At 67.0% G+C, this 56,778-nt stretch carries 53 protein-coding genes and 1 tRNA gene (1 of these 54 cut by a window edge); 20 read left to right on the top strand and 34 right to left on the bottom strand.

Annotated features, from left to right (window positions below; translation table 11 throughout):
- The 4 genes from infC to D893_RS02220 all read right to left on the bottom strand — a co-directional run.
- Positions 1–454, bottom strand: partial view of a translation initiation factor IF-3 gene (infC, locus tag D893_RS02235; RefSeq protein WP_077243747.1) — the 5' portion only. 68 nt of this gene lie to the left of the window's left edge; only the first 454 of its 522 coding nucleotides appear in the window; the start codon lies at positions 452–454; its stop codon lies beyond the left edge, outside the window.
- Positions 455–469: 15 nt separating this feature from the next.
- On the bottom strand, positions 470–2,392 hold the full coding sequence (gene thrS / locus D893_RS02230) for a threonine--tRNA ligase (protein WP_110619057.1): 1,923 nt from the start codon (positions 2,390–2,392) through the stop codon (positions 470–472).
- Positions 2,393–2,553: 161 nt separating this feature from the next.
- Positions 2,554–3,381: a flagellar motor protein MotB gene (locus D893_RS02225; protein WP_110619056.1), complete on the bottom strand. Its 828-nt coding sequence runs from the start codon at positions 3,379–3,381 to the stop codon at positions 2,554–2,556.
- Positions 3,382–4,191 carry a MotA/TolQ/ExbB proton channel family protein gene (locus tag D893_RS02220; RefSeq protein ID WP_110619055.1) on the bottom strand — a complete coding sequence of 270 codons (810 nt, stop codon included), beginning with the start codon at positions 4,189–4,191 and terminating at the stop codon, positions 3,382–3,384.
- A gap of 103 nt (positions 4,192–4,294) precedes the next feature.
- Between D893_RS02220 and D893_RS02215 the strand changes: the two genes are divergently transcribed.
- The gene (locus tag D893_RS02215) at positions 4,295–5,290 is read left to right on the top strand and encodes a serine/threonine protein kinase (RefSeq protein ID WP_210434074.1); all 996 of its coding nucleotides are present in this window, start codon (positions 4,295–4,297) and stop codon (positions 5,288–5,290) included.
- 36 nt (positions 5,291–5,326) lie between these two features.
- Here D893_RS02215 and ppk2 read toward each other — a convergent pair whose 3' ends face one another.
- Positions 5,327–6,160 (bottom strand): polyphosphate kinase 2, encoded by an 834-nt coding sequence (ppk2, locus tag D893_RS02210; RefSeq protein ID WP_024329747.1) that lies wholly within the window; start codon positions 6,158–6,160, stop codon positions 5,327–5,329.
- A 138-nt stretch (positions 6,161–6,298) separates the two neighbouring features.
- Between ppk2 and D893_RS02205 the strand changes: the two genes are divergently transcribed.
- Together D893_RS02205 and D893_RS02200 are read left to right on the top strand one after the other, a co-directional pair.
- Positions 6,299–6,823 carry an NfeD family protein gene (locus D893_RS02205; protein WP_019021978.1) on the top strand — a complete coding sequence of 175 codons (525 nt, stop codon included), beginning with the start codon at positions 6,299–6,301 and terminating at the stop codon, positions 6,821–6,823.
- A complete protein-coding gene (locus tag D893_RS02200) occupies positions 6,820–7,815 on the top strand; it encodes an SPFH domain-containing protein (protein WP_019021977.1) in 996 nt (331 codons plus the stop codon). Before D893_RS02205 ends, D893_RS02200 begins: the two co-directional genes overlap by 4 nt.
- Positions 7,816–7,881: 66 nt before the next feature.
- On the opposite strand, the gene D893_RS02195 is transcribed toward D893_RS02200, so the two are convergent.
- Positions 7,882–8,961, bottom strand: a complete 1,080-nt coding sequence (locus D893_RS02195) for a lipoate--protein ligase family protein (RefSeq protein ID WP_077243741.1) — start codon at positions 8,959–8,961, stop codon at positions 7,882–7,884.
- Between the two features lie 66 nt (positions 8,962–9,027).
- Complete coding sequence (locus D893_RS02190; protein ID WP_210434073.1) at positions 9,028–11,181, bottom strand: TonB-dependent receptor; 2,154 nt, start codon at positions 11,179–11,181, stop codon at positions 9,028–9,030.
- A 146-nt stretch (positions 11,182–11,327) separates the two neighbouring features.
- Here D893_RS02190 and D893_RS02185 point away from each other — a divergent pair, with 146 nt between their 5' ends.
- From D893_RS02185 to D893_RS02175, 3 genes are read left to right on the top strand one after another with little or no spacing between them, the layout of a single operon-like run.
- On the top strand, positions 11,328–11,828 hold the full coding sequence (locus D893_RS02185; protein ID WP_110619052.1) for an ATP-dependent zinc protease: 501 nt from the start codon (positions 11,328–11,330) through the stop codon (positions 11,826–11,828).
- Positions 11,825–12,730, top strand: coding sequence for a 30S ribosomal protein S6--L-glutamate ligase (gene rimK / locus D893_RS02180; RefSeq protein ID WP_018946102.1), 906 nt, complete (start codon positions 11,825–11,827; stop codon positions 12,728–12,730). The genes D893_RS02185 and rimK overlap by 4 nt, the downstream gene beginning before the upstream one ends.
- The gene (locus tag D893_RS02175) at positions 12,731–13,813 is read left to right on the top strand and encodes a succinylglutamate desuccinylase/aspartoacylase family protein (protein WP_110619051.1); all 1,083 of its coding nucleotides are present in this window, start codon (positions 12,731–12,733) and stop codon (positions 13,811–13,813) included.
- 48 nt (positions 13,814–13,861) lie between these two features.
- Here the strand turns inward: D893_RS02175 and D893_RS02170 are convergent, their stop codons facing one another.
- Positions 13,862–14,455 carry a CBS domain-containing protein gene (locus D893_RS02170; RefSeq protein WP_018946104.1) on the bottom strand — a complete coding sequence of 198 codons (594 nt, stop codon included), beginning with the start codon at positions 14,453–14,455 and terminating at the stop codon, positions 13,862–13,864.
- 447 nt (positions 14,456–14,902) lie between these two features.
- On the opposite strand from D893_RS02170, the gene D893_RS02165 reads away from it, so the two are divergent.
- Genes D893_RS02165 through D893_RS02155 form a run of 3 tightly spaced genes read left to right on the top strand, consistent with a single transcriptional unit; the run spans position 14,903 to position 19,413 of the window.
- Positions 14,903–17,368, top strand: a complete 2,466-nt coding sequence (locus D893_RS02165) for a GGDEF domain-containing phosphodiesterase (protein WP_110619122.1) — start codon at positions 14,903–14,905, stop codon at positions 17,366–17,368.
- Between the two features lie 18 nt (positions 17,369–17,386).
- Positions 17,387–19,102 carry an ATPase domain-containing protein gene (locus D893_RS02160; protein ID WP_110619050.1) on the top strand — a complete coding sequence of 572 codons (1,716 nt, stop codon included), beginning with the start codon at positions 17,387–17,389 and terminating at the stop codon, positions 19,100–19,102.
- Entirely contained in the window at positions 19,099–19,413 is a 315-nt protein-coding gene (locus tag D893_RS02155) for a circadian clock KaiB family protein (protein WP_018946107.1), read from the top strand. Before D893_RS02160 ends, D893_RS02155 begins: the two co-directional genes overlap by 4 nt.
- A gap of 8 nt (positions 19,414–19,421) precedes the next feature.
- On the opposite strand, the gene D893_RS02150 is transcribed toward D893_RS02155, so the two are convergent.
- Positions 19,422–19,498: transfer RNA gene (locus D893_RS02150), tRNA-Arg, on the bottom strand.
- Positions 19,499–19,661: 163 nt separating this feature from the next.
- Here D893_RS02150 and D893_RS02145 point away from each other — a divergent pair.
- Positions 19,662–19,991 (top strand): hypothetical protein, encoded by a 330-nt coding sequence (locus tag D893_RS02145; protein WP_018946108.1) that lies wholly within the window; start codon positions 19,662–19,664, stop codon positions 19,989–19,991.
- A gap of 111 nt (positions 19,992–20,102) precedes the next feature.
- Here D893_RS02145 and D893_RS02140 read toward each other — a convergent pair whose 3' ends face one another.
- Positions 20,103–20,792 carry an arylesterase gene (locus D893_RS02140; protein ID WP_110619049.1) on the bottom strand — a complete coding sequence of 230 codons (690 nt, stop codon included), beginning with the start codon at positions 20,790–20,792 and terminating at the stop codon, positions 20,103–20,105.
- Here D893_RS02140 and D893_RS02135 point away from each other — a divergent pair.
- Entirely contained in the window at positions 20,791–21,501 is a 711-nt protein-coding gene (locus tag D893_RS02135; protein WP_110619048.1) for an ABC transporter ATP-binding protein, read from the top strand. The genes D893_RS02140 and D893_RS02135 overlap by 2 nt on opposite strands.
- The gene (locus tag D893_RS02130; RefSeq protein ID WP_110619047.1) at positions 21,498–24,005 is read left to right on the top strand and encodes an FtsX-like permease family protein; all 2,508 of its coding nucleotides are present in this window, start codon (positions 21,498–21,500) and stop codon (positions 24,003–24,005) included. Before D893_RS02135 ends, D893_RS02130 begins: the two co-directional genes overlap by 4 nt.
- Positions 24,006–24,014: 9 nt before the next feature.
- Here the strand turns inward: D893_RS02130 and D893_RS02125 are convergent, their stop codons facing one another.
- Positions 24,015–24,893 carry an undecaprenyl-diphosphate phosphatase gene (locus D893_RS02125; protein ID WP_110619046.1) on the bottom strand — a complete coding sequence of 293 codons (879 nt, stop codon included), beginning with the start codon at positions 24,891–24,893 and terminating at the stop codon, positions 24,015–24,017.
- Between the two features lie 101 nt (positions 24,894–24,994).
- On the opposite strand from D893_RS02125, the gene D893_RS02120 reads away from it, so the two are divergent.
- Positions 24,995–26,686, top strand: a complete 1,692-nt coding sequence (locus D893_RS02120) for an ExeM/NucH family extracellular endonuclease (RefSeq protein WP_026288879.1) — start codon at positions 24,995–24,997, stop codon at positions 26,684–26,686.
- An 11-nt stretch (positions 26,687–26,697) separates the two neighbouring features.
- Here D893_RS02120 and D893_RS02115 read toward each other — a convergent pair whose 3' ends face one another.
- The 9 genes from D893_RS02115 to D893_RS02075 form a co-directional block, all read right to left on the bottom strand.
- A complete protein-coding gene (locus D893_RS02115; RefSeq protein WP_019570376.1) occupies positions 26,698–27,597 on the bottom strand; it encodes a mechanosensitive ion channel family protein in 900 nt (299 codons plus the stop codon).
- An 8-nt stretch (positions 27,598–27,605) separates the two neighbouring features.
- Positions 27,606–28,418: a hypothetical protein gene (locus tag D893_RS02110; protein ID WP_019570377.1), complete on the bottom strand. Its 813-nt coding sequence runs from the start codon at positions 28,416–28,418 to the stop codon at positions 27,606–27,608.
- Positions 28,419–28,503: 85 nt separating this feature from the next.
- A complete protein-coding gene (locus D893_RS02105) occupies positions 28,504–29,583 on the bottom strand; it encodes a PA0069 family radical SAM protein (RefSeq protein ID WP_110619045.1) in 1,080 nt (359 codons plus the stop codon).
- Complete coding sequence (locus D893_RS02100) at positions 29,573–29,953, bottom strand: DUF1992 domain-containing protein (protein ID WP_018946117.1); 381 nt, start codon at positions 29,951–29,953, stop codon at positions 29,573–29,575. Before D893_RS02100 ends, D893_RS02105 begins: the two co-directional genes overlap by 11 nt.
- A 4-nt stretch (positions 29,954–29,957) precedes the next feature.
- Positions 29,958–30,443, bottom strand: coding sequence for a hypothetical protein (locus tag D893_RS02095; RefSeq protein WP_026288880.1), 486 nt, complete (start codon positions 30,441–30,443; stop codon positions 29,958–29,960).
- Positions 30,444–30,545: 102 nt separating this feature from the next.
- Positions 30,546–31,580, bottom strand: coding sequence for a dihydroorotase (pyrC, locus tag D893_RS02090; protein WP_018946119.1), 1,035 nt, complete (start codon positions 31,578–31,580; stop codon positions 30,546–30,548).
- 12 nt (positions 31,581–31,592) lie between these two features.
- Positions 31,593–31,853 (bottom strand): DUF167 domain-containing protein, encoded by a 261-nt coding sequence (locus D893_RS02085; RefSeq protein WP_018946120.1) that lies wholly within the window; start codon positions 31,851–31,853, stop codon positions 31,593–31,595.
- 12 nt (positions 31,854–31,865) lie between these two features.
- Positions 31,866–32,612: a class I SAM-dependent methyltransferase gene (locus tag D893_RS02080; protein WP_018870769.1), complete on the bottom strand. Its 747-nt coding sequence runs from the start codon at positions 32,610–32,612 to the stop codon at positions 31,866–31,868.
- 74 nt (positions 32,613–32,686) lie between these two features.
- The gene (locus D893_RS02075; protein ID WP_110619044.1) at positions 32,687–36,022 is read right to left on the bottom strand and encodes an EAL domain-containing protein; all 3,336 of its coding nucleotides are present in this window, start codon (positions 36,020–36,022) and stop codon (positions 32,687–32,689) included.
- A 251-nt stretch (positions 36,023–36,273) separates the two neighbouring features.
- Here D893_RS02075 and D893_RS02070 point away from each other — a divergent pair, with 251 nt between their 5' ends.
- Both D893_RS02070 and D893_RS02065 read left to right on the top strand, forming a co-directional pair.
- Entirely contained in the window at positions 36,274–36,498 is a 225-nt protein-coding gene (locus D893_RS02070) for a hypothetical protein (RefSeq protein ID WP_018946122.1), read from the top strand.
- A gap of 28 nt (positions 36,499–36,526) precedes the next feature.
- Positions 36,527–36,730 carry a hypothetical protein gene (locus D893_RS02065; protein ID WP_018946123.1) on the top strand — a complete coding sequence of 68 codons (204 nt, stop codon included), beginning with the start codon at positions 36,527–36,529 and terminating at the stop codon, positions 36,728–36,730.
- A 73-nt stretch (positions 36,731–36,803) separates the two neighbouring features.
- Here D893_RS02065 and D893_RS02060 read toward each other — a convergent pair whose 3' ends face one another.
- From D893_RS02060 to D893_RS02035, 6 genes are all read right to left on the bottom strand, one after another.
- Positions 36,804–37,133 (bottom strand): non-heme iron oxygenase ferredoxin subunit, encoded by a 330-nt coding sequence (locus D893_RS02060; protein WP_077244370.1) that lies wholly within the window; start codon positions 37,131–37,133, stop codon positions 36,804–36,806.
- Between the two features lie 36 nt (positions 37,134–37,169).
- Positions 37,170–37,499 (bottom strand): hypothetical protein, encoded by a 330-nt coding sequence (locus tag D893_RS02055; protein WP_018946125.1) that lies wholly within the window; start codon positions 37,497–37,499, stop codon positions 37,170–37,172.
- 107 nt (positions 37,500–37,606) lie between these two features.
- Positions 37,607–38,317 (bottom strand): HAMP domain-containing sensor histidine kinase, encoded by a 711-nt coding sequence (locus D893_RS02050; RefSeq protein WP_018946126.1) that lies wholly within the window; start codon positions 38,315–38,317, stop codon positions 37,607–37,609.
- Entirely contained in the window at positions 38,314–39,582 is a 1,269-nt protein-coding gene (locus tag D893_RS02045; protein ID WP_110619043.1) for a response regulator, read from the bottom strand. The genes D893_RS02050 and D893_RS02045 overlap by 4 nt, the downstream gene beginning before the upstream one ends.
- 73 nt (positions 39,583–39,655) lie before the next feature.
- Positions 39,656–41,182: a BCCT family transporter gene (locus D893_RS02040; RefSeq protein ID WP_077244372.1), complete on the bottom strand. Its 1,527-nt coding sequence runs from the start codon at positions 41,180–41,182 to the stop codon at positions 39,656–39,658.
- Positions 41,183–41,233: 51 nt separating this feature from the next.
- Positions 41,234–41,902 (bottom strand): VTT domain-containing protein, encoded by a 669-nt coding sequence (locus D893_RS02035; protein WP_077244373.1) that lies wholly within the window; start codon positions 41,900–41,902, stop codon positions 41,234–41,236.
- A 61-nt stretch (positions 41,903–41,963) separates the two neighbouring features.
- Between D893_RS02035 and D893_RS02030 the strand changes: the two genes are divergently transcribed.
- The 4 genes from D893_RS02030 to D893_RS02015 all read left to right on the top strand — a co-directional run bounded on the left by D893_RS02030 (position 41,964) and on the right by D893_RS02015 (position 46,854).
- Complete coding sequence (locus D893_RS02030; protein WP_018946130.1) at positions 41,964–42,443, top strand: DUF302 domain-containing protein; 480 nt, start codon at positions 41,964–41,966, stop codon at positions 42,441–42,443.
- 128 nt (positions 42,444–42,571) lie between these two features.
- A complete protein-coding gene (gene trpB / locus D893_RS02025) occupies positions 42,572–43,777 on the top strand; it encodes a tryptophan synthase subunit beta (protein WP_110619042.1) in 1,206 nt (401 codons plus the stop codon).
- Positions 43,778–43,861: 84 nt separating this feature from the next.
- Positions 43,862–45,496 (top strand): BCCT family transporter, encoded by a 1,635-nt coding sequence (locus tag D893_RS02020; RefSeq protein ID WP_018946132.1) that lies wholly within the window; start codon positions 43,862–43,864, stop codon positions 45,494–45,496.
- Between the two features lie 140 nt (positions 45,497–45,636).
- The gene (locus tag D893_RS02015; RefSeq protein ID WP_110619041.1) at positions 45,637–46,854 is read left to right on the top strand and encodes an alpha/beta fold hydrolase; all 1,218 of its coding nucleotides are present in this window, start codon (positions 45,637–45,639) and stop codon (positions 46,852–46,854) included.
- On the opposite strand, the gene D893_RS02010 is transcribed toward D893_RS02015, so the two are convergent.
- On the bottom strand, positions 46,851–47,681 hold the full coding sequence (locus tag D893_RS02010) for an alpha/beta hydrolase (protein ID WP_077244377.1): 831 nt from the start codon (positions 47,679–47,681) through the stop codon (positions 46,851–46,853). The genes D893_RS02015 and D893_RS02010 overlap by 4 nt on opposite strands.
- 116 nt (positions 47,682–47,797) lie before the next feature.
- Here D893_RS02010 and D893_RS02005 point away from each other — a divergent pair, with 116 nt between their 5' ends.
- The gene (locus D893_RS02005; protein WP_110619040.1) at positions 47,798–50,032 is read left to right on the top strand and encodes a bifunctional (p)ppGpp synthetase/guanosine-3',5'-bis(diphosphate) 3'-pyrophosphohydrolase; all 2,235 of its coding nucleotides are present in this window, start codon (positions 47,798–47,800) and stop codon (positions 50,030–50,032) included.
- On the opposite strand, the gene D893_RS02000 is transcribed toward D893_RS02005, so the two are convergent.
- The 7 genes from D893_RS02000 to D893_RS01970 all read right to left on the bottom strand — a co-directional run.
- On the bottom strand, positions 50,029–50,367 hold the full coding sequence (locus D893_RS02000; protein WP_018946136.1) for a flagellar protein FliT: 339 nt from the start codon (positions 50,365–50,367) through the stop codon (positions 50,029–50,031). The two genes, D893_RS02005 and D893_RS02000, sit on opposite strands and share 4 nt — an antisense overlap.
- Positions 50,368–50,376: 9 nt before the next feature.
- Positions 50,377–50,799 carry a flagellar export chaperone FliS gene (fliS, locus tag D893_RS01995; RefSeq protein WP_110619039.1) on the bottom strand — a complete coding sequence of 141 codons (423 nt, stop codon included), beginning with the start codon at positions 50,797–50,799 and terminating at the stop codon, positions 50,377–50,379.
- Positions 50,800–50,833: 34 nt separating this feature from the next.
- The gene (fliD, locus tag D893_RS01990) at positions 50,834–52,183 is read right to left on the bottom strand and encodes a flagellar filament capping protein FliD (protein ID WP_018946138.1); all 1,350 of its coding nucleotides are present in this window, start codon (positions 52,181–52,183) and stop codon (positions 50,834–50,836) included.
- A 282-nt stretch (positions 52,184–52,465) separates the two neighbouring features.
- Positions 52,466–52,918, bottom strand: coding sequence for a flagellar protein FlaG (locus tag D893_RS13885; RefSeq protein ID WP_244263424.1), 453 nt, complete (start codon positions 52,916–52,918; stop codon positions 52,466–52,468).
- Between the two features lie 65 nt (positions 52,919–52,983).
- Positions 52,984–54,192 (bottom strand): flagellin, encoded by a 1,209-nt coding sequence (locus D893_RS01980; RefSeq protein ID WP_110619038.1) that lies wholly within the window; start codon positions 54,190–54,192, stop codon positions 52,984–52,986.
- A 383-nt stretch (positions 54,193–54,575) separates the two neighbouring features.
- Positions 54,576–55,763, bottom strand: a complete 1,188-nt coding sequence (locus D893_RS01975) for a flagellin (RefSeq protein WP_110619037.1) — start codon at positions 55,761–55,763, stop codon at positions 54,576–54,578.
- A gap of 235 nt (positions 55,764–55,998) precedes the next feature.
- A partial coding sequence (locus D893_RS01970; protein ID WP_281623682.1) for a flagellin occupies positions 55,999–56,778 on the bottom strand: 780 nt, incomplete at its 5' end.

The raw sequence follows: 56,778 nt of genomic DNA, 5'->3' as shown, positions 1-56,778 counted from the left end.
CCACCGCGATGTCGGACACGTCCTGTTCGATCTTGTCCAGCAGCTGATTGCCCAGCTCCTGGTGGCGCATTTCGCGACCACGGAAGCGGATGGTGACCTTGGCCTTGTCACCCGCCTCGAGGAAACGCCGCAGATTCCGCAGCTTGACGTTGTAGTCGCCCTCGTCCGTTCCGGGACGGAACTTCACTTCCTTGATCTGGATCTGCTTCTGCTTTTTCTTGGCTTCCTGAGCCTTTTTCGACTGTTCGAACTTGTACTTGCCGTAGTCCATGATCCGGCAGACCGGCGGCTCGGCATTCGGCGAGATCTCCACCAGGTCCAGGCCGGAATCGCGGGCCATCTCGAGGGCCTCGTCGCTGGTGGTAATCCCCCGGTTCTCGCCTTCGGCGTCGATCAGCCGGATTTTCGGGCTCGTAATCTGATCGTTCAGGCGAACGGTTTTCGCTGCGCTAATGGCCTTTTCTCCAGTTCAGGTTCCGGTGCCCCGGCTGGCAACCTCTTTCCCGAGGCGTTCGCTCAGTTCGTCCAGGGACATGGTGCCGAGGTCTTCCCCGTCGCGGGTACGAACCGCGACCTTGCCCTCTTCCATCTCCCGGTCTCCGAGCACCAGCAGGTACGGCACGCGCTTAAGCGTGTGCTCGCGGATCTTAAAGCCGATCTTTTCGTTTCTCAAGTCGGGCTCGACCCGAAAGCCCTGCTCGCGCAGGCGCCGCGCCACGTCCCGGGCGTAATCATCCTGGCGTTCGGTGATGGTCAGCACCGATGCCTGCACCGGGGCCAGCCAGGTCGGGAAATGCCCGGCGTAGTGCTCGATCAGAACGCCGAAGAAGCGTTCCACGGAGCCCAGCAGGGCGCGATGGATCATGATCGGCCGCCGCCGCTCATTGTCTTCGGCGACGTACTCCATGTCGAAACGCTCGGGCAGATTGAAGTCGAGCTGAATGGTGGAACACTGCCACTGGCGACCGATCGCGTCGTGGATCTTGATGTCGATCTTGGGACCGTAGAACGCACCGCCACCTTCGTCCAGGGTGTATTCCAGCCCCTTCTTCTCGATCGCGCCGCGCAGGGCCCGGGTCGCGTGATCCCAGATCTCGTCCGACCCGACCGCATCATCCGGCCGGGTCGACAGGTTCACGTCGAAATCCTCGAAGCCGAAGGTCCGCAGGGTCTCCAGCGTGAGGTCGATGACGCCCATGACCTCGTCCTCGATCTGATCCTCGCGACAGAAGATATGGGCGTCGTCCTGGGTGAACCCGCGCACGCGCATCAGGCCGTGCAGCGCCCCGGACATCTCGCGCCGGTACACCGTGCCCATCTCGCCCCAGCGGATCGGCAGATCACGATAGGAATGCAGCCGGTCCTTGTACATCAGCACGTGGAACGGGCAGTTCATCGGCTTGAGCTGGAACGCCTGGTGCTCGTCCTGCATCGGCTCGTACATCGAGTCGGCGTAAAACTCGGCGTGCCCGGAGGTATGCCACAGCTCCAGGTTGGCGATATGCGGCGACACGACGAAGTCGTAGCCGGCCTTCTCGTGCATCTCGTACCAGAAGTTCTCGATCTCGCGGCGGATGCGCGCGCCCTTCGGGTGCCAGAACACCAGGCCGCCGCCGGCCTCGTCCTGGATGGAGAACAGGTCCAGCTCCGCGCCGATCTTGCGATGGTCACGGCGTTCGGCTTCCTTCAGGCGATGAAGATGCTCCTCCAGCTGCTGCTTGTTCGGCCACGCGGTGCCATAGATGCGCTGCAGCATCTCGTTGTCGGAATCGCCGCGCCAGTACGCCCCGGCCACGCTGGTCAGCTTGAAGGCCTTCAACTTGCCGGTGGACGGGATGTGCGGGCCCCGGCACAGGTCGATGAAATCGCCCTGACGGTACAGCGAGATGGTTTCGCCCTGCGGGATGGATTCGATGATCTCGGCCTTGTATTCCTCCCCCATGTTGCGGAAGTACTCCACCGCCTCGTCGCGGTCCATGGTCGAGCGCTCCACCGGCAGATCCTGCTTCGCCAGCTCATTCATGCGCTTCTCGATCTTTTCCAGATCTTCCGGCGTGAAGCCGCGGTCATACGCGAAGTCGTAGTAGAACCCGTTCTCGATGGTCGGGCCGATGGTCACCTGGGCATCGGGAAAGAGTTCCTTGACCGCCTGCGCCATCAGATGCGCGGTGGAGTGGCGGATGATCTCCACGCCTTCCGGATCGCGGTCGGTGACGATCGCGACCTCGGCGTCGTCATCGATCTCGTGGCGCACGTCCACCAGTGCGCCATTCACCTTGCCGGCGACGGCAGCCTTCGCCAGGCCGGTGCCGATGTCCTTCGCCACGTCCATGATGGTGACGGGTTGATCGAACTCGCGGCGGCTGCCGTCGGGGAGGGATACTGCAGGCATTGCGAAACTCCTTCGCCGACCCATACGCGGGGTCGAACGTCGCTGATTCAGAAAATGAAAAGGGTTCGGACAACCGAGTTGCAGAGGTTATCACGAACCCCGCACAAACCGACACGAATCCCTGCCCGCAGCGGGGCGGGGCCCCCCGGCCCGTCGGCCCCTCACCCTTCGGGCACGGCCTGGTCCAGCGGTACCGGCTCATCCGGCCCCGAGTCCCCACCGATGATATCGGTCGACCCCCCGCCCGGATCGGCGTCGTCATCGTCCATAAGCAGCACGTCCACCCGCCGGTTGCGGGCGCGGCTTTCGGCATCCACGTTCGGGCGCAGCGGGCGGGTATCCGCATGGCCGGTCGCACGCATGCGGGCCGGCTCCACCCCGGTGCCCTCCATCACGTGCACCACCGAGACCGCCCGCGCGGTGGACAGGTCCCAGTTGGAGCGGAAACGTTCGCTGCGGATCGGCAGATCGTCGGTATGCCCGGCAATCACGATCTGGCCCGGGGTCTCGGCCAGCACCTCGGCCACCCGTTCCAGCACCGGCACGAAGTCCACGTTCAGATCCTTCTCCCCGATCTCGAAGGCGGCCTGCTCCTCGAAGCGCAGCAGGATACCGGCGTCGTCTTCCGCCATGTCGATCAGCCCCTGCTCGAGCTCATCCTGCAGGGCCTCGCGCAGGGCCTCGGTGATCTCGTCCTGCTCGCGGTATTCCGGTTCGGGTTCCGGCTCCTCGACGGTGCGCGGCTCCGGCGAGCGGCCTTCGAGGTCGATAACGGTCGGCTCCGGAATGGCGGGTACTTCCTCCTCCACCTCGGTGGAACCCAGCACCTCGCGCAGCGAATCGGCCATCTGCTCGTACTTCTCCGCATCGATGGTGGAAAAGGCGTAAAGCATCACGAAGAACACCACCAGCACCGCCATCAGATCGGCGAAGGTGGTCATCCAGCGCGGTGCGCCACCCTCGCCTTTCTTGCTCCTGCGCACGGCCATCTACGAAGACGAACCCTGAGGCTGCCCCTCGGCCTGTCCCTGCTTTTCGAGCTCCTCGGCCGCCTTCTCGCGCTGCTTGCTGGGCAGGTACGGGAGCAGCATCTCCTCGATCATGCGCGAATTGAAGCCCTGGTGGATGCAGTTGACGGCATCCACGATCAGGCTCCGAGTGATGTGCTCGGAGCGCGCCCGCATCTCCAGATTGTCCGCGATGGGCAGGGCCACAAGCTGCGCGAAGATCGCGCCGTAAAGGGTTGTCAGAAGGGCCACGGCCATGCCGGGGCCGACCGCTTCGGGGCTCTCCAGGTTGCCCAGCATCTGCACCAGCCCCACCAGCGTTCCGATCATGCCGAAAGCCGGCGCCTGCTCGCCGATGGACCGGAACACCTTCTGTCCGGTCTCGTGACGCTCCAGCGACAGCTCCAGATCCTCGCGCAGCACGTGCTGGATACGCTCGGGCTCGAAGCCGTCCACCGACAGCTGCAGGGCCTTGGCGTAGAACGCGTTGGGGGTCTCCTCGTCCTCCAGTGCCAGCAGCCCCTTCTTGCGCGCGACCTGCGCCAGTTCCTTGGTGCGCTCGATCAGCGCACGCGGGTCATCCTCCTGGTGATAGAGAGTCTTCACCGCCACGCGGAACGAGCTCATCACGTGGCGGAAGGGGAACTTGATGAACGTAGCGGCCATGGTGCCGCCGACCACGATCAGCACCGCCGGCAGGTGCCAGAAATCCGCCGCCTGACCGCTCAGGACAATGGCGCCGAAGATCACGCCCAAGCCCAGCACCACGCCGAAAAGGGTTGCCTTGTCCAAGTGGGACTCCGCAGAAAAAGACCTGGATTGAATGGCGTCATCCTAATATATGCGCTCGAGCCGTGCGCGGCCGCACGGGTCGCAGCTGTGTCACAATCGCGCCATGAGCAGCCACCCCTACGACGCCCTGACCCCCGAATGCATCCTGGATGCGGTGGAATCCACCGGCCTGCGCTGCGACGGGCGGCTGCTGGAGCTCAATTCCTTCGAGAACCGGGTCTACCAGATCGGCACCGAGGGGGACGACGGCCGTTCGATCCCGGTGATCGGCAAGTTCTACCGCCCCGGGCGCTGGTCGGATGCCGCCATTTGCGAGGAGCACGCATTCGCCCTCGAGCTGACGGCGGCGGAGATCCCGGTGGTTGCCCCCCTGCCCGATGCCGGCGGCGAGACCTTCCACGAACACGCCGGCTTCCGCTTCGCGCTGTATCCGCAGCGCGGGGGCCGCAGTCCCGATCTGGAACAGCCCGAGGTGCTGGAACGCATCGGACGCTTCATCGGCCGCATCCACACCGTCGGCGCCGCCGCCCCGTTCCTGCATCGCGAGGCCATGGACCTTACCGGTCTGGCCACCGCGGCCCGCGAGGATGTCCTGTCCGGCGAGCATCTGCCGCCGGAGCTGGTATCGGTCTATCGCGACCTCAGTGCCGATCTGATCGAGCGTCTGCGGGACTTCGAGCCGATACTGGGCGAAGTCCCGGCGATCCGCCTGCACGGCGACACCCATCGCGGCAACCTGCTGTGGACCGACGCCGGGCCGCATTTCGTCGACCTCGACGACGCCCGCACCGGGCCGGCGGTCCAGGATCTGTGGATGTTCCTGTCCGGCGATACGCCGACCATGACCGGACAGCTGCTGGACCTGCTGGAGGGCTACGAGGACTTCCGGCCGTTCGACCGCCGCGAGCTGGCCCTGATCGCACCCCTGCGCGCGCTGCGGATTCTGCGCCATGCAGCCTGGCTGGCACGCCGCGCCGACGACCCGGCCTTCGTCCAGGGCTTCCCGGTGTTCTACACCCCGCGTTTCTGGGAGGAGCACATCCTCACGCTGCGCGAACAGCGCGCCGCCCTCGACGAGCCGCCCCTGGCACTGCCCTGAGCCGGGCCGCTTTCCGGCTCGGCCGCGTTCGCCGGGTCAGTAGCGCGCGGGGATGTACTTGCCGGTCAGCAGCGGCCCACGGGCATCCTGGTCGTTGGCCCAGACGCGCGGCTCCAGCACCGGCTTTTCCGGCGGGTGATCGCTGTAGGGGATATTCTCGAGGATATCCGCGATGCAGTTGAGCCGCGCGTGGCGCTTGATGTCCGCATCCACCATGCGCCAGGGGGCATGCGCGGTATCGGTATGGCGCAGCATGTCGTCCTTGGCCTTCGAGAACTCGTGCCACAGCTCCCGGGACTTCAGATCCATGGGCGAGAGCTTCCAGCGCTTGACGGGGTCCTCCACCCGCGCCTGAAAGCGGCGTTCCTGCTCCTGCTCGCTGACCGAGAACCAGTACTTGTACAGCTCGATGCCGTCTTCCACCAGCAGCCGCTCGAACGTCGGACAGGCATCGAGAAAGCGCTGCACCTCTTCTTCCGAGGCGAAGCCCATCACCCGTTCGACCCCGGCCCGGTTGTACCAGGAACGGTCGAACAGCACGATCTCGCCCGCCGTGGGCAGATGCGCGGCATAACGCTGGAAATACCACTGCCCGCGTTCGTGGTCCGAGGGTTTCCCCAGCGCGACGGTGCGCACGATGCGCGGGTTGCTCTTCTCCATGATGCGCTTGATCACCCCGCCCTTGCCGGCCGCGTCGCGGCCCTCGAACAGGATCACCACGCGGCGGCCTTCGGCCTTCACGCAGCGCTGCAACTTGACCAGCTCCACCTGCAGCCGCCGCAGCTCGCGTTCATAGACCTTGCGCCGCAACACGCCTTCCTTGTTGTAGTCCTCGGCATCAAAGCGCCGCAGGCGTTCCCCGTCCGCCATCTGCTATCTCCGGCCATCGCAAACCCTGAGTATGACAGCCCGTGCGGGGCGCGGGCATCCACTCGGGACCGTGACCATGCATTGCAAGCCCGCGCCGAGTCGGGCAGGGTCGAACCACGCAACGGAAGGAACCGAATCATGGCCGACATCGCCTCCTGGGCCGGGGCCCTCGATCCCTGGCAGATCTGGCTGCTCGCCGCCCTGCTGATCCTGATCATCGACCTCGCCATCCTCGGCGGGCTGATGTCGGGCGGTGGCGGCATCACCCTTGTACTGGCCGGCGGCGCCCTCGGTGCCATGGTGGCCGCGGCCTTCGGTGCCGAACTGGCCGGCCAGCTCAGCGCCGGCGTGGTCGGCATGATCCTGGCCGGCGCCCTGGCGTTCTGGGTCGGCCGCCGCTGGGCCGGCCGCCCGCAGCAGGGGCCGCCGGATGATCCCCGGGTGCGCGACGAGATCCTGCACCTCGAACCCTACAATGGAGGGCTCGGCGTGCGCGTGCTGGGCGATGCCTACCCCGCCCGTCCCGAGGATCCGCAGCAGACCCTGCAGGAAGGCGACCCCGTGCGCATCCAGCGTTTCCAGGGCATCACCGCCGTGGTCCGGCCGGCCGGCGACGACCCCGGCACCCACTCCAGCCACACCAACGAAGGGAATCCCGCATGAATACGCTCATCACCCTCATCGCCATCGCCGTCCTCGTGGCGGTCTTCCTCAGCATGGGGATCACCATGATCCCGCAGCGCCGCGCCCAGGTGATCGAACGCCTCGGCAAGTACCACCGCACCCTGGAGCCGGGCCTGAACCTGATCATCCCGTTCATCGACCGTCCCCGGGCGATCACGATCCTCACCTTCAAGAACGACCAGCCGGTGGTGAGGACCGAGGACAAGATCGACATGCGCGAGGTCGTGCTCGACTTCCCCAGCCAGTCGGTCATCACTCAGGACAACGTCGGCGTACAGATCGACGGCGTGCTCTACTACCAGATCATGGACCCGCAGGCCGCGGTCTACGGCACCGAGAACCTGGTGCTGGCGATCCAGACCCTCGCCCAGACCTCGCTGCGCTCCGAGATCGGCACCATGGAGCTGGACAAGATCTTCGAGTCGCGCCAGGAGATCAACGCGCGCCTGCAGACGGTGATGGACGAGGCCGGCAACAAATGGGGCCTGAAGGTGAACCGCGTGGAGATCCGCGATATCGACACCCCGCAGGAGATCCGCGAGGCGATGAACCAGCAGATGGTCGCCGAGCGCAACCGCCGCGCCACGGTGCGCGAGGCCGAGGGCTACAAGGAAGCCGAGATCCAGAAGGCCGAGGGTGACAAGCAGGCGGAGATCGCCAAGGCCGAGGGCCAGAAACAGGCCGCCATCCTGGTGGCCCAGGGCGAGAAGGAGGCCATCCAGAACGTGATGGCCGCCCTCGAGGGCAAGGCCGACGACCCGATGGCCGGCGTGCAGTACCTGATCGCGCAGCGCTACATCGAGATGCTGCCCGAACTGGCCAAACAGGGCGACCGCGTGTTCGTGCCGATGGAAGGCACCGCCCTGCTGGGATCACTGGGCGGCATGCGCGACCTGTTCGGTGCCGGAGCGATGTCCAGTGTCGACAGCCCGGCCGCACCGGTGACCGGCTCCCCGACGCAGGGCAGCTGACGCCGCGCGCCACGGCACGCCCATGGCGGCCGGCCCCGGAAACGGACCGGCCGCCGCAGCCTTCCCTCAGTGCGGTTCGTGGTGGCGAGCCGCCAGGATGGCCGCCGCCACATCGCCGGGTTCGATGCCCGGGGCATCCAGCCCCACTCCGGACATGGCCGTGGCCACCGCATCCTGCAGCACCGGCTCTTCCAGCGGGATCCCCTGCAGGGCCTCCGCGACCCGGTCCATGCCGTCTTCGGGGAACACCGTGAAGTCGCCGGACAGCAGGAGATCGGCGATCTCGTCGTCCTTTTCCATCAGCTGCGCGCGGATCAGCCCGCCGGCCGCCTTGTGCGCGCCCTCGGTCAGGTGGGTGCCCGCGGCGATCTTGACCCCCATCTCGACGAACTTGCGGCCCTTGCGATAGGTCCATTCGGGATCCGCCAGGGCCTGCACCTGTTCGTCAATGGCGGCGGCCTCCTCGGCCGTCGGTTCGCTCAGCTCGACGTCCACGTCCAGCTCCTCGCCGACCCGCTTGAGGAAGGCGTCGCGCACCGTCTCGCGCGGCGGCTTCTCGCCCAGCTCGCGGGTCAGCGTGGTGATGTAGTCCTCCATGCCGGCACGCAGCTTGTCGCGGAACTTCTCCGACGGCACCTTCAGGCACTGCGCCATGGTCGCGGTGTCGAAATCGAACATGAAACTGCCGACCATCACGGTGGCATCGCCGATGCTGGCAGCACCCGTCCCCCCGATCTTGCGCCCGTCCACGTGGATATCGTTCACCGGCCGGAAGGTCGCATTGACGCCCAGATCCTGATACGTGTGGATCACCGGATCGATGAATTTCTGATAGATCTGCGAGACGATGCGCGGCGCCTTCGCGCTCGGATAGATGAAGTGGAAGAACATCTGGTCCCGATCCAGATACACCGCGCCGCCACCCACATGCCGGCGCACGATGGGGAGGTTCTGTTCCTCGCAGTACTCCTCGTCCACCTCCAGGGCGATCTCCTGATGCAGCCCCACGCAGACGTAGGGATCATCGGGGTTCACCAGGGTCAGGACCGGATCGTCGTCCGGCCCCATCGCCTCGGCCACGCCGTGGTACACGGCCTGGGAGCGCAGTGCGGGCTGCTGCCCGAAATCGATCACGCGCAAACGCATCTTCCTTCCTCTGATCGAGCGGGGCCGCGGCCCCGGTATCCATGACGGCTCCGGTCGCGGGCCGGATCAGAACTCAGCGTACCAGACCACCCCGAAGCTGCGGCCGGGGGCGAGGATCTCCTGCGCGCCACGCGCCGGGTCGATCTGGTCTTCCCGCTGCCCGGTCACGTGCTCGCGGTAGGCCTTGTCGGCGATGTTGTTCACCTGGAAGGTCAGCTCGTTGTGGCGCAGCAGACCGGACGGCTGGAAACGATAGCCCACCAGCAGATCCCCGGTCGCGAAGCCGGAGGTCTCGCGTTCGGTATTATCGGTGAAGCGGTCCGCCGTGCGATCCTGGCGCGCTACCGCGCGCAGCCGGCCTTCCCACTGCCAGCCCTGCTCCACCGAGCGGCGCAGCGCGATGCTGGCCTCCGGCGGCGGCATCTCCGCCAGCGGCTCGTCGAACCGGCTGTCGCGGTTCTCGCCGCGGATCCAGGTGCCGGTGAATTCGCCGGTCACGTGTTCGGTGAACGGGCGCCGGACCTGCAGCTCGACCCCGCGGATGCGCGCCTCGTCCAGGTTGACCGTCTGGCGCTGGCCGGCCTCCGGCACCACACCGCCGATGTAGTCGCGGATCCGGCTCTCGTAGGCAGAGACCATGTAGCTGAAGCCCTGCAGATGGCCTCGCGCCCCGACCTCCAGGGTCCGATTACGCTCGGGATCCAGCTGCGGATCGGCCTGCCAGAAGTTGCCGTCGCTGTAGGGGTAGGTCAGGAACCGTTCGATCAGGCTGGCCGAACGGTAGCCTTCGGACAGACTGACATAGGGATTGACCTCCTCGCGCAGGTCCCAGTTGAAGCCGGCGGACCAGCTCAGGTTGTGATCCACCTGCTGCAGGTCCCCGTCAGCACCGAAAACGGCATCCGCATCCCCTTCCACGCGGTCGTAGCGCACTCCGAGGTTCAGGGTTCCGGCATCGAGGAAGGTCTCGTGCTGCACGAACACGCCCTGCGAATCGATCTGTCCGTCGTCGATCAGATCCATGAACAGCGCGTCATCGTCATTCGGCCGGAAATCCTGGTTCACGTTACCGATATAGGAATCCGGACTGGCCCGCAGACGCCAGTACTCGGCGCCGACCAGCAGGATCTGGTTGTCGGTCGGGAACAGCTCGGTCTGGATGCGCGCCCCGTCGGTGGTGAAATCAGTGTCCGAGACGCGGTAGTCCCGCCCCAGCGCATGGCTCCAGTCGTAGTTGCCGCGCGAGAGCTCCTGACGGTACACCGAGGCCTCGACGCGAGGCGCCCAGGCCCCGCCAAAATCGCCCTGGTAGGTCGCCTCCAGCAGATCCCGGGTCTGCGTCGGCGTGTAATGGGTATTCAGCCCCTGAGGCGGCGCCTGCATCCGCAGAGCCGCTTCATCCGGATCATTGGGATCAAGGTTGGCCGGATCCATGGGGTTGAACGTCCGCGACGCCAGATACCACACGTCCTCGCGCTCGTCGCGCTGGGCACGGAAACCAAGTTCGTGATCCGGCGTCAGGCGGGTGCGATAGCGCAGGTGATAGGCCTCCTGGCGGGTACCGCTGTCGTCCAGGCGGTCACCGTCGCCCATGCGGTAGTCACCGGTATCCAGATAGGCGGTGGAGAAGTCCAGCACGTGGCGTTCGTTGGAGGCGGTCACCCCCAGCGCGGTGCGCAGCCCGCGATCCACCGAGCTGTACCCCAGGCGACTCCAGGCGTTCATCTCCTCTTCTTCCGTGAAATCGCCGCTGCGGGTGATGATGTTGATCACCCCGCCCATCGCGCCGGAACCGTAGAGCACCGAACTCGGGCCGCGCACGATCTCGATGCGTTCGATCAGGTCCATGTTCACGTAGGAGGCGAGCGAGCCGCGCGCCGGCGGCTGCATCGCGTTGACCCGCACGCCGTCCACCAGCACCAGCACCTGGTCACGTTTGAGCCCGCGGATGATCGGGTCCTGCCCCACCGAACCGTCCACCGCGGTGGCCAGGCCCGCCTCGCCGCGCAGCAGGTCGCCCACGCCCACCCCCGGGCGGTTGCGGATCTCGTCACGGTCGATGACCGTGACCGATGCCGGCGTATCCTCGATCAGCGTCTCGTAGCCGGTGGCCGTCACCGATACCGGTGCCAGCTCCACGGCCTCGTCCTGGGCCAGGGCCGCGCCCGGCAGGGCCAGCAGCGTGGCCAGCGTCGTCTTCCCGATGGTACGTTGCGTCATGGTGATCTCCCCCGTTCCGAAGCCGCGCAATTTAGGCACCTGACGGCCGGGCCGCAAACCGATCCCCACAGCTCACATGGACTTCATCAGGAGACATTGATGTACTGCAATCGGCTGTACCCGGAAGTCGGCCCGGCGAGGGGCCGATGAAGACCCGTCCGGTACTGGGCTGGCGCGAGTGGGTGGGGCTGCCGGAACTGGGGCTCGACTGGATCAAGTGCAAGGTCGACACCGGCGCGCGCAGCTCGGCGCTGCACGCCTTCGCGATTGAAACCTTCGAACGTGACGGATGCGAGTGGGTCCGCTTCGGCATGCATCCGCGCCAGCACGACAGCACGACCGAGACCTGGTGCGAAGCCCCGGTGCTGGACGTACGCCCGGTCACCGACTCCGGCGGCCACCAGAGCGACCGCTACTTCATCCGTACGCCCGTGCGCATTGGCGATTCGCTGCTGCCGGTGGATTTGTCCCTGACGGCTCGCGATACCATGCTGTTTCGCATGCTGCTCGGGCGCGAGGCGATGCGGGGCCGGTTCCTGGTCGACCCCGGCGCATCCTTCGCCCTGGGGAAACCTCCGGAGCGACCCGACATCCTGCAGCAGGACCACGACGACGAACCCGCAACCAGCCCCCGGGAAACCCCATGAAAATCGGCATTCTGTCGCGCAACGCCAAGCTCTACTCCACCCGCCGCCTGGTCGAGGCCGCCCAGGAACGCGAGCACGAAGTACGGGTGGTGGACCCGTTGCGCTGCTACATGAACATCACGGCGCACAAGCCGCAGATCCATTACAAGGGCGACATCCTCGACGAGTTCAACGCGGTTATTCCGCGCATCGGGGCCTCGATCACGTTCTACGGCACGGCGGTGCTGCGGCAGTTCGAGATGATGAACGTCTATCCGCTGAACGAATCGGTGGGCATCTCGCGCTCGCGCGACAAGCTGCGCAGCCTGCAGCTGCTGTCGCGCCGCGGCATCGGCCTGCCCGTCACCGGGTTCGCCCACTCCCCGGACGACATCGACGACCTGCTGGCCACGGTCGGGGGCGCGCCCTGCGTGATCAAACTGCTGGAGGGCACCCAGGGGCTGGGCGTGGTGCTGGCCGAGACCAAGCAGGCGGCCGAGAGCGTGATTCAGGCCTTCATGGGGCTCAAGCAGCACATCCTGGTGCAGGAATACATCAAGGAGGCGAAAGGCGCGGATATCCGCTGCTTCGTGATCGGCGACAAGGTTGTCGCGTCGATGAAGCGACAGGCGAAGGAAGGCGAGTTCCGCTCCAATCTGCATCGTGGCGGGAGCGCGGCACTTTGCCGCATCACGCCGGAGGAGCGGGCCACCGCCGTACGCGCGGCCAAGGTCATGGGTCTTAACGTCTGCGGCGTCGACCTGCTGCGCTCCAATCACGGCGCGGTCGTCATGGAGGTCAATTCGTCTCCGGGCCTGGAGGGCATCGAGGCTGCCTCCGGCAAGGACGTGGCCGGCATGATCATCGACTTCATCCAGAAGAACGGCAAGCCCAATCGCACCAAGACCAAGGGGCGCGGCTGAATGGCCGGATTGCCCCGGGCGCGACGCAACCGACCGGTCACGCTGGGCGACACCACCGTCCAGCCCGGTGAACGCCGCACGGTCGAACTGCAGGTCGGCAGCCTGTACACCGACGCCCCGGCGCACATGCCGGTGCAGGTAGTCTGCGGGCGCCAGAAGGGGCCGGTGCTGTTTGTCAGCGCCGCTATCCACGGTGACGAGATCAACGGCGTGGAGATCATCCGTCGGCTGCTCAAGGCCCCCGCCCTGCGGCGCATGAAGGGCACCCTGCTGGCCGTGCCGGTGGTCAACATGCACGGCTTCATCAACCAGAGCCGCTACCTGCCCGACCGGCGCGACCTCAACCGGCTGTTCCCGGGCTCGCGCAAGGGCTCACTGGGGGCCCGGGTCGCACGCCTGTTCATGCGCGAGATCGTGCACAACAGCACCCACGGCATCGACCTGCACACCGGGTCGATCCATCGTTCCAACCTGCCACAGATCCGCGCCAACCTGGACCACCGCGAGACCCGCGAGATGGCGCAGGCCTTCGGCGCACCGGTCATCCTCAACTCGGCCCTGCGCGACGGCTCCCTGCGCGAGGCCGCCGCCGAGCGGCAGGTCCCCATCCTGCTGTACGAGGCCGGCGAAGCCCTGCGCTTCGACGAACTCTCCATCCGCGGCGGGGTACACGGAATCATCGAGGTGATGCGCTACCTGGGCATGCTGCCGGCGCCGCCCCGCCAGCGGAGACGCAAGGAACCGGTGATGGCGCGTTCCGCCAGCTGGGTGCGGGCCCCGGAGAGCGGCATCCTGCGGATCTTCGTGCGCGAAGGGGACCGCGTAACCCGCGACCAGACCCTGCTGGCGATCGTCTCCGACCCGTTCGGCGAACGCGAGACCGAAATCCGCGCCCCGGTATCGGGGATCGTGATCGGCCAGCTGCGCCTGCCCCTGGTGAACGAAGGCGACGCGGTCTTCCACATCGCCCAGTTCCACCGCACCGACATCGCGGTGGAACGCCTGGAAACCTTCCAGGAAGACCTCGAAGCCCCTGGCTACCCGTATACCGACGGCGGCACCGACCGCAGTGAAGGGCCGTAACCGCCCCGGGGTTACGGCTCCCCGGGACGGACCTCTCCGCTGCCCGGGTCAGGAAGCCAGGGAACGCTCCAGCTCGGCGAACGTCTGGGCCGGCCCCTCGGGCGAGACCTCCACGCCCAGCTGACGCCCGACCTGGGTCGCCGAGAACAGGCCGCACACCGCCTCGCCGCCGCCATCCAGGGACGTCACAACCAGGGCATGCTGGCGACCGGATTTCTTCAGGGTCTCGACCACGTCGCCGACCCGCGAGTGTTCGACCTTGTCAAGATTGATGGCCTCCAGTTCGCTGACCTTGCTCATCACGTGTTTTACTTGCACCGCGTCACGCGGGATCCCTTCGTCCTGTGCGGCCTTCACCGGCCGCTCGCCCATGATGTCGCGCGCGGTCACCACACCCTTCACCGAATCCCGGCCGTCCACCACCAGCAACAGACGCACTCCTGCATGGATCATCCGCTGGAGGGCCTCGTCGGCTTGCATCTCCGCGGTAGCGGTCACCGCCGGCACCTTGCGCAGGTCGGTCATCGCGCGGTCAGCCGGTGATTCCGGCGTCACCCGTGGCGCCAGCACGCCATCGCAACGCAGCACGGTGGCATCCGCCGACAGCGGACGAGTCTGGATGGGGGCAAAACTCTTGTTCATGAACCGCTCCTTGACGTGGTTGGCTTGCCTTCACGTTTCCGCTGCGTGAAGATCATGCCCCTGGAGTGTAGTCAGAAATCCGCAGTTCGAGTTGCGCCGCAAAAAGACGCTGCCCCCCGCCGCGGCGGCTTGCGTTCTCGGGATTGTTGCGAAACACTTCACAGGAACGCCATTCGCACACCCGCCAGGGAAAGATCCACCGGTGCCACTCCCGTCTCTGCCATTCCCGTTCACCGAGCGCACGAACCGGCCAGGCAGCAACAACACCCGGGCATTGCCGTCGGCGGCGCGGTCCTGACGTTGTTCGACCTATCCGTCATCGCCACGCCCCTCTTCTTCGGCCTGGTTCTGGGCGTGCTGATCGGCGCCGTGGCGATCACGGCATTCGCCTGGTGGGCCCGGCGCCAGACACGTGAGGGCAGCCCGCTGGCCCGGCTCGCGCATTGCCTGAGCGAACAGCAGACGCTGGAAGGCCGTCTGCACGAGTTCCGCGCCCTGCTGGAAACCAGCGAAGACCAGTGTGCCATCGCGGACGCCGACTACCGCTATATCTGGGCCAATCGCGCATACCGTGAGCATTTCGGCCGTGGCGACGAGGAGTTCACCGGGCATTCGCTGCCCGAGATCCTGGGTGCGGAATGCTTCGAGCAAACGGTGAGGCCGCACCTGGATCGCTGCCTGGCCGGCGAGGCCGTTCGCTACGAGACCGAACACACCTCGGGCGATGGCCGGCGCCGCCAGCTGAGGGTGGACTACTATCCGCTCGAATCCTCTCGCGGCCAGGGACCGCGGGCGGGTGCGGTCATCACCGACGTCACCGGACTGCGTGCGGCCGAGGCGGAGCTGCAACGCCAGGCCGACCTGATCGAGATGGCCGGCCGAATCACGCGCGTGGGCAGGTGGTCGGTGTTTCTTGACGACGGACGGGTTATTTGGTCCCCGGTGGTCGCCGAGATCCACGCCCTGCCTGTGCGTTACGCCCCGCCAGTCGAGGAGGGGATCAACTTCTACGCCCCCGAGTCGCGCGACCGGATCCGCGCCCTCTTCAACGACTGCATCGAACGGGGCATCCCCTACGACGAGGAACTGGCCCTCATCGACGCCGAAGGTCAGCGCAAATGGGTGCGTGCCCTGGGCGAGCCGATACGGAATACGGACGGGCACATCGTGGGCGCACAGGGAGCGTTCCAGGACCTGACCCGGCACCGCGAACGCGAGCACCAGATACGACGCTTCCGCCACATCATCGAGCAGAGCCCCGCGGCGGTAGCCGTGACCGACCTGCAGGGCCGCATCGAATACGTGAACCCCGCCTTTGAACGGGTCTCGGGCTATTCCGCCGAGGAGCTGGAGGGCCAAACGCCGGCCCGCATCCGTAGCGGCAACACGCCGGACGAGCTCTATCGTGACCTGTGGACCACCATCACCGCCGGGGAGACCTGGACCGGAGAGATCCAGAACCGACACAAGGACGGGACACTGTTCTGGGAGCAGGAGATCATTTCTCCGCTCAAGGACGAACAGGGCCGGACCATCAACTATGTGGCGATCAAGCAGGACATCACCTCGCTGAAACAGGCCCAGGAGCAATTGCGGCGGATCGCCTACGAGGACGCCCTGACCGGACTGCTGTCACGTCCGGGCTTCGCGCGGGCGCTGCAGCAGCGGATCGACGGGGGACACTGGCACCCCGCCGGCCTCCTCGTAATTACCGACATCCACGCGCTGCGAGACATCAACGAGGCCTACGGCTACCAGGCCGGTGACTGGCTGCTGAGGGAATTCGGCCGACGCCTGGAGGGACAGGCGGGCGAACGGGGCCTGGTGGGCCGGCTGGGCGGCGACGAGTTCACCCTGTTCCTGCCGGAGCCCCGCGAGCCACTGGAACTCGACCTGAGCGAACTCCAGGATGCGCTGACCGCGCCCTTCACGATCCACGGAACGGAGTTCGAGATCTCGATCCGTATGGGATACACCCGGATGGGCACGCAGCAGCGCACGGCCGAGGTTCTGCTGCACGAGGCGGAACTCGCCCAGTTCCGTAACCGGGCGGAGTCGTCGGAACCATGGTCGGCGTTCACTACCCGTCTGTTCGAGGAGACCCAGCAGCGCATCGACCTCACGCGCGAACTGCGCCAGGCCCTGAACGAAGACCAGCTCGAATTGCATTTCCAGCCCAAGGTCGACCTGGCCAGCGGCCAGCTGGTGGCCTGCGAGGCGCTGTTGCGCTGGAATCATCCCGAGCGCGGCCTGCTGCCGCCCGACCTGTTCATCGCCGTGGCCGAACAGAGTCAGCTGATCACCGCAGTGGGCGACTGGGCACTCGAACGGGCCTGCCGGCATCTGCGCGAATGGCGCGATGCCGGCCTGGATCCGGTCCGTGTGGCGGTGAACGTGTCGCTGACCCAGTTCCAGGTCGGCAACTTCGCGCGGCGGGTGCGGAGCACCCTTGAAGAATCAGGCGTAGCCCCCGGGGAACTGGCGCTGGAGATCACCGAGGGCGTGTTCATCCAGCAGTCCACCGCACTGCAGCGACAGATCCGCATGCTGCACGAGATGGGCGTGCGCCTGGCGCTGGACGACTTCGGCACCGGCTACTCCTCGCTGCTCTATCTCAAGCAGTATCCCTTCGACGAGATCAAGATCGACCAGGGCTTTGTGTTCCATTTGCTGGAGGAACCCTTCCATCGTAACATCGTGGAGACCGTGCTGGCCCTGGCGCGGGCGATGGATGCGGAAGTCATCGCCGAAGGCATCGAATCCGCCCGGGTCGGGGAGGCCCTGCTGGAGATGGGCTGTCGCTTCGGTCAGGGCTACTATTACAGCATGCCGCTGGAGGCAGAGGACTTTCGGTGGTTACTGGAACAGCGAAGCCGCCTGCCGCTGGCCGGCACCCATCCGCCATCGACCTGAGCAACGGGAGCCGCACGCATGAACCCATCCCAAACCGGCCTGCAAAAACGCGAAACCGGCATCGCCGGGCTGGACAGCGCCACCCGGGGGGGCCTGCCGTCCGGCCAGGCCACACTCGTCCTCGGCGAGGCCGCCGCCGGCAAGACGGTCCTCTGCGTGCAGATTCTGGCGCGGGCGGTGGAACGCGGTGAAGGCGGAGTATTCGTCACCTTCGAGGAGTCGCCGGCGCAGGTTCGCCGCGACGCCGCCTCGTTCGACTGGGGTGCCGGGCTGCTGGACTCCGACCGCTGGCAGCTGATTGATGCACGCCCGCATCCGGAGGCCGAGGGGGCCGGCGAGTTCGACATCGAGGGCCTGCTGAGCGCAGTCACCGCCGCGGCGGGCAGCGTTGCAAGCTGGGTGATCTTCGACGGTATCGACCAGCTGCTGCAGCACCAGCCGAACCGGCATGCCGCGATCGAACAGATCCGGCGTATCAACGACCACTGCGAGACCCATGACCGAGCGGTGCTGCTCACTGGCAAGGCCCGGGCGGACAGCCCCGCACCGGACCGGCTGGAAGGCATCGAGTTCCTGCTGTCATCGAGCCTGCTGCTGTCCGCCCACGTGCTCCATCAGAAGCTCAACCGCTCGCTGCGCATCACCAAATACCGAGGCAGCGCCCATGTCACCGACGAGATGCCGATGCTGATCGACGACCAGGGCATCCAGCTCCCCTACCACGAGGCCCCGCCGGTCGGCCGGGTGGCCGCCAGCAGCGAACGTCTGAGCACCGGCATCCCGCGGCTGGACAGCCTGCTTGGTGGCGGCATCCATCGCGGTTCGAGCGCACTGGTCTCCGGCCGCCCGGGGACCGCCAAGAGCACCCTGGCCGGCAGCTTCGCGGAAGCCCGGGCGCGGGAGGGCGAACGCGTGCTGTACATCAGCTTCGACGAGCTGGAAGCCGCCTATGTCCGCAACCTGGCATCGGTGGGCATCGACCTGGCCACCCCGATCGCCCGTGGGGCCGTCCGTTTTCAGGATTTTTCCGCCTACACCTCCAGCGTCACCGAACACTTCCTCGCTATACGTCGCCTGATCAACGGCTTCGCCCCCGACTGTCTGGTCATCGATCCGCTCTCCGCCCTTCTCAAGGCCACTGCCACCGAGGGTGCCCATCTGGCGACCGAACAGCTGGTCGATCTGGCCCGGCGACGCGGCATCACGACCATCCTCACCGCATTGAGCGGTGTCGAGGATCCGGAGGGCGAGGCCACGCTGGGCGATGTCTCCACGCTGGCCGATACCTGGATCGTCGTCGGCTACAACGAGCGCGGGGGCGAGCGCAACCGGTCATTATCGGTCGTGAAATCTCGCGGTTCGGCCCACTCCAATCAGCAGCGCGAACTGATCCTCTCCGACAGCGGGCTGGACCTCGCCGATGTTTACGAATCCGGTTCCGAGGTGCTGATGGGCACGGCGCGCGCGATGAAGGAGCGCGAGGACCGGGAACACCAGCGCCAGCGGCAGCTGGAGCGCGAACGCCGGCGTCTGGACCTGGAACAGCGCATTCTGCAGACCGAGGAGGAACGGCAACGGCTGGAGGCCGAACGCGAGCACCTGGATCAGACCAGCGGCGAGACCGACCAGCTGGAACACAACTATCGCGTGGATATGCGCCGCCGCCGGGACCCGGATCACGACCCGGGGTCCGTCGGCGACGACCTGGTTGCCGACGAAGGAACACATCGATGAACAACGAGACCCGGGACTGCGGCGAAGCCTCCATCCCCGTGCTGACACTGTTCGTAACCGGATCGGCACCCCGCTCTCAGCGCGCGCGCGCCAATCTCGCCCGAATGCTCGAGCAGCTCGGTCGTGCCGACCTGCGTCCCCGCGAGGTGGATTTGCTGGAGCAGCCCCTCCAGGGAATCACTCAGTCCGTGTTCGCTACCCCCTCGCTGCTGAAGACCGACACGAACGGCGAGGTCTCCGTGCTCTACGGAGACTTAGCCGAGGAGGAACAGCTGCGACGGTTCCTGGCGGAACTGGAAACCGACACGTAAACCGAAAATGGCGTCCCCGGCAGGATTCGAACCTGCGACCTACCCCTTAGGAGGGGGTTGCTCTGTCCAGCTGAGCTACGGAGACGCGGGCGGGAAACCGGATTATACGCGTGGCAGACCGCATGTCGAAAACGCCGTCCTGTTCGCCTGCAAGCAGGCTCCCACCGTTCTGCTCGCATCGGGTGCAATTCAGATTAGCGTGGCGGCACGGGGTGGCGCCCCGCGCGCCGGCGAACTAATGTACGGTCATGGAGAAGCTGAACTCGGAGCAAACCGGCCGCCTGATCGACCTGCTCTGTCCGCTGGTCGGACTGCGTGGCGAGGTCGACGGCAAAGTGGTCGAACTGGTCGACATCCTTGACGAGGGTCCCGGCGGCCAGCCCGGGATCGCGCTGATGGAGGCCGGGGTCGATCGCAGCATTCAGACCAACCAGTACGGCGATCCGCTGTCGCGCCACTCGCGGGTGCGCACCCTGCCGGTGATGAGCGAGGTGGAGCCGGACCTGCATCCGGTGCTGCGCGCGCTGATCCCGGAGGACGTGCTGCGGCGCTGTCGCGAGGAACTGAGCGGCGATTGATTCCCGGCGTGGCGGTATCCTCACCGTTGCGTCCCCGCCTGAACCGCTCCCGCCTGATTCGTCCCGCGTGCCGGAACGCCCGGTCGGGGCTTCACGACCCGCTGGCGGCGTTCATTGCCGCTCTTCCGTCTCTACCCGCTCCAGCACTGGCTTCAGCGACGGCCACAGATTGTCCAGAAGCTGCGGCTGGGCCTCGGCGGAGGGGTGAATCCCGTCGTCGTGCATCATCACGTCGTCATCGGCGATCCCGTCCAGAAAGAACGGCTCGAAAGCCAGCTCGCGTTCCTCCGCCAGGTCGCGAAACACGGCCTCGAAACGGTCCGTATACTGGGGACCGTAGTTGGGCGGAATGCGGATGCCCAGCAAGAGCGTCTCGGCCCCGGCCGCGTCGATGGCGTCGAGCATGGCCTCCAGGTTGTCGCGCATGGCTGCCGGCGACAGGCCGCGCAGGCCATCGTTGCCGCCCAGCTCCAGGATGACGAGATCGGGTTCGGTGCGCTCCAGATTGTCGGGCAGACGCTGGCGCCCGCCCGCGGTGGTCTCGCCGCTGATCGAGGCGTTGTGCACCTCCCAGGCCGCGTCGCGGTCGGCGAGGCGTTCCTCCAGCAGGGCCACCCAGCCTTCGGACTCGTCCATGCCCCAGGCGGTACTGAGCGAGTCGCCGAACACCAGCAGCGGGTGAGCCCCGTTCTCCCCATCGACGGATGTGGAAGAATTGGTCTCTTCCGGGGAATTCGCGGCCAGCGGAAGACTCAATAGCAGGGCAAACAGCCCTACGACGATGAACGGGAAACGCAACATGGATGCATCCTCGCAAGCGGTACTCGAAGCCACGGACCTGCACCAGCGGGTGGAGGGACCCAGCGGCACGCTGGACATCCTTCGCGGCGTGTCCCTGGCGGTCAACCCGGGCGAGACGGTCGCCATCCTCGGCGCCTCCGGCTCGGGCAAGTCGACCCTCCTCGGTCTCCTCGCAGGTCTTGACGCCCCCAGTGGCGGAGAAGTTCGCCTGCTGGGGCAGGCCATCAGCGAACTGGACGAGGATGGCCGCGCCGCCCTGCGCGCCGGCCGGGTCGGATTCGTGTTCCAGTCATTCCAGCTGCTGCCGGCACTGAGTGCGCTGGAGAACGTCTTGCTACCGCTGGAACTCAACCCTGAGCACGAGGCGCAATCCGGCGCGGAGCTCACCCGCCGCGCAAACGAGGCGCTGGACCGGGTCGGGCTCGCACAGCGTGCCCGGCATTATCCGCACCAGCTCTCCGGGGGCGAACAGCAGCGCGTGGCCATCGCCCGCGCCATTGTGGATCACCCCGCCATCCTGTTCGCCGACGAACCCACCGGCAACCTCGACGGACGTACCGGCGAGCCCATCATCGAGCACCTGTTCGCGTTGGCCCATGACGCCGAGCCCGGGCGCACGCCTACCGCCCTGCTACTGGTCACCCACGACCCCGAACTGGCCAGCCGCTGCGACCGCATCATCCGCATTCAGGACGGAGTGCTGGCATGAATCGACATACGGGCCTGCGCAATCTGCGCGGCTGGCTGCGCGGCACCTGGCAGGAATGGCGCTCGGCCGAGCTGCGGGTGCTGGCCGCCGCGCTGGTGGTCGCGGTGGCCGCGGTGGCGGCGGTCGGCTTCTTCACCGACCGGGTCGACCGCGGCATGGCCGATCAGGCGGCATCCCTGCTGGGAGGCGATCTGGCCATCACCTCACGCAGCCCGGTACCGGATGAATGGGTGGACGAGGCGCGCGAGCGCGGCCTGCAATCCGTCCGTTCGGCTGCCCTCCCCTCGGTATTGTTCGGTGCGGACGACCAGTCGCGCCTGAGCTCCCTGCGCGCGGTGGATCCCGACTGGCCGCTGGTCGGCGAGGCACGCATCCGCGACCCCTACGGCCAGGAACACACGATCACCCACGGCCCGGAACCCGGCGAGGCCTGGCTCGAGGGGGCCCTGCTGAACGACCTGGGCCTGGAGCCGGGGGATACGGTGACGGTCGGTCGCCGTGATCTGGAAATCACCGCCGTGCTGACCCTGGAACCGGACCGTGGCAGCGCCCTCACCGATCTCGCCCCGCGCCTGATGCTCGCCTACGAGGATCTCGAGTCCACCGAACTGATCGGCCCGGGCAGCCGTGTGAACTACCAGTTCTATCTCTCCGGGATCGATTCCGTGGTGGAGGCCTACACCGACTGGCTGGAGCCCCGCCTGGAACCCGGCCAGCGCATCCAGGGCCTGGAGGATGCCGCCCCCGAACTGCGCGCGGCGGTGGAACGCGCGGAACGCTTTCTCGGCCTGGCGTCGCTGATGGCCGTGCTGCTGGCCGGCGCGGCCATCGCGGTGGCCGCCCATCACTTCGCTCAGCGCCGAGCCGATTCGGCTGCGATCATGCGGGCTCTGGGGGCCAGCGCCCGGCGGGTGCTGGCGGTCTATTTCGGCCGCGTGCTGCTGGTGGCGGTCATCGCCTCACTCATTGGTCTGGCCCTCGGGTTCCTCGCGCAGTTCGTGCTCTCGGCCCTGCTGGGTGACTGGCTGGACGGTGATCTGCCCCCGCCGGGGCTGCGACCGGTCGTCGCCGGACTGGGCGTCGGGCTGATCACCGCCGCCGGCTTCGCCCTGCCCGCCATGCTGCGCATCGGACAGGTCCCGCCGCTGCGGGTGCTGCGCCGCGACATCGGCCTGCCCTCGGCCTCCGTCTGGCTCTCGGGCGCACTGGCGGTGGCGGCGTTCGGGGCGCTGCTGTGGTGGCAGGCCGCCGATCCGCAGCTGGCCCTGTGGGTCCTGCTGGGCACCGCCGGGGCCCTGCTGATCCTCGGCCTGCTGGGGGCGGCTCTGGTGCTGGCGGTACGCCCGCTGCGCGATCGCGGCGGCATCGCCCTGCGCTTCGGCCTGGCCAATCTGGCGCGCCGCGGCGGGCTCAGCGCGGTGCAGCTGGTAGCCTTCAGCGTCGGCATCCTCGCGCTGTTGCTGCTGGCGATCGTGCGCGTCGACCTGCTGGAGGCCTGGGATGCCAGCATCCCCGAGGACGCGCCCAACCACTTCTACGTGAACATCCAGCCCGGCGAACAGGAGCCGCTGGCAGATCGCATGGAGGAGGCCGGACTGGAGCGCCCGCAGATGGACCCGATGATCCGCGGCCGACTGGTCGCCATCAACGACCTGCCGGTGGGACCCGGGGACTTCGACGACGAACGCACGCGGCGCCTGCTGGACCGCGAGTTCAACCTGTCCTACGCGGAACAGCCACCGGAGCACAACCCGGTGGTGGAAGGCCACTGGACCCTCGACCAGCCGGATTCCGACGGGCTCTCGGTGGAGGCCGGGCTGATGGAACGCCTGGGGCTGGAACTGGGCGACAGCCTGACCTTCCGCATCGGCGGACGCGCGGTACGCGGGAGCATCACGAACGTGCGCGAGGTGAACTGGGACAGCTTCCGGGTGAATTTCTTCGTCACCGGTGCCCCGGCCCTGCTGGACGAGCAGCCGCGCACCTATATCACCGCGTTCCGCCTGCCGGAGGACATGCGCGACGCCCAGAGCCGCTGGCTGCGCGATTTCCCGGCGGTCACCGCGATCGATGTCAGCGCGATCCTGGAGCGCGTGCGCGACATCATCGAACAGGCCACGCGCGCGGTGGAGTACGTATTCCTGTTCACCCTGGTGGCCGGTCTGACGGTGCTGTTCGCCGCGGTCCAGGCAACCCGCGACGTCCGCCGGCGCGAGGCCGCCCTGCTGCGGACCCTGGGGGCGCGGCGACGCGACATCCGCAACGCGCTGCTGGCCGAATTCGGGACACTGGGTTTCCTCGCCGGGCTGCTGGCCGCGATCATCGCCACCGCGATCGGGGCCCTGCTGGCCTGGCAGGTGTTCGACTTCGACTACCGCGTCAACCCGATGACGTTCGTCTACGGGATCGGCGGCGGCACCCTGGGCATCGCGCTGGCCGGGTGGCTGGGAACCCGGCGGGTGCTGGATCAGGCACCGCTCACGGTGCTGCGCGGGCCGGAGTGACGCGGTGGTTCAGTGGCCGTACATCACGCCGGTATCGAGGAACCCGAACAGCACGAGGAAGGCCAGGATCCACACATAGATGGAGAACACCTTCAGGCTGGAGCGATAGAGGAAGAACAGCACCATCTTCAGCGACACCACGCCGACCACCGCAGAGACCACGAACCCGGTGATCAGCGCACTCCACGGCAGATCGCCCAGGCCGTCGTGGTTGAACACGTCCAGCGACTGCACGGCGGTGGCCGCGAGGATGGTCGGGATCGCGAGGAAGAAGCTGTATTCCGCCGCCCAGCGCCGCTTGAGCCCGCTGAACAGGCCAAACACGATGGTCATGCCGCTGCGGCTGAGCCCGGGCACCAGGGCAAAGCCCTGGGCCACGCCGATCACCGTCGCGATGCGCGGGTTCAGCTTGCGCAGCCCCAGCGGCCGCCGGCTCAGGCGGTCGGTCCACCACAGCAATACGCCGGTCAGGGTCAGGGTCCCGGCGATCAGCACCGGGTTGGCGAAGACGTGCTCGAAGGTCGCCTTGAGGGTGAAGCCCACCACGGCGGTCGCGGCCACCGACAGCACGCACAGCATCCCGAGGCGGAAGTACAGCATCTCGCGGCGCGCCTCGCCATGGCGCGAGGCCCACTGCCAGCTCTCGCGCACGATCCCGCCGGAGAGCTGCCACAGGCTGCGGCGGAACACATAGACGATCGACACCAGTGTGCCCACGTGCACCACCAGATCGAACAGGATCATCTCCGGACTCTCCGGCGGCGGCAGCTCGTGCCCCTGACCAATGAGCCAGTGCTGGGTCAGTACCAGGTGCGCGGTTGAACTCACCGGCACGAACATGAAAATACCCTGTACGATTCCCAGCAGGGTCGCGATCCAGATCGCCATCGCCGTTCGCTCCTGTCCGCGGGCGGGGAAGGCGCCGCAGTATACGGAAATCACACCACGAAATCGCCGGGCGCCGTCACATGCCCGTCAAGGATGAACCCATGCATCGCTTACTGCACCACGCCCCGCGCTCCGCACGGCGCGTCCTGACCGGCACCGCCGGCCTCTTCCTGCTGCTGGCCCTCGTCCCGGCGGCGACGGCGGCGGCCGACTGCCCCGCCCCGCCGCTCGACCGGCTGGCGTCCCTGAGCGAACTGCGCAGCGGCGCGGTGGACGAAGACCGCCGGGTGGTCGCCGAGGGCACGATCAGCGGGGTGTTCTACGGCGACGACGCGCTGGGTGGCTTCTACCTGCAGGACGACGCCACCACCCCGCCCACCGGGCTGTTCGTCTACGCTCCCGGGAAAGACGACGCCGACCTGCGCCCCGGCGATCACGTGCAGATCCGCGGCCGCTTCGGGCGACACCACGGGCGGCCACAACTGTCCCGGTTGCAGGAGCTGGAGCGCTGCCGTCGCGGCGAACCACCCCAGACCGTGACCCTGCACCTGCCCGACGACGCCGCCCGCCTGCAGGATCTGGAAGACGTGCGCGTACGCTTCGACCAGACCCTCACGGTCATCGCCAACCGCGAGCTCGCGCGCTACGGGAGTCTGGACCTCGCCGCCGGCGGGCGCCTGCGCCACCCGGGCCAGAGCGGGGCTTTCGGCGAGCCCGATGACCACGACCGCCGCATCGTGCTGGACGACGGCAGCTACCGCGCGAACCCGGACCCGGTGCCCTTTCTCGACGGCCAGGGGACCCGGCGTACCGGCAGCCGCGTGACGGACCTCACGGGCATCCTGACGCATGCCTTCGGCGCCCACCGCGTGCACCCGGTGGCGCCCCCGGAATGGGAAGGCGGCGAGCGTCCCGAACCGCCGCCGGCCCCGGCGGACGATGTCCTGCGCATCGCGACGGCCAATCTGGAAAACGACTTCGTAACCCCGGGCGAGCGCGGCGCACGCAATGCCGCGGAACGGGATCGCCAGGTCGCCAAGCTGGATGCGGTGCTGGACGGCCTGGCCATGGATATCCTGGCGTTCATCGAACTGGAAAACCGCTCGGCCGCCGGGCGCGAACTGCGCCAGCGCGTGGATGCCCTGGACGACGCCACCACGATGCAAAAGCTCGCGCATCCCGACAGTGGCAGCGATGCCATCCAGGTCGGACTGCTGTACGACCGCGAGCGCGTGGAACGGCTGGGGAGCGCGGCAGACAACGACCCGGTCCACCACCGCCCGCCGCTGCTGGGCTGGTTCCGCCCGCGCGACGGTGGCGAACCCTTCGGCGTAGTCGCGGTGCATTTCAAGTCCAGGACCGGCTGCCCGGAACACGGCGACATCGATCGCGGCCAGGGCTGCTGGAACCAGCGCCGCACCGAACAGGCGCACCGGCTGGTGGAATGGATCGCGGAACAACGCGCGGCGCAGCCGGGCGAGCCGCCGGTGATCATCGCCGGCGATCTCAACGGCTATGCCGCCGAGGACCCCCTGACGGTGCTGCGCGAAGCCGGCAAGCAGGACCTCGTCCACGAAGAGCCCGCCACGGCCTACACTTATGTCTTCCGCGGCCGAACCGGACAACTGGATTACCTGCTCGGCCCGCGGCCGCTCGCCGGGCGCGTGATCGCCGCCGACACCTGGGCGGTCAACGCTGACGAACCGGTGTTTCTCGGCTTCGATGGTGACCGTCCGGGCGAAGGCCCGTGGCGCGCCTCCGACCACGATCCGGTCTGGCTGGACCTGCGTTAAGGAAACACTGATCAGCGCGGCGTGTTGTCCACCGGCGGGGCGTCCGCCGAGCCGTCCGTTCCGGACTCCCCCGCCGACACTACCCGCACCGGGAAAGGCTCGCCGGCCAGCGAGCCCAGCGTGCGTTGCGGAAACGGGATGTCGATGCCGGCCCGGTCGAAGGCCTCCTTCACGGCGGGATGCATCCGGTTGCGCAGTTCGAGGAAGTTCTCCCGCTTTGCCCACACCGAAAACTGCAGCTTGAGCGCAGAGTCCCCGAACTCGAGGAAAATGAACAGTGGCCGCGGTTCTTCCAGGCAAAGCGGTTCGCGGTCGGCCACGTCCATCAGGGTCTCGCGCACCCGGTTGATGTCTTCGCGATAGGCCACCCCGATCTGCATGTCCAGGCGGCGGATGGGAAAGCGCGTCAGGTTGGTCAGCTGCGATTTGACCAGCGACTCGTTCGGCACCCGCACCATCAGGTTATCGAAGGTACGCAGCTTGACCGACAGCATGTCGATGGACAGCACCTCGCCGGTGACATCCCCCACCCGGATCACGTCGCCCACGGCGAACGGGCGTTCACCGATCAGGAACAGCCCGGAGATCAGGTTGGAGGCCGAGGTCTGCGACGCAAAGCCGATGGCGACCGTGAGGATCCCCGCCGCACCCAGCAGCACGGTGAGATCGAAGCCCAGCTCGCGCAGCGCCGACACCACCGCCAGCACCAGCACCAGATAGAAGCCGATCCGGCGCACCAGCATCGCCTGCTGGGCATCCAGATGCCGACCGGCGATCCGGATCAGGGTGCGCGAGACCAGGCGCGCCAGCAGCAGCCCCACGCCCAGGTAGATCGCTGCGCGCACCCAGGCCAGCACAGCCTCCGTGGTGATCAGTTCGATCCCCCGCGCAATCCAGGATCCGTCTTCCATGTCGCCTCCTACTGGAACAGCGCGCTGAAGGCGCGCAGGCTGAAGCGGCTGCCCCCGGCCTCGCGCGGTTCAGCCACCCGCTCGGCCCGGGGCACGTGCGCGGGCGGCCCCTCGCCCAGCTTGACCTCGGCCATGTCACGCTCGGGCTCGCGCTCCAGACGCACCCCCGGGGTCCACAGCCGGCCATGCGGATCGGCGTACACCGGCAGCCGCGTCACCGGCAGCTTGATCCGTTCCAGCAGCAGGGTGTCCGCGGAACCGTTGCGTACGATCAGCGGTGTCACGATGCGGTGAACGCGTTCCGGTACCTCGTCGAGCGCCATGCGGGCCGCGGTGCGGCTCGCATAGCACAGTTCGCCTTCCACCGTATCGGAGCCGAACCAGGTGTCCGAGGCCGGATAAGCCGGAAACTCGTGCACCCGGGCATCGCCCAGGCGCAGCTGAACCCACGCCGGCGTGCTCACGTACAGGATGACTTCGCCCCCGGGAGGCACATGAAACGGGGCTTCGGGCCGACTGACCACCGGGCGATCCGCCAGGGCCACCCCGAGGGACGCGCCGACATCATCACCGGTGCCGGCAAAGCGGCGCTGCTCCGCGGGCTTCTCCGGCACCGGCTTCTGCGCGGGCACCACGCGGCGAAAACCGCTGTCGTCCGGGTCGCGTTCGCGCGCCAGCCACAGGTCCCATTCGCCGGCGCGGCGCTGCAGCCAGAGATCAAGCGGCCCGATGGACCAGTGGCCAATCTCCCCCGGCGGGAGGTGGACGGGGCCCCACCAGCCGCTGTCGTGTCCGGATCCTGCGTGTACGCGTACCCCCATGGGACCTCCCCGTTGCCCGTTTGCCACTGTAGCGCGAAGTGCGGCGCGGAAGAAGCGGCCAGCGGCAGCGCAATCAAGACCGAATTCAGAACAGGTCGAGCTGGGAATCGTCCGCCGAGCGTGGCCGGGCCGGCGGATGGAATTGCGACACATCCAGATCGCCCGACCAGCGATCCAGCCCGCTGCGGCGCCGGGCCAGGACAAAGCGCTGCCCCAGCAGATCGGCCCAGGCCCCGGAACCCCGCATGCGCTGGCCAAAGCTGGAATCGTACACCCGCCCGCCGTGCGCCTCCCGCAGCCGCGCCAGCACATGCTCCGCCTTCAGCGGCTCGTGGGTCTTCAGCCATTCCTCGAACAGGCCTGCCACCTCGCGCGGCAGACGCAGAAGCACGTAATCGGCCGATACCGCGCCGGCCGCGGCCGCCGCCTCCAGCAGCGCCTCGGTCTCGCCATCCGTGAGCACCGGAATCAGCGGCGCCACCAGCACGCTGACCGGAACCCCGGCCGCGGTCAGTCGCCGAATGGTCTCCAGGCGCCGCTGCGGCGCCGCGGCACGCGGTTCCAGGCGACGGGACAGACCCCGGTCCAGAGTAGTCAGCGACACCGCCACCTGCGCCAGCCCGGCGCGGCCCATCGGCCCCAGCAGGTCGAGATCGCGCTCCACCAGCGCCGACTTGGTGACGATGGACACCGGATGCGCGCTCTCCGCCAGCACCTCCAGCAGCTCGCGGGTCACCCGCCATTCGCGCTCCACCGGCTGGTAGGCATCGGTGTTGATGCCCAGCGCGACCGGCGACGGCCGGTAGTTGCGCGCGCCCAGTTCGCGCCGCAGCACGGCCGCGGCGCCGGTCTTCACGTACAGTTGGCTCTCGAAGTCCAGCCCGGGCGACAGCCCCACATAGGCATGCGCCGGCCGCGCAAAACAGTAGGCACAACCGTGTTCGCAGCCCCGATAGGGGTTGATGGACAGGGTAAACGGGACATCCGGCGAGTCGTTGCGCACCAGCAGGCTGCGCGGCGTCTCCGGGGTTACCTCGGTGCGCAGCGCGGGGGCGGGTTCGTCGTCCCCGACCCAGCCGTCGTCCACGGGTTCGCGCTGCAGGGGTTCGTAGCGGGCGGCCGGCCTGGTGGCGCTGCCGCGGCCGCGCGGGGGCTCACTCGCCATCGAGCCTTGCGCACAGGGCCCGGAAATAGCCGGACTCGGTGGCCAGGCCGGCGTCACCACCGCTGCGCCCGCGCTCGCGCGCCAGTTGGTCCAGCAGCACACGCAGACGACGCGAATGGCGTTCCCGGCCCGCGGAATCTTCGGCCTCGCGCAGCAGGGCCTCCACCGAGGCGATCTCGCCGCGCAACCGGACCTCTTCCGGCACGTAGCCGGCGTTCTTCATGATGCGAAACGCCATGCGCATGTCTTCCGGCACGTCGCGGTCGTCATCCAGCTCCAGCGGCCGCCCGGCGCCGGGCAGATCATCGAACTCCCCGCGCCGCGCGGCATCGGCCAGCTGCGCCTCGATCTGCGCCTCGTTCAGCAACATGGCGTCAGACGGCACCGCCCTGCTGGGCCACCGGCAACATCCACAGCGTCAGCGACAGCAGGATGGCCGTCAGGCTCACCCCGAAGATCGGCAGCATCATCACGCCCGCCAGCGGTTCGCGCCGGAACAGCCGGATGCCCATGCCGCCCAGGCTGATCGCCCAGCCCACGGCCACGAAGAACGAGAGCGCGTTGATCTCCCAGGTCCACAGGGCAATCAGGCCCAGCGGCAGGCCCAGGTTGAGCACCACCAGCCCCATCTCCTGGGAACCCGCGGCCTTGCCGGCAGACAGGGCGTAGGCATAGGCGGCCCAGATCATCATCAGGCCGAAGCCCAGGGCACCGGCCGCGGGCGACTGCAGCGGCGCGCGCAGGATGGCCGCACCGGCCGGTTCCAGCTGCACGCCCAGTCCGATAATGGCTGCCGCCACTCCCAGGCAGATCAGCAGCCAGAACCAGAGGGTTCCGCGCTGCACTTCAGGTTCGGTCACACTGTCCCGCACGTTAACTCCTTGCGAAAACGCATTGAAAGGTTCTGTCCGGAGAGACCGCGCCAACCGCCCCGTGGTTCAAACCCGGGAACGGCACAGGCTTCACTCGGCCACGCGCCAGGCGACGGTCTCGCCCGCCCGCAGGGGTACACCCGGATCATGTCCGAACAGGACCGCCTCGGGCACGGTCCACTCCGCGCGCTCCAGGGTGATGGTGCCGGTGTTGCGCGGCATGCCGTAGAAATCGGCACCATGATGACTGGCGAAACCCTCCAGCCGATCCAGCGCCCCGGCAGCCGCGAATGCCTCGGCGTACAGCTCGATGGCCGCGTGGGCCGAATAGATGCCCGCGCAACCGCAGGCCGACTCCTTGGCGTGGCGCGGATGCGGTGCGGAGTCGGTCCCGAGGAAGAAGCGCGGGTGCCCGCTGGTCGCCGCGCGCACCAATGCTTCCCGGTGACGCTCGCGTTTGAGAATCGGCAGACAGAAATGATGCGGCCGCATGCCGCCGGCAAACAGCGCATTGCGGTTGTAAAGCAGGTGCTGCGGTGTGATGGTCGCGCCCACGTTATTCGGCGCGGATTCCACGAAGGACACCGCCGCCTCGGTAGTGACATGCTCCAGCACGATCCGCAGTTCGGGGAAATCCCGCACCAGCGGCTCCAGGTGGCGTTCGATAAACACCGCCTCGCGGTCGAAGATGTCCACGTCCGGGTCGGTCACCTCTCCGTGGATCAACAGCGGCAGACCCGCCTGCTGCATGGCCTCGAACACCGGATAGCAGCGGCGGATGTCGGTGACCCCGCTGGCGGAATGCGTGGTCGCCCCGGCGGGATACAGCTTGACCGCGTGGACAAAACCCGACTGCCGCGCCGCGTCGATCATCCCGGGCGTGGTCTCCTCGGTGAGATAGAGCGTCATCAGGGGCTCGAAGTCGGCCTCGTCGGGGAGTGCCGCGAGGATGCGGTCGCGGTACGCGGCCGCCGCGTCCACCGAGGTCACCGGCGGCTTGAGGTTCGGCATCACGATCGCCCGGCGAAAGCGCCGCACGGTGTCCGGCAACACCGAGGCGAGGATGTCCCCGTCGCGCAGGTGCAGGTGCCAGTCGTCGGGACGGGTCAGCGTCAGGCGTTCCATCAGTAATCCTTGTCATCCACCGAAGTGTTCACGGAGTGCGGCATCGCTCCAGCCGTCGATCTCCACGGTCTTGTCGCGGCCGGTCTGTCCTGCCACCACACGCAACGAGCCCGCCGGCAGCCCCAGTTCGGCCGCCAGCAGGCGTTCCACGGCGCGATTGGCACGCCCCTTCTCCGGCGCGGCCCGCACCCGCAGTTTGAGGGCCTCGCCCATCCAGCCCACCACCGCATCCTCGCGGGCACCGGGGGAGACGCGCAGCTTCAGTCGGGCCAAGGCCGCGCGGTATCAGGCCGGACGCGTGGCCATGTAGGCGGAGAAGACCCCGAGCTGCACTTCACGGTGAACGTCCTCGAAACCCACCGATTCGAGCGTCTCCATGATCTCCTCCGGGGGGACGCACTGGTCAATGGTTTCCCAGAAATACCGCATCAGGGTATGCCCGTCCGGATCACGTGTCAGCACCCGGCTGAGAAACGGGATGAAATCGCGGAAGTAGAAACGGGCCATGACCATCTGCCGCTTCGTCCGCGGACGCGAGACCTCGAGGATCATGCAGCGGCCGCCGGGCTTGAGCGCGCGAAAGTACTCCGCAAACGCCTCGCGCAGATCCCGCACGTGACGCAGACCGTAGCCCATGTACACGCGGTCGAACTGCTCGCTGGCGACGGGCAGATCCTCGGCCAGCCCCTGGATGAAGCGCGAATTCAGCTTGCCCCGCGCCACGTCGATCATCCCGCGCGAAGGATCCACGCAGGTGATGCGCTCATCGCCGGTGATCTTGCGGATCTCTTCGGCCACCGGGCCGGTCCCGGTCGCCACATCCAGGACCTCCATGTCCGGCTGCAGACCGGACTGCTTGAGCGAGTAGCGACGATACGCCTGCCCCGTACCCAGAAAACCGAACCGCAGGATCCGGTCGTAGTAGGGTGCGGTGCGATCGAACAGGTCGTCGACGAACGCGCGCTTGTTGCTTTCGTCCCCGTAGTAATCCTTGAGGACAGGATGCGGTTTCCGCTCCGGATCGGTTTCCATCGGTTCTGCTCTCCCCTGTGCCCGGTGCCGGGCCGGCCCAACAAGCCGCGAAGTGTACCAATTCCCGGCGCGCGTCACCCCCCCTGTTCGGAGGTGGCCAGGATGTCGCGCTCGAATTCCGCGACCGGTATCGGCCGGCTGGCAAAGTAGCCCTGATAAAAATCGCAGCTCAGCGCACACAGCGCCTCCAGCTGTTCGGCGGTCTCCACGCCCTCGGCCACCACGGTCAGCCCCAGCCCGTGCGCCATCGCCACGATCGCGGTGGTGATCGACCGGTCATGCACGTCATCCTCGTGCACCACTCCGGCGATGCCGTCGACGAAGCTCTTGTCGATCTTGAGGGTGTCCACCGCAAAGCTCTTCAGCTGCGACAGCGAGGAATAGCCCGTGCCGAAGTCATCCACGGCGAAATGCACGCCCTGCCCCCGCAGCGATTCCAGGATGCGACGGGCCCGCTCGGCATCTGCCATCAGCGCGGACTCGGTGATCTCCAGCTCCAGGCATTCCGGCGGCAGCCCGTGCTCATCCAGGATGGCGGCGACCTGTTCGTCCAGCGCCATCCGTCGGAACTGCAGCGCGGACACGTTCACCGCCAGCCGGATCGGAGGATAACCCGCGTCCAGCCAGGCGCGCCCCTGCCGGATCACCTCCTGCAGGACCCAGGTGCCCAGCTCCACGATCAGTCCGGTCTTCTCCGCGACCGGGATGAAACGCCCGGGCGACACGCGGCCCAGCACCGGATCGTTCCAGCGCAGCAGGGCCTCGGCCCCGATCAGGCGCCCCGTCGCGATCTCGTACTGCGGCTGGTAATGGACCTCCAGATGGTCGTTCTCCATCGCGCGGCGCAGGCGCGAGCTGAGATCGATGCGCTCGCGTGCCGCCTCGGTGTAGGCGTCCGAATAGTAGCGATAGGAGCCCCGACCCTCTTCCTTGGCGCGCGACAGCGCGGTCCCGGCCTGCTGCAGCAGGGCCTCGGCCCCGGCACCGTGATCCGGGAACAGCGCGATCCCCACCGTCGCCACCACCTCGACCTCCACCCCGTTGCCCAGGTCGCAGGGCTCGGCCAGGTGGCGGATCATGGATTCGGCAAGCATGCCGGCGTCGTCCGGGTGGGCCAGGTTCTCGACCACCACTGCGAATTCGTCGCCGGCCAGCCGGGCCACCGTATCGGTCCCCCGCCGCTCGCGCTGCAGCCGGATGGCCGCGCTGCGCAGCAGGGCATCGCCGGCGGCGTGGCCGTGGCTGTCGTTGACGTCCTTGAAGCGGTCGAGATCCACGATCAGCAGCGCCAGGATCCCGTTGCGCCGCCGCATCAGCGAAATCCCGTGTCCCAGCCGCGCCAGCAACAATCGGCGATTCGGGAGTTCAGTCAGAGGGTCGTGGTGCGCCAGGTAGTCCAGCTCCTCCTCCGAGGCCTTGATCCGCGAGATATCGGCGAACACCGACACGTAATGCGTGAGCCGGCCCTGCGGGTCGTGCACCGCCGTGATGCTCTGCAGCTCGGGGAACACCTCGCCGTTCTTGCGCCGGTTCCAGATCTCCCCCTGCCAGTGCCCGTAGAGCTCCAGCTGGCGGAACATGTTCTGATAAAAGGTCCGGTCATGGCGGCCGGACTGGAACATCTTCGGCGTGTGACCGACGACCTCGTCCTGGGTGTATCCCATCAGCTCGGTGAAGGCGCGGTTCACTGAAAGGATATGGGCGCTGCTGTCGGTAATCACCACGCCCTCGCGCGTGTTTTCGAACACTACCGAAGCCAGGCGCCGGCGTTCTTCCTCCTCCCGGCGCCGGGTAATGTCCTCCACCGTGACCACGACACGGTCCATGCTGCCGTCCGCGTGGCGGGTACACTTCAGCGAGAGGTGCGCCACCATCACGCTGCCATCCGCCCGCAGCAGGCGTTTTTCCACCTCGTAGCCGTCGCGCCGGCCTTCACGCATCTCGCGATCCAGATCGGCACCCAGGGAACGGTCCTCGGGGTGCGCGAGACGATCCCAGTCGAGCTTCGCCAGTTCTTCCGGCCGGTAGCCCAGCATGTCGCCCAGGCAGTCGTTGACGCGCTCCCAGCCCTGACCACCCGGCCCTGACACCGCCATGCCCACGAACGGCATGTCGAAGAACACCCGCAGCAGGCGGTCCTGTTCCGAATGCGACTGCATCAGCCGCAGGTTGCGCTGAAGCCATTGCTGACGCCCCACCAGCGCCCCGGCACCGGCCATCAGCAGCCAGACCAGCAACAGGGCTCCGCCGGTCCATGCCGCCTGCCGATGCGCCCCGGCCACCAGAGGCGCGCGGTCCCGCTTGACCACCACCGACCAGTCGTCGAGCTCCAGGCCACGCACCGCCGCCAGGCGACCATCATCCTCCTCGCCCAGCGATCCGATCCGCACCGCCTCGCCGGAACCGCCGCGCAGCAGGCGGCTCTCCAGCTGCGCAAACTCCGCCGGGGGTTCCACGCGCCGGGCCGATTCACCGTCCAGCCGCATCACCACCGGCGCGCGATCGGACGGATGACTGACCAGCCAGGTCGCCGCATCCCCGTCTTCCAGGTCGATGGCGGCCCCGAGCAGCGGAGCCAGGCGATCCAGATCGGCGGAAAACAGCACCACCGCCAGCGGTTCAGAGTCGCGATCGGCGGGGTGATGCAAAGGCGCGGCCCAGTGCAGCCGGGTCGCCCCTGCGTCGTCCACGGCATCCACGTGCGCCCGGCTGACGGCTCCGGTCTGCATCGCTTCCACGCGGGCCGCCCTGGCCGCCGCGCGCTGGAAGGACGCATCTCCCGCAACCAGCAGTTCCGCGTGTTCCTCCGCCCCCAGGATCGCCACGGAGCGATAACCGTAGGCCGTCCGTATCGCCTGCAGGCGGTTCTCCAGTGTGGTGCGCGCGACCTCGGAGTCGTGGCGCTGCAGCGAACGGACAAACGCGGTGAAACCACGCGCATCCGCCAGGATTCGGGCATCTCCGGCGCGTTCCGCCATCCACCGATCGACCAGTCCGCCCTTGAGAAAGGCAGTGGCCCGCAGTTCTTCGCGCACCTGCTGATCCGCGGTGGCCTGAGCAATATGGAACGTGCCGAAGGCGACACCACCGACCGAACCGGCGACCGCCACCGCCATGGCGACCCAGACCCAGGGCTGGCGACCGCGCAGCAGTGTCAGGCCGCCCCCGTTACGCGTCCGCGCGCCTCGGCGACCCCCGAATGTCCGCATGGCCAGGTACAGCAGTCCGCCACTCACCCACACGAACCCCAGGCCCTTCAGCAGACTGACCCGAGTCAGGCTCGCCTCGATCCCGAAGCTCCACATGAAGAGCATGTCGGACAGAGCGACCCACAGGGAGCCCGCCACGAGATAGCCGAGCGCGATCAGTGCGGCCGGGCTGAGCCGAAACACCGGAGAACGGGAAAACATCAACACCGGACACCGGCTGGAAGACAAGACACGTAACGGGATCCCCTGTGTGAAAACCCCGGCTCTGCGGCCGGTTGAAGAATGGAAGCTTCCCCCTCGACAAGCCCCCCGGGTCGCACGCATGGTCTACGCTCGGAGTGAGGCTTCCCGAGAATGGCATACACCCTCGAGAATTTTACGCCCCCAATCCTGTCACAGTATTGAGCTGGATCAAGTCACCAACGCGCGACCATCCGCAAAAGGAGCCGCCCATGGACGTCAAGAACGAAAACGGCATCGTCACGCTGACGCTGGACAAGAAAACGGCCAAAAGCATCACCGAAAACCTGACGGAACTGAACGGCGAGGTCCGCAACGGCGCTCGCGCACTGTCTTCGGTGCTGCAGCAAGGCTTGTACGAGATGGAAAACGAGTTCCGCCAGCCACCGCACGCATTCGACGAACATGCGCCGCGCCAGCCCTCGATCGAGGACTGAACCAGCGACTCAAACGGGAGGAATGATCATGAATCTGGTCAAGGCCGAAAACGGCGAAATCGTCATCCGCATGCCCGTCGCCGAGGCCTCGGATGCGCTGTACACCCTGCGCAACCGGGCCGACGACCTGGACGACTGCGAGGACCTGACCGAGGCCCTCGAAGCCGCCGGGGTACCCATGCCCGAAGAGGAAGACCACCGGCGCTACGAATACATGCCCCCGGTCGACTGAGTTCGCGGCCGAGGCCACTCCCACAGCGCCCCGACCCGCCTGTGGGAGCCTGCTCGCAGGCGAACCGACCACCTCAGCCGTCGGCCGGGTTCGGACGGTCCGCGACCTGGATCACCCCGTCCTGCACCCGCACCGGGAAGGTCGGGATGGGGTCCTCGGCCGGCGGCGTGAGCGCCTCGCCGGTGTGCAGGTCGAATTCCGCGTCGTGCAGCGGGCAGGTGATGCAGTCGTCGTCGATTGTGCCGCCCGCGATGGGGAATTCTTCGTGCGAGCAGAGGTTCTCGAGGGCAAAGTAGCGGCCATCCACGTTGAACACCGCCACTTCGGTATCCCCGGCCTCGAGCAGCCGGTGGTCTCCGGGTTCAATCGAGCCTTCCGGCCCCACGTCGATCCATTCGGTCATGTGCGTCGTCCGCTCATTGGTCAGTGGATGGCGTTGTCAGTGGCTGGCGTTGGCGGCGGCCGTCGCCTCCGCATTCACTTCGAGCGAACGGCCACTCTCGGGATCATACGAAAACCGGCCGACCAGGCGCACTTCCTCGCCCACGCGGTCGGCGACCGCCGCATCCGGCGAAATCGCAACGCGGTTGCGCGGATGATCCTCGATCCAGTAATGCCGCGGATCATCGAAGGACTGAACGCGGCCGGTCACCTCCACCATCTCGCCGTCAAACTCCGCTGCGGAGCTGCTCAGCTGATCCAGGGTCACCGGCGCCGTAGTCTCCCCGCCGCAGGCCATCAGCACCAGCCCCAGCAGTGCCCCGGCCAACGCCGGACCGGCATGACGAATCCTTTCTGCTTGCATTGGTTCTCTCGATGATACAGTGAAACCACAGATTACCCGGCGCCCCCGGCCGGCACCCGAAACCGCCGCCGCTACAGGGTTTCGGACGGCGGCAGCGCCGGCAGTCTCAGGGTAAAGCGCCCCCCGCCGAGATCCGAATCGTTCGACAGCCGGACCGAGCCCGGCGTCCCGTCCTGCACGGTGTGCAGCTCGGCGATCATCGCGCAGAAATACAGGCCCAGTCCGGTCCGCCCGGCACCGCGCTCCAGCATCGCCTGATCCTCGGTGGTTCGCGAACCCAGCATGGGCTCCGGGAAACCGGGACCGTCGTCTTCCACCTGAAGCCACAGCTCGCCGTCGCGCACCACGGCCGACAGACGGATGCGACCGTGACAATAACGCACGGTGTTGGTCACCACGTTCTCCAGCACCGCCGTCACCAGTTCCCGATCGAGCACCCATTCCAGGTCCTCGTCGCAGTCGATTTCGGCCGTCACCCCGCTGTGATCCATCAGTGGCTTGCTGGACGCCCAGTAGTCCTCCAGCAGTTCGATCACCAGCAGCGGACGCAACCGCGGGGTGTAGAGCCCCTGCTGGTTGCGGTACAGCGTGAGCATCTGTACCAGGCTGTCGTGCACGCGATGGGCCTCGTACTGCAGCCGCGCGATGGTCTGCTCGTCGCAGTTGCACTCGCCGGTTTCCGGGTCGCGCAACGCCTCCAGCGAATTCATCGCCATCCCCAGCGAGTTCTTCATGTCATGGATGGAAATGGCGATGACGGTACCGAAATCGATGCTCTTCATGTCTCCCCCGGGCCGCCGTTCGATGTCCGCAGGCTCCGCGCGCGTTCGCCCTCACCCGCCTGCTCCAGCAGCTCCGGCAGCACCTCGCCCAGCGCCGGCGGCGGTGATCCGGCCGCCATGGCCGCATCCAGCTGGCCGAGCAACCCCGCACGATCCACCGCCACTCCGGCCAGCAGCAGGCGCAGACGCGTCACCACGACCCACCAGGCCACCTCCGGATGACCACGGTAATCACTCTCCAGGATCTGCAGTTTGGTCCGCGCCTCGCGGGTCGCCCCGCGCGCGATCAATGCCTCCAGCTGATACGCCATGTCACCCGGATGCGGTATCTGCATCTGGGTCGCCAGGGCCATCGCATGGCGCCAGGCCCGTGCGGCGCGCTCGTATTCCCCCTGCGCCAGGGCCAGCCGCCCCAGCGCCCGCTGCCGCGCCAGCGACTTGGGCGAGCGTTCCGCCGCCGCGACCAGCACGTCCAGCGCCTCGCGCTCGCGGCCGGTGCGTTCCAGCACGAACGCCAGCCGGTCATGCGCCGGCATGTAATACGGCGTCGCCGCAATGGCCGCCCGATACGCCTCCTCGGCGGCCGCGAGGTTGCCCTCGACTTCGGCCACCTCGCCCAGACGCGCCTGGGCCCAGGGCGGCGTGGTCTCGCCCGTCACCGCACGGGCGGCCTCGGCCGCCACGGCCGGCTCGCCCTCGGCCAGAGCCAGATCGCTGCGCAGACGCTGCAGGTCGGCGGCACGCCCCTCCCCTGCTTCCAGCATGCGTTCCGCCTCCGCCCGTGCCTGCCCGAAGTCGCCACGGCGCCAGTGCTGGTCCAGCGTGCGCAACGGGTCCCGCCGGCGAAGCGCCCGCTGCAGGCGTACTACCAGCAGTTCGCGATTGAAGGGCTTGGAAAGGTAGGCATCGGGGCCGCTCTCCAGCGCCCCCATGACCATCTCGTTGCTGTTCTCGGCGGTGACCATCACGAACACCGTGGCCGGTCCGACCCAGCCCTGTTCGCGGGCCCGGTCCAGCACCTGCTGGCCGTCCGGCCCGTCCCCCAGGTTGTAGTCGCACAGCACGATGTCGTAGCGACGCCGTTCCAGCTTGTCCAGCGCATCCACACCATCGCGCGCGAGATCGATGTCCTCGAAGCCGGAGGTCAGCAGCATCTCGCGCAGCGTCGCCCGCATATTGGCGAAATCGTCCACCACCAGCACCGCCAGGCGCGACAGCGGGCGCCCGGCAGAACCGGCACGGGAAGGGGGAGCGGCGGTCGACATGCGCGCAGTGTGGCGCAGCCGCCCGCCGAAACCAAGACCCGGAGCAGGGGCTTGTCCCGCACGCGGCGACGCGTCAGTACGGGGCGGCCGTCTCGCCCTGCAGTGCCCGGGTCAGGTTCACGCAGGCGAACAGCAGGATGATCGCCACCGGCAGGCCCGCGGTGATCGCCCCGGTCTGCAGCCCGTCCAGCGCCATCTCGCCGCCCACGATCAGCAGGGTCGCGGCGACCGCACCCTCGGTGATGCCCCAGATCACCCGCTGACGCTTGGGCGAGCGCGTGCTCCCGCGCGAGACCAGCGCATCGATCACGTGGGTTCCGGACCCCGACGAGGTAATGAAGTAGGTCGCGATCAGGACGGTCGCCAGCCCCGAGGCCAGATGGAACAGCGGCAACTGCTCCAGCGTGGCGTACAGCGCGATGGTCGTGTCCTCGGCCACCGCGGCCGCAATCCCCGCGCCGTCCCCGAACAGCTCGAAATGCAGCGCCGTGCCGCCGAACACCGCCAGCCACACGAACACGAAAAGGGACGGCAGGAGCAGCACGCCGGCAATGAACTCGCGGATGGTGCGCCCGCGCGAGACCCGCGCGATGAAGATCCCGACAAACGGCGACCAGGCGATCCACCAGGCCCAGTAGAAGATGGTCCAGCTCTTCTGCCACTCGGCCTCCTGCATCGCGCCGGCGGTCAGGCTCAGCTGCACGATGTGATTGAGATACTCGCCGATGGAGTCGAGGAAGAAGCGGATGATGAACAGCGTCGGCCCGGCCAGCAGCACGAACAGCAGCAACGCGGTGGCCAGCCACAGGTTGGCCAGGCTCATCCACTTCAGCCCGCGGTCCAGACCGGAGATCACCGCCATCACCGCGACGAAAGTGATCGCCCCGATGATCCCTACCTGGAACCACCCGGAGATCGGCATTCCGAACAGCACGTTGAGGCCGGTGTTCAGCTGCATCGCGCCGAAACCCAGCGAGGTCGCCAGGCCGAACAGCGTGCCGAACACCGCGAGGATGTCGATCACGTGCCCGATCGGCCCGTAGATCCGGTCGCCCAGCATTGGGTAGAAGATCGAGCGGATGGTCAGCGGCAGACCCTTGCGGAACGAGAAATACGCCACCGACAGGCCCAGCACCACATAGACCGCCCAGGCATGCAGCCCCCAGTGGAAGAAGGTGAAGGCCATCGCTTCGCTGGCCGCCTCCTGAGTCTCGCCCTCGCCGAACGGCGGGTTCTGGTAGTGGAGCATCGGCTCGGCCACGCTCCAGAAAATCAGGCCGATCCCCATCCCCGCACCGAACAGCAGGGAGAACCACGCCATGAAGCTGAACTCCGGGCGGTCCTCGGTATTCCCGAGGCGAATCCGCCCGTACGGACTGAGCGCCAGCCAGAGCAGAAAGGCGAGGAAGACGGTCACCGCCAGGATGTAGATCCAGCCCAGATACTCGGTGATGAACCCGTGGATCGCGGCAAAGGTCAGCGATGCCGTGTCGGTGAAGATGACCCCGAACAGCACGAAGGTCAGCACCACGATCGACGAGGCGGTGAATACCACCGGGTTTACGGTGGCAAAGAACGCATGCGGTCGTCCGAATATCATTCGTTCTCTCTCAGGTTTGTGAGTAGATCCGCTGGCCGCGCAGCCGTACCGTCAGGCCTCGCCCGAGCGACGGTAATGCTGCCGCAGCCAGCCCCCGACCGCCAGCAGCAGCGCCAGAACCCCCAGCGGCACCAGGGTCCAGGGCTGCAGTGCGTCGCCGTCCTCAATGGCCTCTGCCGCCCCGTAGAGCACGCTGGAATACACCCCCCATTTCACGCAAAGCCCCAGGGTCGTGGCCAGCAGGAAGGTCGCGCGGGGCAGGCCCAGCATGCCCCCGGCATAATTGATGACGGAATGCGGGAACCCCGGGAAGGTACGCATCGCCATCAGATTCAGGAAGTCGCCGTGCCGACGCAGGGCCTCCACCAGCCAGGGGTGGTGCCGCAGCGGGCCGCGATCCGCACCCAGACGACCCGCGAGCCAGTACCCGCCCAGCGCGCCCGCGACACTGCCGGTCACCAGCAGCGGGACCGCGACCCATGGCGCCACGAACGGCGCAATCAGCCACACCACCAGACTGCCCGGCAGTGCGAAGGTGAACAGGATCGCCATCAGCACCACCAGCCCCGCGAGCAGCCAGGGATCGCCGGTCAGCCGGCGCCCCGTCTCCAGGATCCACTCCGGATCACCGACGCCGATGCCCAGCCCGATCCCGAGCACCACCAGCCCGGCCAGCAACAGCGGACCGGCATGCTCTTTCAGGAAGCTCGCCATGGTCATTTCACGCCCGACGGGCGTATCGTGGAGACGCTGACAACAAAAACAGCGAGGAGAGAGAGCAATGCAGAACCGTTTCCTGTTGGGGGCCATCATCGGCCTGATCGCCGGTATCGTCCTGGCCTTTGCCTATGCCTACAACGCCGCGCCCGGACTGATGATCGTCGAGGACGAAAGCCAGTACGGCTACGCGGAAACCATCGATCGCATCGAGACCGCAGCCGAAGCCGAAGGCTGGGCGGTCCCGACCAAACACGACCTGAGCGGCACCGTGGGCGAACATGGATACGACGTCGCCCCGGTGACGGTCCTCGAACTGTGCCAGCCGGATCATGCCGGGAACCTCCTGAGCGAGGAAGACAACTATGTGGTGACCTCCATGATGCCCTGCCGCGTCTCGGTCTATGAACGCAGCGACGGCACCGTCATCGTATCGCGCATGAACACCAGTCTGGTGGCGCGGGTGTTCGGCGGCAGCATCGCCGAAATCATGGCCGAAGCCACCGAGGACAACGAACGCATCCTCGAAAGCGTCCTGCAGTAAACCGTCCCCGGCGCCCGGCCCGCCCGGGCGCCCTCCCCGCCCGCTTGTCCGCACGAGCGGCAACCACGATGATAGGCCCTCTCACGGAGATCCACGGCGGCCCGCGCCGCCCCGGCCACGAGACTGCCATGTCGTACCTCAAGGACTTTCCGAATGCCGAAGGCTATTTCGGTGATTTTGGCGGTGCCTTCCTGCCACCGGAACTCGAATCCCATTTCGCCGAGATCGAACGCGCCTGGCGCCAGCTGGCGCTGTCCGCGGACTTCCTGCAGGAACTTCGCTATATCCGCCGGCATTACCAGGGCCGCCCCACCCCGGTCTACTACGCACGCAACCTCAGCCGCGAGGCCGGCGCGCATATCTACCTCAAGCGCGAGGACCTCAACCACTCCGGGGCGCACAAGCTCAATCACTGCATGGGCGAGGCCCTGCTCGCGCGCCACATGGGCAAGAACAAGCTGATCGCGGAGACCGGCGCCGGCCAGCACGGCGTGGCCCTGGCCACCGCCGCGGCCTGCTTCGGCATGGAATGCGAGATCCACATGGGCGAGATCGACATCGAAAAGGAAGCGCCCAACGTCACCCGCATGAAGCTGATGGGCGCCGAGGTCGTCCCGGTGTCCTTCGGCGGGCGCAGCCTCAAGGAAGCGGTGGACTCCGCGTTCCAGTCGTATCTCTCGCAGGCCGACGAGGCCCTGTTCGCGATCGGCTCGGTGGTCGGCCCGCACCCGTTCCCGCTGATGGTGCGCAACTTCCAGTCGGTGGTGGGGATCGAGGCGCGCGAGCAGTATCAGGAACTGACCGACGGCCAGCTGCCGGAACAGGTGGTTGCCTGCGTGGGGGGCGGGTCCAACGCAATGGGCATGTTCGCCGGTTTCATCGAGGATCCGGAGGTGCAGCTCAACGGCGTGGAGCCGCTGGGTCGCGGCACCGAACCGGGACAGCATGCCGCCACCATGACCTTCGGATCCCCCGGCATGTTGCACGGCTTCAAGTGCATGCTGCTGACCGACGACGAGGGCAACCCGGCCCCGGTACATTCGATCGCCTCGGGGCTGGATTACCCCGGGGTCGGGCCCGAACACTCCTATCTCAAGACGGCCGGGCGGGTCGCCTATCACGCGATCGGCGATGATGAGACCCTGGATGCCTTTTACCGCCTGTCGCGGACCGAAGGCATCATCCCCGCCCTGGAGAGCGCCCACGCGGTCGCCTGGGCGGTGGCGCACGCGCGCGAGCATCCGGGCAGCACCATACTGGTGAACCTCTCCGGGCGCGGCGACAAGGACATCGACTACGTGGCGCGCACCTTCGGTCATGACCGGGCCGGCTAAAAACGACGCGTGCATTGAGGGATTGAGGGCTCCACCCACGGCGTGCAATCATCCGGTGATCACCAAAACAACGGAGGTATCGGGGTGAGCGACAACGACGACCTGCAAAAGCAAAAAGAAGAGCTGGAAAAGGCCTACGACACCGACCACGAGATCGGTGAGCAGAACATCAACCCCCTCGGACTGGACCTGCACAACCCGGTCTTCGTGGTCAGCGCCGGCCTGATCCTGCTGTTCGTGATCGGGGCCCTGCTGTTTCCCGACCAGGCCAATGACAGTCTGGGTGCTACCCAGACGTGGATTCAGGAAACCTTCGACTGGCTGTTCCTCTCGGCCGGCAACCTGTTTGTCCTCTTCGCCCTCGCTCTGATCCTCCTGCCGATCGGGCGCATCCGTATCGGCGGCCAAGACGCCAAACCCGACTTCGGGCTGCTCTCGTGGTTCTCCATGCTGTTCGCCGCCGGCATGGGCATCGGCCTGATGTTCTGGGCCGTGGCCGAACCGGTGGGCTACTTCACCGAGTGGTTCGGTACCCCGCTGGGGATCGAAGGCGGCACCGAGGCCTCCAAGCAAGCCGCGCTGGGCGCCACCATGTATCACTGGGGCCTGCACCCCTGGGCGGTCTACGCCATCGTCGGCCTGGCGCTGGCCTTCTTCGCCTACAACAAGGGGCTGCCGCTGACTATCCGTTCGGCGTTCTACCCGATCCTGGGCGAGCGCGTCTGGGGCCCGTTCGGTCACGTGATCGACACCCTGGCAGTGCTGGCCACCCTGTTCGGTCTCGCCACCTCGCTGGGTCTGGGTGCACAGCAGGCGGCCGCCGGGCTGGACTTCCTGTTCGACGGCATCGACGGCGGGCTGCAGACCCAGCTGGCCGTGATTATCGGCGTCACCATTATTGCCCTGCTCTCCGTGATGCGCGGCATCGACGGCGGGGTGAAGCTGCTCAGCAACCTCAACCTGATCGTCGCGGCCGTGCTGATGCTGTTCGTGATGATCTTCGGCGGATTCATCGCCTTCCTCGCCAACACCGGTACCACGCTCTCGGCCTATGTCCAGTACATCATCCCGCTGAGCAACCCGGTCGGGCGCGAGGACGAGACCTTCTACCACAGCTGGACGATCTTCTTCTGGGCGTGGTGGATCTCCTGGTCGCCGTTCGTCGGCATGTTCATCGCACGCGTCTCGCGCGGGCGTACGGTGCGCCAGTTCGTCACCGCCGTGCTGATCGTGCCCACGCTGGTCACGGTGGTGTGGATGAGCGTGTTCGGCGGCACCGGCATCGATCAGGTGCGCGACGGCATCGGCGCCCTGGCCGACGAGGGCATCACCGATTCCTCGCTGGCGCTGTTCCAGATGCTGCAGAACCTGCCGCTGGCCGCGATCACCTCGTTCCTGGCCGTGGTGCTGGTGCTGGTGTTCTTCATCACCTCGTCGGACTCCGGTTCGCTGGTGATCGACAGCATCACCTCCGGCGGCAAGACCGACGCCCCGCAGTCGCAGCGCCTGTTCTGGGCCACCATCGAGGGCGTAATCGCTGCCGTACTGCTGGCGGTCGGCGGAGCGGCCGCACTGGAGGCCCTGCAGGCCGGAGCCGTCAGCACGGGTCTGCCGTTCATGATCGTGCTGCTCGTCATGTCGGTCAGCCTGTTGATGGGGCTGTTCCACGAGCTGAAGCTGATCCGGATCGCCGAGGCCGAAGCAGCCGGCAAGGCGTAGAACCGGCCTGCCCCGCTGCCCGCTCCGTGTCCCGGAGCGGGCCAGGTCACCCGCCGGGAGCGTCTTCCGGCGGGTTTTTTGTTTTCCGGGATCCGGCCGACATCCGGGCGGATCCCGGCACGAATACAGGAGTCCGCTGCATGCGCCGAGAACGCGTCGAATTTCCGGGCCACCAGGGCCAGATGCTGGCCGGGCGGATCGACCGCCCCACCGGGCCCGTACGGGCCTGGGCCCTGTTCGCCCACTGCTTCACCTGCGGCAAGGACAACCGAGCCGCCAACCGCATCGCCCGCGGGCTGGCGGAGGCCGGGATCGCGACGCTGCGTTTCGACTTCACCGGCCTGGGCGACAGCGAGGGCGACTTCGCCAACAGCGGCTTCTCCTCCAATCTGGAGGACCTGCTGGCCGCGGCCGACTACCTGCGCGGGCGAGAGGCCGCCCCCGCCCTGCTGGTCGGACACAGCCTGGGCGGCGCCGCGGTGCTGGGCGTCGCCGGGCGCATCCCCGAATGTCGCGCAGTCGCCACCATCGCCGCCCCGTTCGAGGCCGACAGCGTGCTGGATCATTTCGGCGAGGCGCTGGAGACCATCGAAACCGAGGGCGAGGCCACGGTGAACCTGGCCGGGCGACCGTTCCGCATCCGGCGGGAATTCGTCGAGGACCTGCGCAGCCAGACCCAGGCCGAACGTATCCGCGACCTCGACCGGCCGCTGATGATCCTGCACGCTCCGGGCGACACGGTGGTGTCGGTGGACGCCGCGCGGCGCATCTTCGAGACCGCGAGCCACCCCAAGAGCTTCGTGTCACTGGACGATGCCGACCATACCCTGCTGGACCCGGCCGACGCGGAATACGTGGCCGGACTGGTGGCGGCCTGGGGCGCGCGCTATATCGGCGAAGAACGAGGAGATTCGGCGGACGCGGACGCGCCCGGCGACGGGACCGGAGTGACGGTCGAGGAAACCGGCGACGGCCAGTACCAGCAGGACGTACGCATCGGCCCGCATCACTTCCTGGCCGACGAACCGCCGGACGTCGGCGGCGATGGCACCGGCCCCAACCCCTACGAGCTGCTGCTGGCGTCGCTGGGAGCCTGCACCAGCATGACCCTGCGCATGTACGCCGCGCACAAGCAGCTGCCGCTGGAACGCGTCCGGGTGCATCTGCAGCACGAGAAGCTCAAGGGCGAGAACGGCCCGGTCGACCGCATCACCCGCGAGATCACCATCGAGGGCGAGCTGGATGCGAAACAGCGTGAACGCATGCTGCAGATCGCCGATCGCTGCCCGGTACACCGCACCCTGCACGGCGAGGTCCAGGTCGAGACGCGGGAGACCACCGCCCCCGGCACGGTCTAATCCCCGGAATGCAGCCCCGCCGCGGCGAGGAAATCCTGCAGACCGCGGGTGTAAAGCGTCCCGGACCGCAGGAAGCCGTCGTTGTGGCCACCGCACAGGCCCAGGATCGGCGGGATGCCCGGGGCCGCCGCCTGCAGGCGGCGCGCATGCTCGAAGGGCACGATCTCGTCCTCGCGCGCATGCACCAGCAGCAGCGGGGCTTCCAGGCGCCGGACATGTTCGACGACCGGATACGGGTGGCGGATCAGCCAGCGTACCGGCAGGAACGGGTAGATCTCCGCCCCCAGATCCGCCGCCGAAGTGAACGCGGACTCCAGGATCACCGCACCGGGTTCGCGCTCCGCCGCCAGGCGCGCCGCCACCGCCGCCCCCAGCGAGCGGCCGAACACCACGATGTCCTCCGTCGCGTAGCCGCGTTCCTCGCGCAGATAGGCCCAGGCGGCCTCGGCGTCGGCGTGCAGCCCCGGCGCATCCGGCCGTCCCGACGAACGGCCGTAGCCGCGATAATCGATGATCAGCACCGCGAGCCCGACCTCGTGGAACCGCTGCAGCGAATGCAGGCGATGCCCGATGTTGCCCGCATTGCCATGGAAGAACAGCAGCACCGGGGCATCCTCCTCCGGCCCCGGCAGATACCAGCCGTGCAGGCGCACGTCCGCCTCCGGCTCCAGCCACACCTCCTCGAAGTCCAGCCCGGCATCCGCGGGCGTGGAGGTCACGTCGCGCGAAGGCATGTAAATCAGGCGGTCCTGGGTCAGATAGACGGTCGCCACCAGCACGGCGTAACCCGTCGCAAGCAGGATCAGGAACCGGATCACATTGGCCATGCCCACGATCCTGAACATCCCCGTCAACGGGCGCAACTCGCGTACAATACGATCCGTACTGCCCATAGCCACCGACATGCCGCAAAACCCCATCCGCGCCTGAAACGGTCCTCGCGATGCGCCATTCCCTGTTGACCAACACCGAACTCCGCGGACTGGATCGCGACCAGCTTTTGCGCCGCCTGGCCGGCGGCGACGCCCCGGATGGCGCCCTGGCCTCCGCACTGGACCGCGCGCTGGAGTCGGTGGACGCCGCCGGTCTGGAGGCGCATGCGCTGGACGTCGCCGAGATCCTCCGCCACCTCAACGTCGACCGTCAGACCCTGATCGCCACCCTGCTGGTCCCGGTCTTCCTCGCCGGGCACGCCGACGCGAAGGCCCTGCGCCGCGACTACGGCGAACGCGTCGCGCAGCTCACCGAGAACGTCTCCGCACTGGTCCGCCGACGCTTCGAGACCCCGGCCGGCCGGCCCGAACAGGCCGAGCGCCTGCGCCGCATGCTGATGGCCATGGTCGACGACGTGCGCGCAGTGCTGATCAAGCTGGGATTCCGCGTACAGCACCTGCGGCTGGTGGTGAAGGAACCCGACACGGGCGCCCGCGCGCTGGCGCAGGAAACCCTGGACGTGATCGCCCCGCTGGCCAACCGGCTGGGCGTGGGTCAGCTCAAGTGGGAGATGGAAGATCTCTCGCTGCGCATCCTCGAACCCGAGACCTACCGCGATATCGCGCGCGGGCTGGAGGAGAACCGCACCGAACGCGAAGAGTACGTCGCGCGCTTCACCCGGATGCTGGAAAAGCACCTGGCCGATGCCGGGATCGAGGCCCGGGTGTTCGGCCGGCCCAAGCACATCTACAGCATCTGGAAGAAGATGCAGCGCAAGAACACCTCGCTGTCCGAGCTGTACGACCTGCGCGCCACGCGCGTGATCGTCGACCGGCTGGCGACCTGCTACACCGTGCTGGGCGTGGTGCACAACCACTGGCGCCACCTGCCCGGCGAGTTCGACGATTACATCGCCAACCCCAAGGACAACGGCTACCAGTCGCTGCACACCGCCGTGGTGGGACCGGAGGGAAAGTTCGTGGAGGTGCAGATCCGCACCCGCGAGATGGACGAATTCGCCGAACTCGGGGTCGCCGCCCACTGGCGCTACAAGGAAGGCGGGCGCGAGGACCGCGCCCTCAACCAGGCCATCACCTCGCTGCGCCAGCTGCTGGAAACCGACGGCTCCGACCAGAACCTGCTCGACGAGATCCAGAGCGAGCCGCTGCACCAGCGCGTATTCGTACTGACCCCGCAGGGCGACGTGCTGGATCTCGCCCAGGGAGCCACGCCGCTGGATTTCGCCTACGCCGTGCACACCGAGGTCGGGCATCGCTGCCGTGGCGCCAAGGTGGACGGTCGCATCGTCCCGCTGACCCACCGCCTGCGCTCCGGCGAACGCGTCGAGGTCCTCACTGCCCGCGAGGGCGGCCCCAGCCGCGACTGGCTCAACCCCAACCTCGGCTATCTCAACACCTCGCGGGCGCGGGCCAAGGTGCGCACCTGGTTCCGCCAGCAGCATCAGGACGAGCACCTGGCCACCGGCAAGCAGTTGTTCGACCGCGAATGCCAGCGGCTCGGACTGCACGAACGCATCCCCGATCTCGACCGCGACGAACTCGCGCGGCAGATGAAATACCCCGGGTTCGACGAGCTGATGATCGCGCTGGGCGCCGGCGACATCACCACCGGACAGATCGCCGGGCGCCTGGCGCACATGATCCGCGAGCGCCGCGAACGCGACAAGACCCGCGAGGAGACGCCCGCCGCGCCGAGCCCCCGTCGCCGCGAGGGCCGCCGCGATGGCGACGCCGCGGATCACAATGCCGAGGACATCCGCATCCGCGGGGTCGGCGGCCTGCTCACCACCCGCGCTCAGTGCTGCGATCCGCAGCCCGGTGACCCGATCATCGGCTTCATCACCCGCGGTGCCGGGGTCTCGGTCCACCGCGATGACTGCCCCAACATCCTCCACCTGCCGGAGGACAAGCGCGCACGCCTGATCCCGGTCAGCTGGGGCGATGAACCCGAAACCGAGATCGTGTCGCTGGAGCTGGAAGCGCAGGACCGCGCCGGCCTGTTCGCCGAGGTCGGCGGGGTGTTCTCGCAGAGCGGAATCAACCTGCTGCGAGTGAACACGCAGACTGATCCGGCAGATCGCAGCGTGCGCATGGAACTTGAGGCGGAGGTCTCCGACCTGAGCGAGCTGAGCGGCCTGTTCGACCGCCTCTCCTCACTGGAAAACGTTTACGGCGTCCGGCGCGCGCAGGATCCGGCAACCGCGCCGGCATCCCGCAACAACTAACCGGTGCGCCGGGCCGCCTGGTAGGCGTTCACGCCCTTGCGTCCGGCCTTGAGACCCTTGATCTCGTCCAGGGTCGCGCGGCGGAGCTGCTCCAGTTCGGGGACCGTCTCACGGTAGAACTCGGACAGGGCCTCCAGCGCGGCGCGCGACCGCGCCCCGGAGGTATCCGCCAGACGCGGATCGGAACCGAAGGCTTCCTCGATCAGCCCGCGGGCCTGGAGGTCCAGTTCCGGGAGGTCTTCCCAGGCCTCCTCGTGCACCGCGGTGCGCAGGCGCTGGAGAACGACCTCCAGGTCCTCCTCGAGTGAGGTCGCCGAAGAGGACGAATCGGCCATGCCGCCGGCCTAGCTCGCCCGGTTGGAGGCAGCGTTGCGGTATTCGGGCGGGATCTCGTCCCAGCCCGCCTTCACCTCGCGCAGGAGCTTCGACACCTCGTCCAGACGCTCCGGATCGTTGTGCAGGTTGGCCTCGGTCAGACGGCGCAGCATGTAGGAATACAGCGCGGCCAGGCGCTCGGCCAGTTCCGGATTGTGCTTGTCATCCAGCATCGAGCGCAGGGAATCGATGATGTCGATCGCCTTGCCGATACGTTCACCCTTGTAAGCGATATTGCCAGCCTTCATCGCACCCTTGGCCACCGCGATGCGTTCCAGCGCACCCTCGAACAGCATCTGCACCAGGCGGTGCGGATCCGCGACCTGCACCTCCGACAGCATGCCCGCCTGGCGGTAGGAATCCACGTTCTTTCTCATGTTCATGCCGTACATGCTCGCCTCCGTTGCTCTCCCCCCGAGAGGGTCGTTAAATCATGCCACCGCCCATGCCGCCACCGCCACCGAGCCTCTGCTGCAGGAAGTCACCCGTCTGCTGCATCTGGGCGACGGAGGTATCCATGCTGGAGAACTGGCGGACCAGCCGGTCTTCCAGCCGTTCAATACGGTCATCCAGCCGCTCGCGCTGACGGTCCACGCGATCCTGTTCGTTCTGCAGCCCGTCCTGACGGGTCTGAATCAGGCCTTCCGGCCCGGTAATACCCTGCAGGGTCTCTTCCATGCCGCCGGCGATATCGCGCACCATGGCGGACACGTCCTCGAACCCTTCGCGATCCATCACTTCGTCAAAACGCTGGGTGTCAAAAGACAGCGTGCCGTCACGCTGAGTCGTGATCCCGAGTTCGGCGAGTGTCTGGTTGTTGATGCCCTCGACCTGGGAACGCTCCGTCAGCGCATTGCTCATGCGGCTGCGCGCCGAGCGAACCGTACTGTCACCAGTGAGTACCGCGGCCTCATCTTCTTCGGCATCATAGGCGGTGAGCTCGTTGGTCTCGGAGACCATCGTGTTGTAGGCCTCGACGAAGGACTCCAGACCGTTCCGCAGTTCGTCCTGGTCCTCGCTCACCGAAACCGAGGTCTGCCCGACCCCCTCGAGGTCGATGGCCATGCCCTCGATGGTGTCCTCCAGGGTGTTGGAGGCGCTGGTGATCTCCATGCCGTCGATTGTCACCAGGGCGTCCTGTGCTTCAACGGTGACGGTCTCGGGATCCCCGAGATTCGCGAGCCGGTCCAGGTCCGCGTCGCCGTCCACTTCGACGTTGATCGTGTTTTGCTCGCCCGTGCTCTCGGACGTCATGGTCAGCCGCGGACCGTTCCCGTCGTTGACGATGGAGGCACGCACCCCGGCATCGGCGTCGTTGATGGCATTGCGCAGATCGTTGAGGGTGTCGCCCTCCTCCACGTCGAGCGAGACCGCCTCGCCATCACCCACCGAGATGCTGAAGGTGCCGGCACCGACCTCCTCGTCCGTGGAATCGAACAGACCGGAATCCGAGGCCACGGTCTGCGCCTCGGCCAGCTGCTGCACATCCATGTTGAAGTCGCCGTTGGGCGCATCCCCGGTGATCACCACCGAGGCCACATCCTCGTTACTCAGCGAGGCCGACTGCTCGGGCTCGAAATCCGCCAGATTCGATAGCGCCGAACCGATGCCGTCCATGCTGCTACTGAGCGAGCCATAGGCCGAGATCTCGGCCTCGATGCGTTCCTCGCGCTCGTTCAGGCGTTCCTCGCGCGGCGCACGCTGCGCGTTGACCAGATCGCCCACGATCTGATTGAGATCCAGCCCGGAACCGACACCGAGAGAACTGATGGCCATGATCGTTACCTTCCTGCCCGCTTCGCGGGTGTCCCGTCGTTTCTGATCAGGTTAACGGCCCTTCTGCCGAAAACTTGAGCGGATGAATCATTAAGGACCCCGGCCTGCTCCCCGCGGGTCACCCTCAAGGCTGAAGAGTCACCGTAGGAGCGGCTTTAGCCGCGAAAATGGCGCCATGAGCCCCCACATCCACATTCGCGCGCAAGCGCGCTCCTACAAGGACCGGGCCAGCGCAATAACGTTTTCAACATAGCAAGAACAATGCCGTCCGGCCCGAACCGCTCATGCCTTGTCGACAAATCCCGTGCCGCCAAGATCCCGCTCGTTCTCGAAATGCTCCGCCAGGGCCAGCATCTGCTCCGGCGGGATCTGGCGGATAATCTCGTCGCGGTCACCGTCCATCACCGTAATCACGGTACGGCCGGAGGAATCGTCGACACTGAATTCCAGCGAGCGCTTGCTGTTCTGCAGATACGCATTGATGGATTCCACCACCGGCTCCAGGTCGGAGGCCTCCACCGGTTCCGCCCGCTCGCGGTCCGCCGAACCGGAGCCTTCCTGCCGCACGCCGGGGTTCTCCCCGGCCACGACGGCACCGGTTTTCCGCTCGTCCGACACACTGTCGCCTCGAGGGCCCGTACCGGTGGCCGCCCCCCCTATCCCGGCGTCGCCGGAACGCGACGGAAGGGCCGGAGGCAACGCCCCGGGCGGATTGTTGTTGATCATGTCACTCATTGAACAAGCCTCCATGGGCCGCCCCAGAGCCATCCCCCGGAGCGGCCCTTGCGGTCAAGGAGAGTTTACTGCAGCAGCCCGAGGACATTCTGCGGCACCGCATTGGCCTGCGACAGCACCGAGATGCCGGCCTGCTGCAGGACCTGCGCCCGGGTCAGTTCCGCCGTCTCGGCGGCGAAATCCGCGTCCATGATCCGCGACCGCGCATCCGACAGGTTCTCCGCCCCGATCTCCAGGTTGGAGATGGTGCTCTCGAACCGGGTCTGCACCGCACCCAGCTCCGAACGCAGCGAGTTCACCTGATCCAGCGCCCCGTCCAGGGCACCGATGGCCTGAGTGGCGGTATCACGGGTCGTCACGTCGATCTCGGTCAGATTGACCTGCACGGCTTCGTCCCCGTCACCTGCTCCATCGCCGAAAAGCGTTACGTCAGCGGCGCCCTCGATCTCGGCCGTGCCCCCATCCACATCAAACCCGGCGTCAAAGGCCCCGGTAATCGAAATCGAAGTCTCGCCTTCGTTGTTCACCCGCAGCGCGGCCTCCAGGCTGGCCTCCGAGATCACCTCATCATCGATGGCCTGGGCAGCAATCTCCTCATTGATTGCACGAACCACGTCATCCATGGTCTGGACGTCGTCTCCACCAATGCCCACTGTAATGTCGGTATCGGTCCCGTCCACGCTGATGGTGATCGTACCGTCAAAACCCTCCAGATCACTGAGCTGGTCCGAATCCAGCCCGCCTGCGCCGATCACCTCGGTCGCTCCCAGCTGGGTGGTCCGAGCATCCACGCCGCTCACATTGGTCATCTGCCCCTGATTGGCACCGACCTGGAAGAACAGATCCTCCACACTGCCGTCCAGGATGTTCTGACCGTTGTACTCCGTGTTGTTCGCGATCCGGCCCACTTCCTCCATCAGCTGCTGGACCTCGTCGTTGATCGCCTGGCGGTCCGAAGCGGAGTTCGAATCGTTCGCCGCCTGCACCGCCAGCTCGCGCGCCCGCTGCAGCGAATCGCTCACCGTATCCAGCGCACCCTCGGCCGTCTGGGCCAGAGAGATCCCGTCGTTCGAGTTGCGCACCGCCTGATTGAGGCCGTTGATCTGCGACGTAAAGCGCTCCGAGATCGCGAGCCCGGCCGCGTCGTCCTTCGCGCTGTTGATCCGGAGACCGGACGACAGGCGCTCCAGACTCTGGGCCAGCGCGCTCTGGGAGTTGTTCAGATTACGCTGGGCATTCAGTGACATCACGTTCGTGTTGATGACCTGAGACATGGCAGTTTCTCCTCGTTCCATGCGGCCCCGAGGCGGGGCCAACAGCCCCGTTACGGGGGCCAACCGCGCGGACAGTAATCCGCTCCTGTCTTCGGTAACGGCCGAGCGGCAAGCACCTTTAGCCCCACCGGCAATTTTTTTCCGCCCCGCTCCGACGCGCCATGTCGCGCTGCAACGCCTTCTCCACAAATTCTGGCCGACCCCGGCGGCAATTTCCTGCCGGCCCCGGCCCCGGCCCCTGTGGGAGCGCGCTCGCGCGCGAAAACGGCATCCCCCGAAACCACCGGCCTTCACGATCTCCCCCACCACAAAAAAGGCCCGCCCCGATCACTCGGGACGGGCCCTCGGACGGCCCTATTACAGGCCCGGAGGAAACCTCCGCCTTACTGCAGCAGACCCAGCACGTTCTGCGGCACCGCATTCGCCTGCGACAGCACCGAAGTCCCCGCCTGCTGCAGCACCTCGGCGCGCGTCAGCTCCGCCGTCTCCGCCGCAAAGTCCGCGTCCATGATCCGCGAACGCGCATCCGACAGGTTCTCCGAGCCGATCTCCAGGTTCGAGATCGTGCTCTCGAAACGGGTCTGCACCGCACCCAGCTCCGAACGCAGCGAGTTCACCTGGTCCAGCGCACCGTCCAGCGCACCGATCGCCTCGGTGGCCGAGTCCCGCGTGGTGACGTCGATATCGGTGAGATTGACCTCCGCCGAGTCCGTCGCACCATCAAACAGATCGGTATTTGTGCCATCCTGCTCTACGGAAAATTCCGAATCAAAGGCGCCAGTGATGGCAATTCCCTGATTTCCATCGTTATCCACACGAACCGAGGCCTCCAGGTTGGCATCGGATACCGCTTCCGCCGCATCGTCGTCGCCGGCGGCCACATCCGCAATCTCACTGTTGATCTCGCGAACCACGTCATCAAGGGTGTCGACGTCATCACCCAGTGCCACCGTTACCGCACCATCTTCGCCTCCAACGTCGATCACGATGTCTTCCTGATCGGAGAAATCGAGATCCGCGAGAGTATCGGCGTCCAGGGTGTCCCCCACAGCTTCCTGCATCCCCAGCTGGGTGGTGCGCGAATCCACGCCGTTCACGGCCGTCATCTGCCCCTGGTTGGCACCGACCTGGAAGAACAGATCCTCCACACTGCCGTCCAGGATGTTCTGACCGTTGTACTCCGTGTTGTTCGCGATCCGGCCCACTTCCTCCATCAGCTGCTGGACCTCGTCGTTGATCGCCTGACGGTCCGACGCCGAGTTAGAATCGTTCGCCGCCTGCACCGACAGCTCGCGCGCACGCTGCAGCGAGTCGCTCACCGTATCCAGCGCACCTTCGGCGGTCTGCGCCAGCGAGATCCCGTCGTTCGAGTTGCGTACCGCCTGATCCAGACCGTTCACCTGACTGGTGAAACGCTCCGAAATCGCCAGACCCGCCGCGTCATCCTTTGCGCTGTTGATGCGAAGACCCGACGAAAGACGCTCCAGCGACTGCGAAAGCGCACCCTGCGACTCGTTCAGATTACGCTGGGCGTTCAGCGACATCACGTTCGTGTTGATCACCTGGGACATGTCGTCCTCCTTCCTCTGCTTGCCGGCCAGTCATTGCCGTTCCGGCGGCAATGGTGGGTTCGAGATTGCCTCTCACACCCCGTAACGACTGCTCCCCGGCAACCTTTAACCCCAAACGGCACAAAATTTCCGCCCCCTTGCCGCCGGGCCCCACCGCACACAAAAAGGCCCGCCCCGATCACTCGGGGCGGGCCCTCGGATGGCCCGCGGCACGGGCCCGGAGGAAACCCCCGTCTTACTGCAGCAGGCCCAGCACGTTCTGCGGCACCGCATTGGCCTGCGACAGCACCGAAGTCCCGGCCTGCTGCAGCACCTCGGCGCGCGTCAGCTCCGCCGTCTCGGCGGCGAAGTCCGCATCCATGATCCGCGAACGTGCATCCGAAAGGTTCTCCGATCCGATCTCCAGGTTCGAAATCGTGCTCTCGAAACGCGTCTGCACCGCGCCCAGCTCCGAACGCAGAGAGTTCACCTGATCCAACGCGCCGTCCAGAGCACCAATCGCCTCGGTCGCGGAGTCCCGTGTGGTCACATCGATATCGGTCAGATTGACCTCCTCCGAATCTGCGTCCGCAAAAAGATCGCCACCATCCTGATCTACGGAAAACTCGGAATCAAAGGCACCAGTGATGGCGATACCCTGATTTCCATCGTTATCCACACGCACCGAGGCCTCCAGGTTGGCATCGGATACCGCTTCCGCCGCATCGTCGTCGCCGGCAGCCACCTCCGCGATCGCGCTGTTGATCTCGCGGACCACGTCATCAAGCGTATCGACGTCATCCCCCAGGTCCACAGTGACCGCGTCGTCTTCATCTCCGACATCAATCACGATGTCTGCCTGATCGGACAAATCGAGATCCGCAAGAGTATCGGCATCCAGAGTCTCCCCCACGGCTTCCTGCATACCGAGCTGAGTAGTCCGCGAATCCACGCCGTTCACGGCCGTCATCTGCCCCTGGTTGGCACCGACCTGGAAGAACAGATCCTCCACACTGCCGTCCAGGATGTTCTGACC

This window comes from Thioalkalivibrio sp. ALE21 (genome assembly GCF_003208255.1).
Lineage (GTDB): Bacteria > Pseudomonadota > Gammaproteobacteria > Ectothiorhodospirales > Ectothiorhodospiraceae > Thioalkalivibrio > Thioalkalivibrio halophilus.
Note: the sequence above shows the minus strand (reverse complement) of the source record. Positions and strands in the feature narration are given on the sequence as shown.

Excerpts from the sequence above, each read along its gene's own strand:
- D893_RS13885 (WP_244263424.1), bottom strand. The coding sequence starts at position 52,918 with ATGAGTGACATGATCAACAACAATCCGCCCGGGGCGTTGCCTCCGGCC.
- D893_RS02030 (WP_018946130.1), top strand. The coding sequence starts at position 41,964 with ATGCAGAACCGTTTCCTGTTGGGGGCCATCATCGGCCTGATCGCCGGT.
- D893_RS02065 (WP_018946123.1), top strand. The coding sequence starts at position 36,527 with ATGAATCTGGTCAAGGCCGAAAACGGCGAAATCGTCATCCGCATGCCC.
- rimK (WP_018946102.1), top strand. The coding sequence starts at position 11,825 with ATGAAAATCGGCATTCTGTCGCGCAACGCCAAGCTCTACTCCACCCGC.
- D893_RS02105 (WP_110619045.1), bottom strand. The coding sequence starts at position 29,583 with ATGGCGAGTGAGCCCCCGCGCGGCCGCGGCAGCGCCACCAGGCCGGCC.
- D893_RS02005 (WP_110619040.1), top strand. The coding sequence starts at position 47,798 with ATGCGCCATTCCCTGTTGACCAACACCGAACTCCGCGGACTGGATCGC.
- D893_RS02060 (WP_077244370.1), bottom strand. The coding sequence starts at position 37,133 with ATGACCGAATGGATCGACGTGGGGCCGGAAGGCTCGATTGAACCCGGA.
- D893_RS02000 (WP_018946136.1), bottom strand. The coding sequence starts at position 50,367 with ATGGCCGATTCGTCCTCTTCGGCGACCTCACTCGAGGAGGACCTGGAG.
- D893_RS02125 (WP_110619046.1), bottom strand. The coding sequence starts at position 24,893 with ATGGCGATCTGGATCGCGACCCTGCTGGGAATCGTACAGGGTATTTTC.
- D893_RS01980 (WP_110619038.1), bottom strand. The coding sequence starts at position 54,192 with ATGTCTCAGGTCATCAACACGAACGTGATGTCACTGAATGCCCAGCGT.
- D893_RS02160 (WP_110619050.1), top strand. The coding sequence starts at position 17,387 with ATGAACCCATCCCAAACCGGCCTGCAAAAACGCGAAACCGGCATCGCC.
- D893_RS02110 (WP_019570377.1), bottom strand. The coding sequence starts at position 28,418 with ATGGGGGTACGCGTACACGCAGGATCCGGACACGACAGCGGCTGGTGG.
- D893_RS02140 (WP_110619049.1), bottom strand. The coding sequence starts at position 20,792 with ATGTTGCGTTTCCCGTTCATCGTCGTAGGGCTGTTTGCCCTGCTATTG.
- D893_RS02100 (WP_018946117.1), bottom strand. The coding sequence starts at position 29,953 with ATGTTGCTGAACGAGGCGCAGATCGAGGCGCAGCTGGCCGATGCCGCG.
- D893_RS02050 (WP_018946126.1), bottom strand. The coding sequence starts at position 38,317 with ATGAAGAGCATCGATTTCGGTACCGTCATCGCCATTTCCATCCATGAC.
- ppk2 (WP_024329747.1), bottom strand. The coding sequence starts at position 6,160 with ATGGCGGACGGGGAACGCCTGCGGCGCTTTGATGCCGAGGACTACAAC.
- D893_RS02190 (WP_210434073.1), bottom strand. The coding sequence starts at position 11,181 with ATGACGCAACGTACCATCGGGAAGACGACGCTGGCCACGCTGCTGGCC.
- D893_RS02225 (WP_110619056.1), bottom strand. The coding sequence starts at position 3,381 with ATGGCCGTGCGCAGGAGCAAGAAAGGCGAGGGTGGCGCACCGCGCTGG.
- D893_RS02215 (WP_210434074.1), top strand. The coding sequence starts at position 4,295 with ATGAGCAGCCACCCCTACGACGCCCTGACCCCCGAATGCATCCTGGAT.
- D893_RS02015 (WP_110619041.1), top strand. The coding sequence starts at position 45,637 with ATGCGCCGAGAACGCGTCGAATTTCCGGGCCACCAGGGCCAGATGCTG.
- D893_RS02035 (WP_077244373.1), bottom strand. The coding sequence starts at position 41,902 with ATGACCATGGCGAGCTTCCTGAAAGAGCATGCCGGTCCGCTGTTGCTG.
- fliD (WP_018946138.1), bottom strand. The coding sequence starts at position 52,183 with ATGGCCATCAGTTCTCTCGGTGTCGGTTCCGGGCTGGATCTCAATCAG.
- D893_RS02045 (WP_110619043.1), bottom strand. The coding sequence starts at position 39,582 with ATGTCGACCGCCGCTCCCCCTTCCCGTGCCGGTTCTGCCGGGCGCCCG.
- D893_RS01975 (WP_110619037.1), bottom strand. The coding sequence starts at position 55,763 with ATGTCCCAGGTGATCAACACGAACGTGATGTCGCTGAACGCCCAGCGT.
- D893_RS02175 (WP_110619051.1), top strand. The coding sequence starts at position 12,731 with ATGGCCGGATTGCCCCGGGCGCGACGCAACCGACCGGTCACGCTGGGC.
- D893_RS02120 (WP_026288879.1), top strand. The coding sequence starts at position 24,995 with ATGCATCGCTTACTGCACCACGCCCCGCGCTCCGCACGGCGCGTCCTG.
- D893_RS02135 (WP_110619048.1), top strand. The coding sequence starts at position 20,791 with ATGGATGCATCCTCGCAAGCGGTACTCGAAGCCACGGACCTGCACCAG.
- D893_RS02155 (WP_018946107.1), top strand. The coding sequence starts at position 19,099 with ATGAACAACGAGACCCGGGACTGCGGCGAAGCCTCCATCCCCGTGCTG.
- D893_RS02170 (WP_018946104.1), bottom strand. The coding sequence starts at position 14,455 with ATGAACAAGAGTTTTGCCCCCATCCAGACTCGTCCGCTGTCGGCGGAT.
- pyrC (WP_018946119.1), bottom strand. The coding sequence starts at position 31,580 with ATGGAACGCCTGACGCTGACCCGTCCCGACGACTGGCACCTGCACCTG.
- fliS (WP_110619039.1), bottom strand. The coding sequence starts at position 50,799 with ATGTACGGCATGAACATGAGAAAGAACGTGGATTCCTACCGCCAGGCG.
- D893_RS02115 (WP_019570376.1), bottom strand. The coding sequence starts at position 27,597 with ATGGAAGACGGATCCTGGATTGCGCGGGGGATCGAACTGATCACCACG.
- thrS (WP_110619057.1), bottom strand. The coding sequence starts at position 2,392 with ATGCCTGCAGTATCCCTCCCCGACGGCAGCCGCCGCGAGTTCGATCAA.
- D893_RS02145 (WP_018946108.1), top strand. The coding sequence starts at position 19,662 with ATGGAGAAGCTGAACTCGGAGCAAACCGGCCGCCTGATCGACCTGCTC.
- D893_RS02130 (WP_110619047.1), top strand. The coding sequence starts at position 21,498 with ATGAATCGACATACGGGCCTGCGCAATCTGCGCGGCTGGCTGCGCGGC.
- D893_RS02195 (WP_077243741.1), bottom strand. The coding sequence starts at position 8,961 with ATGCGTTTGCGCGTGATCGATTTCGGGCAGCAGCCCGCACTGCGCTCC.
- D893_RS02185 (WP_110619052.1), top strand. The coding sequence starts at position 11,328 with ATGAAGACCCGTCCGGTACTGGGCTGGCGCGAGTGGGTGGGGCTGCCG.
- D893_RS02040 (WP_077244372.1), bottom strand. The coding sequence starts at position 41,182 with ATGATATTCGGACGACCGCATGCGTTCTTTGCCACCGTAAACCCGGTG.
- D893_RS02010 (WP_077244377.1), bottom strand. The coding sequence starts at position 47,681 with ATGGCCAATGTGATCCGGTTCCTGATCCTGCTTGCGACGGGTTACGCC.
- D893_RS02200 (WP_019021977.1), top strand. The coding sequence starts at position 6,820 with ATGAATACGCTCATCACCCTCATCGCCATCGCCGTCCTCGTGGCGGTC.
- trpB (WP_110619042.1), top strand. The coding sequence starts at position 42,572 with ATGTCGTACCTCAAGGACTTTCCGAATGCCGAAGGCTATTTCGGTGAT.
- D893_RS02205 (WP_019021978.1), top strand. The coding sequence starts at position 6,299 with ATGGCCGACATCGCCTCCTGGGCCGGGGCCCTCGATCCCTGGCAGATC.
- D893_RS02080 (WP_018870769.1), bottom strand. The coding sequence starts at position 32,612 with ATGGAAACCGATCCGGAGCGGAAACCGCATCCTGTCCTCAAGGATTAC.
- D893_RS02070 (WP_018946122.1), top strand. The coding sequence starts at position 36,274 with ATGGACGTCAAGAACGAAAACGGCATCGTCACGCTGACGCTGGACAAG.
- D893_RS02075 (WP_110619044.1), bottom strand. The coding sequence starts at position 36,022 with ATGTTTTCCCGTTCTCCGGTGTTTCGGCTCAGCCCGGCCGCACTGATC.